Origin of the sequence: Rothia sp. HMSC078H08 (genome assembly GCF_001808955.1) — a bacterium.
In the GTDB taxonomy this organism is placed as follows: domain Bacteria; phylum Actinomycetota; class Actinomycetes; order Actinomycetales; family Micrococcaceae; genus Rothia.
In genome coordinates, this window is the sequence record NZ_KV795249.1 from 23,669 (window position 1) to 77,073 (window position 53,405).

Here is a 53,405-nt window from a genome sequence, read left to right on the forward strand (position 1 = left end):
GCCCGCCCGCACCACTCGGTGCGGGCGGGCCTCGCGCCGTCTGCGCCGCCTCAGCGGCTCTCCACCGCCTGACGCGCGGCCGGGTTATCCACAGGCGTAAACCACCCGGAGGCGCCACCCGGTGCGGGCGAATATACTTAAGAACCGTGGTACACCATTCAAAACCCGCCCGTTTGGGCATCGGAATCATTTCAGCCGGGAAGGTTGGCGCCGTCCTCGGCGCGGCCCTGCGCGCCTGCGAGCACACGATTGTGGGTGTTCACGCGGTGTCCGAGGCCTCCCGGGAGCGCGCCGCGATGCTGCTCCCCGATGTGCCACTGCTTCCGGTGGAACAGATTGCCGAACGGAGCGAACTGCTGATTCTGGCCGTCCCCGACGACGAGCTGCCGGGCCTCATCACCTACCTGGCCTCCTCCGGGAGCATCACCGCCGGTCAGCTTTTGGTGCACACCTCCGGCCGTCACGGCACGGAGGTTTTCGCCCCCGCAACGGCCCTGGGCGCCATTGGCCTGGCCATTCACCCGGCCATGACCTTCACGGGCCTGTCCATGGACCTGCAGCGGTTGAACGGCACGAGCTTCGCGGTGACCGGCCCCGCCCCCTTCCTGCCCATCGCGCAGGCCCTGGTGGTTGAGATGGGTGGCGAGCCCGTCCACGTGGCCGAAGCCGACCGAGCCCTGTACCACGCAGCCCTGGCCCACGCCTCGAATCACCTCGTGACGATTCTGGGCCAGGCTCAGCAGATGCTCGCATCCATCGGCATTGAGGACCCGGCCCATTACATGAGTCCGCTGGTCCGCGCGGCCGTGGATAACGCGCTCGCAAGCGGCGAAGGGGCCCTAACCGGTCCCGTTGCGCGCGGCGATGCGGGTACCGTGGCCGCCCACATGAGGGCGCTCGGCGAGTATGCACAGGGAGAAAAAACAGGTGATATTACAGACTCTTACGCCGCTCTGGCGCATGCGACCGCAAAAAGGGCGCATAATAGAGGTTTGTTAAACGATGAACAACTGGAACGGATCGAAAGCCTGGTGGAACCTTCCGCGAACGTGGAGTACACCGGCGACACCGACGATTCTGCCCCCGAAAACAAGGAGTTCTCGTCATGACTGAGACTTCGATGCCCCGCGTCGTGACCACCATTGCGGAGTTCCGCACCGCTATCGCGCAGGCTTTGGCCACCGCGCAGGACGCCCTGGACCGTGCTGCCCGCCTCGAGGCGGAGCAGAACGGCACTGACGTTCAGTACCGTACCGCCACCCTGGGTTACGTGCCCACTATGGGTGCCCTCCACGATGGCCACGCCACCCTGTTGCGCCGCGCTTCCGAGCAGAACGATGTTGTTGTCGCCTCTGTGTTTGTGAACCCGCTGCAGTTCGGCCCCGGCGAGGACTACGAGGCGTACCCGCGCACCCTTGAGGCCGATGCCGAGCTGGCTGGTGCCGCCGGCGTGAGCATCATCTTCGCCCCCTCGGTGGAGGAGATGTACCCCGACGGCGACCCGCTGATCCGCATCTCGAGCGGCGAGCTGGGCACCAAGTTCGAGGGCGCAACTCGCCCCGGACACTTCGACGGCGTGCTGACCGTGGTGAATAAGTTCTTCAACATCATTCGCCCCGCCGCCGGCTCACACCCGGTGAACGCGTACTTCGGCCAGAAGGACGCCCAGCAGTACATCCTGATTCAGCGCATGGTTCACGACTTCAACCACGACGTGACCCTGCGCCCCGTGGCCATTGTGCGCGACGATAACGGCCTGGCCCTCTCCTCGCGCAACGGCTACCTGTCGGATGAGGAGCGCGAATCGGCTCTGGTGCTCTCCCGCACCCTGGCCATGCTGCGCGAGAACTCGCTGAACCGCGGCTTCCACGAGATTGACCTGGAGGGCGCGCGCGAGCGCATCAACTCCACCCCGGGCGTGCGCCTCGATTACCTGGAACTGGTCGACCCGATGACTTTCGGCGAGCCGACCGAGGATTCGGAGCGCGTGCTGGCCCTGGTCGCCGCGTATGTGGGCCCGACCCGCCTGATTGACAACATGGACCTGCGCTAAGCGTTCGCTGAATTTCGTTTAGAGACTTCCCAACACACTACACAGATAGGTATCACCGTGAGCACTGAGCACCACGCCGCACCGGCGATTGCTGATATGTCCGAGCAGATGCAGATTCGCCTGGAGAAGCGCGCGAAGCTGATTGAGTCGGGTCGTGAGGCATACCCGGTGGGCTTGCTGGATTCCGAGGGTAACCGTGTGGAGCCCAACCACATCGAGGATCTGCGCGCCGAGTACGACCCGAAGCTGGAGTCCGGCGAGCTGAAGGCTGGCGACGAGACCGACCGCGTGGTGCACGTGGGCGGCCGCGTGGTGTTCGTTCGTAACACCGGTAAGCTGTGCTTTGCGACCCTGCAGGGCGGTACCGAGGGTAAGCGCATCCAGGCGATGCTGTCGCTGGCTGAGGTGGGCGAGGAGTCCCTGGCCGAGTGGAAGTCCCTGGTTGACCTGGGTGACCACGTGTTCGTGACCGGCCGCGTGATTGTGTCTCGCCGCGGTGAGCTGTCGATCATGGTGACCGACTGGAAGATGGCCTCGAAGGCTATCCGCCCCATGCCGGTTCTGCACAAGGACCTGAACGAGGAAACCCGCGTGCGCCAGCGCTACCTGGACCTGATGGTGCGCGAGGAGGCCCGCGAGCTGGTGAAGAAGCGTGCCCTGATTACCCGCACCGTGCGCCGCGTACTGGACGAGCACGGCTACGTTGAGGTTGAGACCCCGGTCCTGCAGCTGATTCACGGTGGCGCGACGGCTCGTCCGTTCCGCACCCACCTGAACGCTTTCGACCAGCCGATGACCATGCGCATCGCGACCGAGCTGCCGCTCAAGCGCGCCGTGGTGGGCGGTATTGAGCGCGTGTACGAGATTGGTCGCGTGTTCCGCAACGAGGGCGTCGACTCGACTCACAGCCCCGAGTTCACCACCCTGGAGTGCTACGAGGCGTACGCCGACCAGTTCGTGATGGCCGAGCGCATGAAGGAGATTATCCAGAGCTGCGCCAAGGCCGTCGGTACCGAGCGTATTGAGACTGAGAACGGCACCATTGACCTGTTCGGTGAGTGGAAGTGGGTTGGCGTGTACCCGGGCCTGTCCGAGGCCGTGGGTGTTGAGATTACCCCGGAGACCGACGCGTCCGTTCTGCGCGAGATTGCCGAGAAGCACGAGGTTGATATCGACCCGAAGTGGGACGCAGAGAAGCTCGTCATCGAGCTCTTCGGCGAGATTGTCGAGCCGACCCTGGTGAACCCGACCTTCGTGTACGATTACCCGCCGAGCGCTCAGCCGCTGGCCCGCCCGCACCGTTCCGGTGAGCCGCTGATTGAGGCCTGGGACCTGATTATCGGCGGCATGGAGCGCGGTACCGCGTTCTCCGAGCTGATTGACCCGGTGATTCAGCGTGAGCGTCTGACCGCCCAGTCGCTGCTGGCTGCTGCCGGTGACGATGAGGCGATGGAGCTGGACGAGGACTTCCTGCGCGCCCTGGAGCACGGTGCACCCCCGATGGGTGGCATTGGTCTGGGCATCGATCGTCTGATTATGCTGCTGGCGGGCGACCAGGATCCGGAGCGTCCGGGTACCGTGGTGCGTCAGCCCGGTATTCGCGAGACGATTCTGTTCCCGCTCATGAAGCCGGAAGCTTAATTTCTTATCTTGAGGGCCTGGACTCGTTCCGCGCGTGTTTGCGCGGGGCGTTCCGGGTTTGAACGCGGCGGGGGCCGCGGGCGCGTGTGCGCTCGCGGCCCCCGCTCTCGTATGCCCTGCCCGAGTGAATCCGGTACTCAGCCCTAAATGGGCTCGGGCGGGCTCGGCTCCGTGTTTCTCGTAGTCGTGTTTTCATCTCGGCGTTTTTGCTTCGGCGCTTTCGGATGTGGTGTTTTCGGGCGGCTTTTATCGGTTTGAAATTCTCCGGCTGTAGCTTAGTTTTGGCTAGTCAGCCGTATATGGGGACGGCGAGCGAAAAGTATTCTCGGTGATGACTTACGGATTCGCAATGAATAGGGGCGTGCGGATGTGGAATATACCGTTGAGATAGTTTTGCCGTTCCGCGCGGGATGAAGGATTATCCGCGAGATTATTCCTGCTGATTTCCTGACGCGCACCATTCAAATGCACGCGGCGCGTCTCTAGCGTTCGACCGGTGGGCTATTTAATGAGCCGACCCGCACAGCGGAGGCGATAATATGCGTACAGAGAACAGCCTCCGTATTGCCGATGATTTGGGGACGATATTCCCGAAAATATTCCTCATATTATTCTCGGGTGTTATTTACCCGTCTATTTTGCCGGTTTGCGCAATGAACGCCTCCGGTATTTCTGTTACGATATATAGGAAATTAGTACATATGTATATCCGGCACACTTTTTCTCTATCAATTTTCGATAGGGGCTTCAGGGTTTTGCGCCCATAGGATATATGCAACAGATGAGGGAGGTGCCATTTATGGCACAGAAGGTTCGCATCATCCTTGAAGACGATTTGGACGGCGGCCCCGCCGACGAGACCATCCGCTTCGGCCTGGATGGCGCTCACTACGAGATTGATTTGTCCTCCGCAAACGCCGCACGTCTGCGCGACGCTATCCGTCCCTTCGTAGCTAAGTCCCGCCGCGTGCAGGGCTCCGCTCAGCGCACCCGCGCACCCCGCGGTACCGCCGCTCCGGTCAAGCGTAACCCCGAGACCGCAGCGATTCGCGAGTGGGCTAAGGCTAACGGCCACAAGGTTTCCGACCGTGGCCGCATCCACCAGGACATTCAGGATGCATACTACGCAGCAATGAAGGAACAGGCTTAATTTCTAGCCCCTTCGGGTTTTGCTCCGTGCGGAGCAAATGCATTGTGTACGCTCACGGCGGATAGCGATTATCGCTATCCGCCGTGAGCGTTTTTATGTGGCGGTAAATATCGGGGCCGCGGCGTGAGGATTTGAATTATCAATCCTGGAGGGTGGGGGAAAGCGTGCGGTGTTCTACCGAGGCACCAGCATGTTTAATTTACTTGTAAAACATATTGTTGGCAGCGGAGAGTGCAATTTCTTGCACTCGCCAGAATGTACAGACGGAATGTCGATATCATTGCGTCCGTATTTATAAGGGCATAGCCCCAGATTGATTCTCTCCGCGCGAATAACTCGTGAGCGATGAGTGCGCGTGTCATTATTTCCGGGATTATTCACCCGTTCGTGGCATCTATATCTTTATGTATTTTTACGCGCTTTAGGGAATGATGGGGAAGTCGTGAATCATGTAGTGAGATTCTCGCGCGAGCCCAGGAATTATTGTCGTCCCGTCGAGTGATTGGCGTGCATATACTTTGAAAGACAGTGCATATTCTGCAATATCCGGGATTCTCTGCAGATAATCTGGGCCTATCGTATTCCTATACGTGGATTTTTCTGTGTTTGTGTTCGGCAATATGTGCATTCGAGTGTCGCGAGGCGACCCTCAAAAAGGTGCCGGGCGCTTCGAAAGATGAGCGGACGCGCTGCCGAGCCCCGGCAAAGGAATCCGTCCGCCCCGATTGCCTTCCGCCCGCGCCCTTTCCGTTCTCTTGATGGCGAACAGATGCCCGAGCGCAGGGCAGAAACCCGGCACTCAACGTACTCTTGTATCAATAGGAAAATGCAAGGAGTGCGTAAATGTTTGAACGCTTTACCGACCGAGCTCGGCGCGTTGTGGTGCTTGCCCAGGAAGAGGCACGCATGCTCAACCACAACTACATCGGTACCGAACACCTGCTGCTCGGTCTGATTCACGAGGGCGAAGGCATCGGTGCACGCGCCCTGGAATCATTGGGCGTTACCCTGAACGCAGTACGTGAACAGGTTCAGGACATCGTCGGCCCCGGCCCCCAGGCCCCCAACGGACACATCCCCTTCACCCCCCGCGCGAAGAAGGTTCTCGAACTGTCCATGCGCGAGGCTATTCAGCTGAACCACGGCTACATCGGCACCGAACACATCCTGCTGGGCATGGTTCGTGCGAACGAGGGCGTGGCAAACCAGGTGCTCGTTAAGCTGGGCGCTGAGCCCGCCGCCGTGCGCCAGGCTGTCATGGACCTGATTTCCGGCTACCCCGGCAACAACTCCGGCGAGAAGGAAACTGCCGGCGTGGGTGCAGGTAACTCTCGCGAAGGCACTCCCGCGGGTTCCACGATTCTGGATCAGTTCGGCCGCAACCTCACCGCCGCAGCGCGTGAGGGCGAGCTGGACCCGGTGATTGGCCGTCACCACGAGATGGAACGCGTCATGCAGGTTCTCTCTCGCCGCACCAAGAACAACCCCGTGCTGATCGGTGAGCCCGGTGTGGGTAAGACCGCCGTGGTTGAGGGCCTGGCCCAGGCCATCGTGCACGGTGACGTCCCCGAGACCCTCAAGGATAAGCACCTGTACACCCTGGATCTCGGCTCCCTCGTGGCCGGTTCCCGCTACCGCGGTGACTTCGAGGAACGTCTGAAGAAGGTTCTGAAGGAGATTCGCTCCCGCGGCGACATCATCCTGTTCATCGACGAGATCCACACCCTGGTGGGTGCCGGTGCCGCCGAAGGCGCGATTGACGCTGCCTCCATCCTCAAGCCCATGCTGGCCCGAGGCGAGCTGCAGACCATCGGTGCAACCACCCTGGACGAGTACCGCAAGCACATCGAGAAGGACGCCGCCCTGGAGCGCCGCTTCCAGCCGATTCTGGTGGACGAGCCCTCCCAGGAGCTCGCCGTGCAGATTCTGAAGGGTGTGCGCGATAAGTACGAGGCTCACCACCGTGTCACCATCACCGACGAGGCGATTGAGACCGCCGTGAACCTCGCGGCACGCTACATCTCCGACCGCTTCCTGCCGGATAAAGCCGTCGACCTGATTGACGAGGCCGGTGCGCGCCTGCGCATCAAGCGCATGACCGCTCCGCCGGAAATTAAGATTCTGGACGAGAAAGCCGCCAAGCTGCGCCAGCAGAAGGAAGAGGCCATCAACTCGCAGGATTACGAGAAGGCAGCCGGCCTGCGCGACCAGGAGCAGAAGGTCCTGGCCGAGAAGGAAGCCGCAGAGAAGGAATGGCGCGAGGGTGGCGGAGACGCCTACGGCGTCGTGACCCCCGAGGTGATTTCCGAGGTTCTGGCCGCCTCCACCGGCGTGCCCGTCTACAAGATCACCGAGGAAGAGTCCAGCCGCCTGCTGACCATGGAGCAGGAGCTCCACAAGCGCGTCATTGGTCAGGAGCACGCCATTGCGGCCCTGTCCCGTGCGATTCGTCGTACCCGTGCGGGTCTGAAGGATCCGCACCGTCCCGGTGGCTCGTTCATCTTCGCAGGTCCGACCGGTGTGGGTAAGACCGAGCTTGCTAAGGCCCTGGCCGAGTTCCTCTTCGGTGACGAGGACGCCCTTATCACCCTGGATATGTCCGAGTATCAGGAGAAGCACACCGTCTCCCGTCTGTTCGGTGCCCCTCCCGGATACGTTGGCTACGAAGAGGGCGGTCAGCTGACCGAGAAGGTGCGCCGCAAGCCCTTCTCCGTGGTCCTGTTCGACGAGGTGGAGAAGGCTCACTCCGACCTGTTCAACTCGCTGCTGCAGATTCTTGAGGACGGCCGCCTGACCGACTCGCAGGGTCGTGTGGTGGACTTCAAGAACACCGTGATCATCATGACCACCAACCTGGGTTCCCGCGATGTGAACCGCCGCATCCCGGTTGGTTTCCAGGCCATGGACGATTCCGCCGCCGATTACGAGCGCATGCAGGCTCGCGTGATGGAAAGCCTCAAGGAGCACTTCCGTCCCGAGTTCCTGAACCGTGTGGATGACATTATTGTCTTCCCGCAGCTCTCGGAATCCGAGATTCTGCAGATTGTGGACCTGTTCGTGGGTCGCCTGGCCAAGCGCCTGGCGGAGCAGGATATGTCCATCGAGCTGACCAACGCGGCAAAGGCCCTCATGGCAGCCAAGGGTTACGACCCGGCTATGGGTGCCCGCCCGCTGCGCCGCGAGATGCAACGCAACATCGAGGACGCCCTGTCCGAGAAGATTCTCTTCGGCGACATCAAGCCCGGCGAGAAGATCACCGTGGACGTTGAGGGCGAGGGCGACTCCGCGAAGTTCGTCTTCTCGTCTCAGCCGATGAAGGAGCTCTCCCTGGAGTCCGTGAAGGAGCCCGCGAAGGAGGGTGAGTCTTCCGAGGCTCCCGCTTCCGAGGTCCGCGAGGGCCAGGGTAACGACTAGGCGCTAGGCTCTAGCGCACAAAACGCCCGAGGGGCGGTACCGGTTATTCGGTGCCCCCCTCGGGCGTTTTGTGCGTTCTAAGACCCTCTGGGGCCTTTCTAAAGCGAGACGAGTACCCGCCCGCCCTCCGGTACCTCACGGGCCAGAGAATCAGCCAGAAGGCCCGCGTAGCAGCGCTGCAGCTGTTCGGAGGCGGGGGAGAGCGCGTACAACGCCTTGAGCGGGCGGTGCACCTCGGCCGGAACATTCGCGGGGAACACCAGGTCGGGCGAGGCGGCAGCACCGGTGGCCGAGGCTGCATCCAGGATGAGGCTGCGCTCCACGGGCTCGTGGGCGGCGCGGAGAACCGCCATGACGGCACCGCGCACCTGGCGGTCCGTGCCGTGCCAGGCCTGGCCCTTTGGCGTGTACTCAGCATCGGGTCGGCCGGCCGCAATCCAGGCGCACACATCCTGCACGGGGCACTGCTCGCAGGTCGGGGACTTCGCGGTGCAGACCAGCGCACCGAGCTCCATGGTCGCCGCGTTCCACACGCAGGAGGTGGGGGTATCGGCGGGCATGAGTGCCTCGGCCAGGCGGGTTTCGGAGGCCGTCAGCGAGCGGGAGGGGAGAGCCTTGCCGCTGACGGCGCGGGCGTGCACGCGGCGAATATTCGTGTCGATGACCGTCTCTCGCAGGCCGAACGCGAAAACGCTGATGGCGGCGGCCGTGTAGGAGCCCACGCCCGGCAGGTCGAGGAGCGCATCGTGGTCGGCGGGAACCTTACCATCATGCCGCTCCACAATCGCCACGGCAGCCCCGTGCAGGCGCTGAGCGCGGCGCGGGTAACCCAGGCGACCCCAGGCGCGCACCGCCTCCGAGACGGGCTCGGCGGCCAGGTCTGCGGGGGTGGGCCAGCGGCGCATCCACTCCTCCCAGACGGGCAGGACGCGCTTGACGGGGGTCTGCTGTAGCATGAATTCGCTGACCATCACGCCCCAGGGCGAGCAGTCGTCGCGGCGCCAGGGCAGGTCGCGTGCGTTCTGCAGGAACCAGCCATTAATGCGTTCGTGCAGAAGGTGCGGCTTGATGCCTTGTGGGAGGGGATTTGCGGGGTCTGCTGCTTCTTGAATCATCAGAAAAGCCTACGTCACGGGCTATATATTCCCAAAACGGCATGGAATGGGTTCATGGTGAATCTAAGGTTGAAACCCGGTATCCTTAGAGTATGTCTGAAAACGGTCCCGTTCTGCCTCCCGAAGTTTACCGCCGCCGTCGCATCGTGGCGGTTGTTGCCTTGCTCGCCGTCATTCTCCTGCTGGTTGCGGGCGTGACGAGCATCGTCGGCATGATTAATAACAAGAAGGACGCCACCGTCGCTTCTACCGCGACGGCCACCGGTGCGCCCTTCCAGAGCTTCAGCGCGCGTCCCTCCGAAACGGCCTCGGCTAGCGCTTCCGCCTCGGCAAGTCCTTCTGCCTCCCCGAGCGAGACGACGACCAAGAGTGCCTCCCCTAATGCCACCGAGACCAAGGCGGCTGAAACCAAGAGCCCCGAGGCAAAGCCGAGCGAGGCCAAGACCGCGCAGGCCACCCCCTCCGCCACCCCGAGCGCAAGCGCGGCGGGTGTGGTGGCAGCCTGCACCGCGAACGACCTGAAGGTGACCGTTACCCCCGCGAAGCGCACGTTCGCCGCGGGCGAGCAGGTCTCGTTCCACGTGACCTACACGAACTCCTCGAAGACCCCCTGCGCCGTGGGTGGCGAGGGTGCGAATACCGGCGTGGACCTGAACATCACCTCGGGATCGGCGCAGGTGTACACCCGTAGCCTGTGCACCGCGACCACCCTGCCGAAGGCTGAGGTTGCCGCGGGCGCCGAGGGTGCAACCGACCTGGCCTGGGATCGCAAGATCAACGTTCTGGGCTGCTCCGCTGCTTCGAACGCCCAGAAGGGTTCCTACTGGGCAACCGCAACGGTGAACGGCGTAACCTCGACCAAGGTGAACTTCGTGATTCAGTAGTCGCTTCGCCGAGCCCCCCCCATAGTTTTCGCCCGTGAGCGGGCGTAAGAAGCCCCCATGCTGGATGTTCTTCCGGCACGGGGGCTTTTCGTATGAGCTTTTGTCTGGCTATTACTTGGAGGCGCGCGGCTTGGCGAATCGGCGCTCACCCAGGTAGCCGAGCAAGCCGCCAAAGACGGTCCACTGCAGGGCTGCTAGAAGCAGGGTGGGCGGGTCGGTCACCTCGAAGGAGTTGGGGATGACTCGGAACCACAGCAGTGGCAGGTAAATCAGAAAAAGAATGGGGGAAGCCCACACAAAGAACGGGACGGAACGCTTGGCCATAGTGACCTCCTCGTGACGTGTTATGGCCTGGATAAGGGGAAACCTCTGTCGACACATCATAACCCGGAACCGTTCTCAAATGCTAGGGGTGTAACCGGGTGATTAGAGGTAGCGCTCCAGGCTGCTTTCCGCCATGCGGGTCAGCTGCTCGCGCACCGTGCGGGCGCGCGCCTCGCCCACGCCGTCCACGGCTCGCAAATCCTCAAGGGAAGCCGCCATGAGGGCCTGAAGGCTTCCAAAGCGTTCCACGAGGCGTTCGGCAATCGCGTTCGGAATGCTCGGAATACCGTCCAGCAGACGGAAGCCGCGCGGCTGCAGGGGAGTCTCCAAATCGGGGTTCTCGCCAAAGCCGACGGTGCGGGCAATCGCGCGCAAATCGACGATGCCCATACCGTCTAGGTTCTGGAGCGCCTGCACGCCGGCGGCGATCAGCTCGTCATTCGCCTCGGGCAGGTAGTCACGCAGAATCAGGTCGCTGGCGGTCATCTCGGGCGCGCGCAGCTCCTCCAGCTGCAGGGCAATCAGGCGGCCGTGCACGCCAAGCTCCAGCACGTAGTGGCTGACCTCGCGGATAATGCGGTTCACCATCTCCATGCGCTGAAGGGTCATCGCCACATCCGCCAGGGACACGTTGGACTCAATCTCCAGGGCCGAGAGCGAGGAAAGCACAGAGCGCAGGCGCTTCTTATAGCTTTCAAGGGTCTGAATCGCCTGGTTCGCGCGGGCCATGAGGTACTGGCTGTCCTCGACCGTGTAGCGGGTGCCGTCAACGTACACCGAAATGACGGACATTGAGGCGCTCACCGAAATCACCGGGAAACCGGTCTGAATCGCGGTGCGCTCGGCGGTGCGGTGGCGGGTGCCGGACTCGTTCGTATCGATGGAGGCGTCCGGCATGAGTTGCACTGCGGCGTGCAGCAGGCGGGTGGCGTCGCGGTCGCAGATGATGGCGCCATCCATCTTGGCCAGCTCGCGCAGGCGGGTTGCCGAAAACTCGGTGTCGATGTTGAAACCGCCCGAAGACATGGAGGATACGGTGCGGTCGGAGCCGAGTACGATGAGCGCGCCCGTACGGCCACGCATGATGCGTTCCAGGCCCTCGCGAAGCTCGGTGCCGGGGGCGATTCGGGCGATAGTTTTTAGCAAAAGGTCACTATAATTCATCTGCACGAAGACCATTGTACCCATAAGGGTGGTTATTGAGCCAGGTCAGGGGCGAAACGGCGGGCTAAAGTGCCTTAAAAACGAATAGATATTCTTGATTTTAAACGATGTTGAAATGTTGTTCCCCGGGAGGCACTTGCGGCGGCCCCGGATGGTTTTACGGGCGCGGGCCGCCCCGCTGTACGCCCGTCGCGAGAGATGACCTTCGCCCCGGTAAGAAAGCGGGCCCGCCCCTACAATAGAGCCATGAGCGCCCGCACCAAGACCACCAAAACCGCCCCCGCCTACCGCTGCACCGAATGTGGCTGGACCACCGCCAAGTGGGTGGGCCGCTGCGGCGAGTGTCAGACCTGGGGCACCGTCGAAGAAGCCGCCGGGGGCACCCGCGCGCGCACCCGTGCCGCATCCAGCGTGCAGAAACCCGCCCAGCCCATCGCCGAGGTCGACTCGCGTGTGGCCGCCTACATGAGCACCGGAAACCCCGAATTTGACCGCGTACTCGGCGGCGGACTCGTGCCCGGCGCGGTCATCCTCATGGCGGGCGAACCCGGCGTGGGCAAGTCCACCCTACTGCTGGACGTTGCCGCCACCTTCGCGTGCGGCACCGCCGGGATTGCGGGTCGGAAGGGCGCGCAGAACCGGACGAACACCCCAGCGCAAAACACCTCTGCGCAGAACACCCAGCCGCCGCGCCCGGTCCTGTACATCACCGGCGAGGAATCCGCCGCGCAGGTCAAGCTTCGCGCCGACCGCATCGGTGCCATCGCGGAAACCCTCTACCTGACCAGCGAAACCGACCTCGGTACCGCCCTGGCTCACATCGAGCAGATTGACCCGGCGCTGCTGGTCATCGACTCCGTGCAGACCCTCGCCTCCGCGGAAGTTGAGGGTAGCGCCGGTGGTGTCACCCAGGTGCGCGAGGTCGCCGCCTCCGTGATTGCAGCCGCGAAGGAACGCAATATGTGCACCCTGCTCGTGGGTCACGTGACCAAGGAGGGCACCATCGCGGGCCCGCGCCTGCTTGAGCACTTGGTGGACGTGGTCTGCCAGTTCGAGGGCGATAAGCACTCGAATATCCGCATGCTGCGCGCGATCAAGAACCGCTTCGGCCCCACCGACGAGGTGGGCTGCTTTGACATGCACGAGGATGGCATCGCGCCCGTGCTGGACCCCTCCGGCATGTTCGTCTCCAGCACCCCGCACCCGGTGGCGGGCACCTGCGTGACCGTCACGATGGAGGGCCGCCGACCCCTGCTCGCGGAGGTTCAGGCACTGCTGGATCAGGCGGTGGCACCCGCCCCGCGCCGTACCGTCTCGGGCCTGGATTCAGCGCGTATCCAGATGCTGTTGGCGGTGCTGCAGCGCCGCGCCGGGCTGAACGTGGGCAAGCTCGACTGCTACGTCTCCACGGTGGGCGGTGCAAAAATTGCCGAGCCCGCCGCCGACCTGGCGTGCGTCATGGCGCTTGCCTCGGCGGCGCAAAATAAGCCGCTACCGCGTAAACTCGCGGTCTTCGGCGAGGTCGGCCTGGCGGGTGAGGTGCGCGCCGTGCCGGGCATCCGCCAGCGCATCGCGGAGGTGGGCCGCCTGGGCTTCACGCACGTGCTGGTGCCCGCCTCCCCGACCGGCGTGGGAGACGTGCCCGAGGGCGTGACCGTGCGTGAGGTGACCACCCTGGGTGAGGCGCTGGCACTACTCTTCCCGCAGAAGTAGCCGCCCGCGCATCAACAGCATAGAGATAGCGGAGGAGGGGGCTCCCGGCTGACGTGAAGGTCGCCGGGAGCCCCCTCCGCTGTGTCTTGACGGTCGCCACTGACCCCGCTAGAAACCCGCTAGGAGGAGCGGCTCTCCTCCTCGTTCTCGTGCAACATGATGTTGATCGAGCGGGTGTGGAGCTTGTTCGTGCGGTGGGTGTTCACCGCACTATCGGTCACGTCGTCAACCACCATGGAGTCATCCATGTCAGCGTCAACAATCGGGATTACCGAGGTACGCGGTGCATGTTTGGTGACCGCCTCACCCAGAGGCACCAGAACCGCCACGGCGTCCTTGTGGGACATGCCGGTTGCCTCCATAAAGTCCACCACAATCAGGCGCAGCATCAGCACCAGCGACTCGCCCTCGAAGGATGCCACACCCATGTAGTGCGGGTTGAGGGTTCCGGCCAGGCGCACCATGCGGTCCTGCGCCTTCTTCATGTAGTGCTCGCGCTCTTCCTTCTTCGGCGCAGACATGCCCAGGCCGATGCTTTGGGAAGCCAGCGACAGCTCGTCCAGGGCCTTACTCAGCGAAACCAGCGCGGCCGAACGCAGCTGCACGTGGCGGATAGTTGAGGCCATGCGACGGTTGAGCACGCGGTCATTACGAATGGCCAGATCCACCGCGGCGAGGGTCTTCGCCAGGCGTTCCAGCTCCTCGCGGTTCTTACGGCTCTTCCACGACAGGTCGTTCATGCCCTGCGCGGTAATCAGGTCGCCTCGGCACGCATCATACAGCGGCTGCAGAGCGCGGGCATCAAGCAGGCTCTGGTACGCCTTGTTGTAGTCGTAGTAGCGGATTGCCTCGGAGGAGAGCTGGAAAACCTTCGCGAAGGCATCCATGAGGGCGATGGCGCGGGCGCGCGGGTTCTTACGCGGGTCGCGCGGCATCAGGTACATGGCGAGGAACGCGAAAGCGCCACCGACAATGCCGTCGAAACTGCGGGTGAACGCATCGTCAGGTACGGGCAGTAGCAACGTGAAACAGGCCTGGAAGCTGAGCTGAATCGTAAAAATAATGCCCTTATCAATAAATCGGGCAACAATCACGGTCAAGAAAAGCACCACTGCCGCCTGCCAGGTACCGTGACCGAGCAGAATCAGCAGAAGGTCGCCAATGAGAATGCCGAGGGTCACGCCGAAGGAGACCTCAAGGATTCGGCGGGCATGCTTAGCGCCGCTCACATAGCCCAGGGATACGAGGGCAGCGACCGGCGCGAAAATGGGCTCGTGGTGGCCCAGGACGCGCTCAGCGAAAAGCCAAGCGCCCATAGACGCCGCAACAATCTGCACAGACTGAAAGAAGTCTGCTCGGACTCGGTGAAGACCCTCACGGACGAACTGTCGGGTGTTCTGTTCAGTAGTGCGTAGAATCTCTGCGAAGCGTGCCATGAGCACCATCATACCGGCGCGTGTGCTCTGTACAAGGGGGTAGGGGAGTGTTGGGTGCAAGTGTGAGAGACCCCGCGCCCCGTACCCGCCCTATACCCGCTCCGAAGCCGCGTTTTTCGCGGAAACCTAGCTCCAAAACCGCTGCTCTAGCTCCGTTACGCAGCCTGGCCCCCGTTATGCAACCTAGCCGCGGAGGCGGCGCGCCACCCTCGCCAGCAGGCCCGGATTCGTCTCGGCGGGTGCCTCATCAGATGACTCAGACTCAACGGCGACAGGATGCGTTTCTTCGGCGCCGTGTGCCCCGTGAACACCGTGCGCGCTGTACCCGCCACCGATTGCGCGGGCACGTTCGAGCTGCCGGCGGTGCTCAGCATCCCAGGAGTGCGCCCGGTCAGACATCGCCCACTCGAAACCCGCGGTGAGGGAGGTTTCGGTAAAGAGATCGCGTGCGGCGCGGACGGTTGCACCCAGCGGCTCGGGGAGAGCCGGGGTTTGCTCTGCGGCAGGGAAAGGCGCGGGGGCTTCTGCCTCGCCGCTAGTTTCTGTATCAGAGCCAAGAATCTGCGCAAGCAGGTAGGCACGCTCGGTGCGCAGCACCTCCAGCAGCTCGGTGCGGCGTGCATCCGATGCCACCGCCGCGTGCCGCAGGGCGGCGGCAACCATCAGCTCGGGAACGCCACCGGCGAGCATGCCCAACGGCAGGGTGAACTCGCCCAGCCCGTACAGGCTCAGGGCGCCGCCCACGCGCATCTGCGTGAACGCATCCGGAATGAGGGCGAGCACGGGAATACCTGCCGCGGCGGAGAACACCGCCGGGTGGTAGCGGCTGGTCAGGGTGAACGCCGCCGCCCGGTGCACGGTGATGCTCTGGTCGGCGTGCAGAATCGGTAGCAGGGTCGCCGGGGTGGAGGGACTGAGCCGCTCGGCGATGCGCTGGTGCGCCTGAATATCGCCGCTTGCCGGGTCCTGTGGGTCACCGTAGTGGCTCAGGAAAACGGGTGCGTAGCCGTGCTCGCGCCACATGCCATCGAGTAGACGCGCAATCTGCTGTGCCTGCTGGTCGGTACATTCGTTGACGGTCACGCAGACGTAGTGCTCCGGCAGCTCGTTAAGTGCCTGACTTGCTGAAATACCCTCCGCATAGTGCAGGGTGCGTGCCGGGGAGGCCACCGGGTAGTCGGTGGCATCATCCACGCTCAGGCGCGCGTCAATATCCCGTTCGCGGCACCAGGCGAGTGAGGAGCTTTCGCGTACCGTCACCGAACGGGCGGTGCGGAGCATGCGCTCCAGAACCTGCGCATCCTCGGGGTTGAGGACCGGGCCCAAGGACTGGCCGGTCACGAATAGGGGAACACCGGCGTACTCGGCGACGAGAGCCACCGAGGCACGCTCGTAGAGGAGCCAGCCGAAGCGGGAGTTGAGGTTGCCGCCGCCGGAGACCACGACCGCGTCCATGGCGGCGATAGCGTCCGCGAATTCCACCATGCGCTCAACGGTCTGCTCCAGCGGATGCAGCACCTCCGGCAGCGCCTGCACCTGCGGTAACGCCACCAGCTCGGTAACGGAGGGGCGTTCCCGGTCGGCGTGCAGCTGCTCCAGGACGCACTCGAGCGCCGCGAGGGTCAGCTCGCGTTCAGCCGGTGCCCAGGGGAAGAGGAAAAACGGCAGGTACTCGTAGGGCGCGTCCGCCTCATGATTCACCGCCGCGCCGATATAGCGCGCCGAATGGCCCACATCGCGGGTCATGAGGGTGACCGCCGTGCCGCCTTCAGAAAGCGCCTGAGCGCTCGCAATGGTCATGGCTTCGTCGCCCACGTGGTAGATGTGCTGGCCGATATCGCCAATGACGAGCACACGCGGTGCTGTAGAAGAATGATTGTTCTCTGCCACGGCTACGCGCCCTTCTGCTCTGCCGAACCAGCCTCCGCTGACCCAGCCTCAGTACCGCGACGAACTAGGGAGCGCTGATTGAGGGAACGCTTCGCCAAGGAACGCAACGCGCGGCCCGGGGCGCGCAGGTGCTTGAGAACCTTCAAACGCTCCTCAATAGCCTGCTGACGGGCCTCGATACGTTCCAGGCGGCTCTCAATAGAGCGCAGAATGTCCAGGGATTCGCGGGTCAGATCGTGCCCGTCAATCACGCGGCGCTCCAGGTCAGCTGCCAAATGCGCCTGATACAGGTACGCACCCGGTCGGGCGCCCGCCTGCAAATCCTCGCGGATAGCGCGGGCACGCACCAGCGAATCGAAGCGGGCATGATCAGCCTGACGCTTCACGCTATTCGCCTCGGCACCTTCTGCGTCGGGGCGTAGCGACCAGTACGCCAGCGGCTCATCCACCAGCAGAATATCCGCCACAGAGGCGGCACGCATGTTGAACTCCCAGTCGCCGACCACCGGCAGGGACTCGTCGTAGAAACCGACCAGCTCGTGCAGGCTGCGGCGGTAGAGAATACCGATCGGCACGGCACGGTTCGTGCGGAAGAGGAACTGCAAACCCATGCCGGGCAAGCCGTCGTGGAAAATACGTTCCTCGTACACCTCGAACTCGCCGTCGGCGTTCTCACGTTCGTACCGCTCCACAACGCGGGTGGTGCACATGAACGCGCCGCTCTCTTCCAGCGCCGCGACGGTGCGCTCCAGGAACTCGGGTGCCCATAAGTCGTCGTCATCGTGAATCGCCACGTATTCGGAGGTGGTCGCCGCCAAACCGGCGTTGGATGCCGCCTCCATGTTGCCGCCGGCGGTGGTCAGCAGCTGCACGCGGCTGGAATCGTGCGCGTTAGAACCCAGCAAACCCAGTGGAGAAGCCTCAATGACGGCGCGGGTTGCCTGCTCGTCGCCTCCGTCGTTAATCACGCAGACCGTGTAGTCGGTGAAGGTCTGCTGCGCAATGTTCTCCAGCGCGCGGCTCAAGAAGCGGGGGCGGCCCTTCGTGCGGACCAGAATAGCTACGGTAGGGGAAGACATAACCACAATCAGTCGAGGGTGAATGGGCCCGTGCCAGCCCAGGAACTCAACCCATTATGAAGGTGTGCACTGTTCAGACTCAACCCACCGCCCGGCTAACCCGCAACAGCGTGCACACAGGGGCACGAGCCGCCCCTAAAAACTAGCTGATGGACTGTAGTGCCACCATCGCCAGCACACCGAGCACAAAACACGCCGGAATGGTGACCAGCCACACCAGAAGAATCTGCAGAACAATCCTGGACTTCAACGCGTTAAAACGCTGGTTTACGCCCGCGCCGAGCGCCGATGCAGTCGCCAGGTGCGAGGAGGAGAACGGCACCTGCAGCAGGAAGTAGCCGAGCACCTGAACCACCGCGGTCGTGCCCTGAGCGACCGCGCCACGGAACGGGTCTAGGCGGACCATCTTGTAGGCGAAGGTGTAGCCGATGCGGCGGCCACCGGTCAGCGTACCGGCACCCAGGCTGAGGGCAATAATGAGGGTGCCCAGCAGCATCCCGCCCCAGGTGAGGGATTGAATCAGCGCCGGATCCATGATGCGTTCGCTCAGCAGCGCCCACAGCAGCAGGTACAGGTAACCGGTCTGCAGGCCGTGTAGCAGCGAAATCGCGGAGGCAGACACCGCCAGCACCTCGCGGGCGCGCTGATTCACCAGGCGCGGGTTATGCCCCACCACGAGGCGGTAGAACGGCACCACCATCAGCCAGGACAGCAGAAAAATGAGCGGCGGTAGGTAGAAGAGCGGCAGCAGGGTCGCACCAAAAATATGCGGCAGGAACGCGAGGGAACCGAAGCCTTCAGCGACGCTGTCACTCCTCGTCTGGGTCCACCAGCTCACACCGGCGAGGGCACCGACCAGCGCGTGAGTTGAGGAGGACGGCAACCGCAGGAACCAGGTGAGCACACCCCAAATAGCGCAGACGAGCAGCGCCGCAACAATGCCGTTCAGGCCGGTGGTACCCTCCGGGGCACTCACCCACGAGGCGGAATACTCACCGAGTAGCAGGAATGCACCAACCACACCGAGCACGTTGAAGAGCGCGGCAAGGTACAGGGCGGAGCGCTCGCCGAGGGCGCGGGTACGCACCGGAACAGCGACGGCGTTTGAGGCGTCGTGCACACCGGTAACGTATACCGCAGCAATGAAGGCGCAGCAGGCTAGAAGACCCAGGAACATTAGGATTCCTGAACGATAATGCGGCCGATCTCGGCAGACACATCACGCATAGCGTTGGAGGCGGCGGTCAGCTGCGCCAGGAAGGTGGCGTAGCGACGGTACCGTTCGGGGGTGTAGCGTTCGGCAATGTACGCGTCGTACTCTTCGGCGGTGCGTAGCGCCTGGCGGGAGATGCGCAGCATGTCCATCCAGTAGTTGTCGAGGCCGCGAATATCGGCGAGTTTGGGGATGACGGCGGCGGTCAGCACCGCCTGACGCTGAATAATGTCCAGGATTGAGGTGATGTGCGTGGCGAAGCCGTCAATGCTGTGCAGGGACAGCACGTGCGCGGCGCTGGTGAGCTTCTCAACGGCGTTGGTGAGCTTGCGTGCCAGCGTGTACAGGTCTTCACGCGGAATCGGCGGGGAGAAGGAGCTGCGCACCTCGGTGAGGGTGCGGAACAGCAGGTTCGTGGAGTCCGCCTCGTGGGTGAGCATGCGTTCGAAGAGTTCGGGGTACTCCGCAACGGGGGAGCCGACCATTTCTGAGAGCAACGCGGCAGCCTCACCGACCTGCGCTGAAATTTCAGCGAGGGAGGCGAGGGATTCGTTGGCGTGGGGGAAAAGTCGGTGCAGCATAGTTCCCAGTCTAACCAGTATTGGGTGGTGCGGGTGCGCACAGCCCGTGCATATCTCATGAGCGCTCGAGCTTCAGACACAACTGCGTCGGGCTGGCGGCGGCTTCTAGACGGGGTTTTAAGCAAAAAACGGTGGGGGTCGATTTCTCGACCCCCACCGGAACGTTTAGGGATGTCGGGTTGGGAGCGCCTCTCGGCGGAAGGCCGCTCGAAGCGGCTAAAGATTTGGAGCCCGGGGCTACCTATTAGCAACCCGACATCTTGTAATTATTATCCACCCGCACCCGGCGCAGAGTCAATTAGAAACAGGCTTTTCACGCCTTTGCGGCCCAATGTGGAACCTGTGCCAATTCGCGGCACGAACCCGTATTTTTAGGCGCCCAAACGTTGCAGAAGACTAAAATGCTTCGAGGCTGGTCTGCGATTTTTCCTGCACAGAACCAGCCCCCGAGCCCCCATTAACCTGCTGACTAGCCTCAACGGCGCGCAGCTGGGCGGCGACCGCCTCCAAATCGTGCGCGACCTGCTCCATCTGCTGAGCCTGACGCGGCAGACGAGCACGACGCTCCACCGCCTCACGCTTCACCTCGTGGCTACCCGGAACCGCACCATCCTGCCCGGCAGAGCGCGCATAATCGGTGCGAATACCCAACGCCACCACGTGCGCAAACGCCGCGCAACGTTCCATCGCAATATCCGTATCGCCGGTGTACAGGCCTGCCAGAATCTTATCAATCGTGCGGACCACCTCCTCGGCACTCGGCAGGTCGGGAACACCCGCCACCACGTGCGAACGGTAATCCTCCGCCATGCCCAGCTCAAAAGCACGGCTCACCCCGCGTGGTGAACGATGCACCACGTCCCGCAGCCAGTACATACGCCACAGCGCACCCGGCAGGGAGTGGGCGCTTGCGTGCGACCAGAGTTCGGCGAGCATTTCAATACCGTAGTCGTCGGTGAAGCTGACAAGTCGCTCGGTTGTCTGCTCGTCGGTGCCGCGTCCGCGCATCAGCAGGATGCGTGCGGAGGCGTGTGCCGCCTCTTCGCGTGCGGCGGGGTCCATGCCGCCTTCGTGGCGTTCAAATTTTTCGGCGGAGTAAAGGACGGGGCGGTGGTGGGTGCGGTGTCGGGTGCGCCCGGAGGCGCCGGTTGATGCTGCGGGTGTAGACATAGGATTTCCTAGTGTACCGTTCATTGGCTGGGAGCCGGTAGTGTATAGTATTTCTATCTGCACACTTTCAGTTTTGTGTGGATAGGAGCGCCTTTAGCTCAGTCGGTAGAGCTACGGACTTTTAATCCGCAGGTCGTGGGTTCGAGCCCCACAGGGCGCACTAGCCGACCCGTCGCCTCCCGCATTGCGGGGGTCGGCGGGTTTTTGCGTCTTCACCCTCATGCGCGTGGTCTTACCTCGTGCCTATCCCGTGTGGTGGGGCGTGTCCTGCCGGGTTCGCCTGGCAGTTTTGATTTGTGTACGTTGACCCGAAAAGATGAGGAAACCCGTGAGCGTCACCATTAAGAACCCCGAAGAGATCACGATTCTTGCCACTGGCGGCACGATCGATAAGTTCTATTCGGTGGCGGGCACCATGGATATTGGTGAGCCTGCCGCTAAGGATCTGCTGGACCGTGTGATTACCGATATCCGTTTTGATATTCGCCCGCTGATTGGCAAGGACAGCCTGGACATGACCGATGAGGATCGTGCCGAGCTGACCGAGGCGCTGAACGCTGTTACCAACGACCAGGTGCTCATCACTCACGGTACCGACACCATGCCGGAGACTGCCCGCTACCTGGTGGAGCACGCCGACCTGGGCGATAAGGTTGTGGTGCTGACCGGTGCGATGCAGCCCGCCGTGATGGCTCGTTCGGATGCCGGTTTCAACCTGGGTGCCGCTATTGCCGCCCTGAACCTGCTGGAGCCGGGTGTGTACATCAGCATGAGCGGTCGTATTTTCCCTGCTGAGAGCGTGCGTAAGGACCGTTCGCGCGGCATTTTTGAGGGCTAGTATGGCTGATTCCGCTCGCATGCGGAGGGGCGAACCAGTCTCTGCTGCTGAGCTTGCGCAGGTGGAGGGCTCCGCGGATCTTGTACCGCAGGAGCATATGTCCCAGGGGCATATGTCACAGGCGCAGCTGATGCAGTTGCAGGCGATGGAGGAGCTGGAGCAGCAGGCTGACGAGTTCTGGAATGTCGCCAGCGAGTACCCGCTGCCGGCTAAGAACCTTTACATGGTGCGTGTGCTCCTGCTGGTGGTTCCTTCGCTGATTATTGTTTATTACTTCATTCGCGTCACGCTTTTCCCGATTGGTGCGGTGCCGCTGGTCTATCTGGTGATGCACATGTGGGTTGCCATGATTTACCGGGCGAACCGTTCGGTGAAGTTGGTGTTGCTGGCGAATGCGGCATCCGGGGTCGCGGCGGCCATTATGACGGCGTTCTTTGCCTATGCGCTTGTGACGGTGCAGGGCCCGCAGACGCTGCTGGACCGTGTGGGCGTGTTCTATACGGTGAGCCTGCTGACGGTCATGGCGTCGTTCGCGTTGGAGGTTCTGTTCTCGCTGTTCTATAGTTTGGCGGTTCGTAGGAGCTTGCGTCTGACGCAGAAGAAGCAAGAGGAAGAACAGCGGAACGCAGAACAGCAGCATGCAGAGGACCCGAACGCGGAGGCTTCGCGTGTAGCGGAGCAGAGCTAACGCACACCGACGGGCGGGCGAATCCCCGCGCATCCGCGCCTCTGCCGGGTGATGCCTGAGGGGTGTTGATGGGGTGATAAGTGGCGGTGTGACACGCTCTCAACGATGCCCAGCCACTGCTCAGATTCCCTTAAAGTACGCGTGATACGGTAGAGACAGAAACACGACCCGCACCTGCCAGGAGGCCACTCATGGGCGCTACACACCTGAACACAGATGCCGCTTCATCCGCAGAACACCCGGATGAAGATATCAGTATGCAGACCCGCTTTCAGGCGCCTATCCGTCACGTGACTCCTGCCACGCCGGAGGTGTCCGTTCCGCTGAACGCGCCGCCTGTGGTGACGGGCTCGCATCCGGTTATTTCGGCGACTTCTACCGTCATCATTCAGGATGGTACGAACCCGCCGATTGTGGTGCGTACGCATCCGACGGGTCCTCTACCGCCGTTCCCGGGGCAGGGGCAGCTGCCCGCTTTTCTGCGCACCTACACCGCTGATGAGGTGAAGGAACGCAAACAGAAGCTCAAGAAGAACCTGCTGGTCCGCGCCGTTATTCTGTGCATTTTGAGCATCGTTGAAGGCCTCATTATCTCCCAGTACACGCAGCCGTTGGCGATTTGCTTTGGTTTTGTGGCGGCGCTTTACCTGGTGGTTCAGATGTGGCCGCTGATGCGCCCTCCGCGTGATTCGGCGGACGCCTCCGTGTATAGCGTTTGGGCTATCTGCTCCCTGATTGGGTTTGTTGCGGTGGGGCTGGTGCTTTCACCGATTACGTTCCTGCTGCTGATGCTCGACTGGGCTGGGGTTTCGATGGGGCTTGACCCCCTGCTGATACTTGTTGTCTTGGGCTTGGTCTGGTTGAGCGAGGTCGGTTTATCGTTGCTGACCATTTACCGCTTCAACAACTTGCGAATTGCGATGGCGAACCGGGCAGATTCTCCGTTGCTACCTGAAAGTATTTCTGCGACGGTTGACCCGTCCACTTCTGCCTAAAGTTTTTTGAGGCGGCGCGGTAGATGAACGCCGCGCCGCCGCCCACACTCACATCACACACTCGCTCATACGTTTTCCGCACACTATCAGCCGATATCCGAAAGATTCAGCTATGTCCGCCGTCGAGTCCTCTCCGCCATCCGCTCCGAACACCACGCATCCTACGAAGCCTGCCACTCCGACTCTCGTGTCGGTGGCGGGTTGGGTTCTGCTCGCTATTGCCGTGGGCTGGCTGGTGCTGATCGGGTACACGGGTGTCACGTATGCGACGACGCAGCTGTCGCATTTTTCGACTTGGCGCGCCCAGTCGCTGGTGGAGGCGCAGGCGTACTATCCGGTGCTTTTCCTGATGGTCAGCGCGTTCGGTAACGTGACCCTGCACGGTTTCTGCACGGTGGCTTATCTGCGTGGTTACCGGTGGGCGGCGTTGGTGCTGTCGGTAGCGTTGGCGTTGGGTGTTTTGGCTTCTTTGCTGATTATGCTGACTGTGGCGGCTCTTCTGGGCACGTTGAATGGTGCGCCGAGCCAGGATGTTGAGCTGCTGCTCAGTAGCGCTTCGCCGCTGTACACGCCGGTGTATATTGCGGGTCCGTACATGCTGGTGTGCGTGGTGGCGTTGGCGTTGGTGTGGTCGCGTCAGTCGCGTTCTTATATGGAGGCACGCCGTGATTGGCGTGTGCGCCGTAGCGAGGATTACCTGATTTAGCCTCATTTCTGGCCGCGGGCACTGTGAGACACAGGTCAGCGGCTCACCGATAATTTTATTCACCCAACCACAGTTAGGATGACTCGTGCACCCTACTTCCGAACCTGCGCACGAATCCTCATCGCAGACTAGCCCCGGCGCCGCCAAGCGCACATATGATGAGCGGGCGGCGTTTGAAGAGGCGAAAAGAAACCTTGGCATAGTTGGCGATAGGGAACAGGAATTTAACCGGGGACTGGAGCTTCTTGGTAAAGCCTATTCCATCAGTATGACTCTCATCCTGGTGTATTTCCTCCTGGATGCGTACCAGATTCTCGTTACCACGGGTCGTAGTGTGAACATCGGCTCGTCCCTTAGCTATGCCCTGCCGAAGGTTCTGCCTGACGCCATCTTGGTGGTGCCGTTCCTCTGGTTCGTTCTGGACTATACCAAGTCAGGGTACGTTAATCCGCGCCGCCTGCTGATGCTGTACCTTCTGCTGTGTTCCTTGAGCGGTGTGCTCTCTTTTGCGGGTGTCTTTGGTCTGGCTCAGGTGCTTTTCCCTGCGTTTACCGCACTGGATCCGGTGTCGCATCCTGCCGCTGCTTCGTCTATGGTGTCGCAGGCTCTGGTCGGGGTGATTACGGCGGGTAGCGCCGTTCTCCTGTTTTTGCTGACTCGCCCGGCTGTGGGCGTGGTCCCGAGCCCCGCGGCGATTCGGGAGCAGATGCAGATCATCAAGGACAGCATGGCGGATGATGAGGAAGAGCCGACCCGTGAGGATGTTCTTCGTCAGCTTGAGAAGGAAGAAGGCCCGGTCAAGGACTCTACCGAGCAGCTGTTGCGTGAGCTTTCTGCCGATTATGCGCTCTCGAATGATCCGGTGGAGAAGAACCGCCTGCTGGCTGAGATACAGCAGATTCAGCGCGCCCAGAAGACGGGTGTAAAGCCTAACTTCGGAGGCACGTCTGGCGGGTCGGCTAAGCCCCAACAGGAAGCGCACGAGGGTGCGGAGGCGACCGCCGCCTCCACCGCGCCTGCCGCCCCTCAGGTGGTGCTCCCGCCCCGCCCGAAGACGCTGCGCGGCGTCATGTGGTGCGCTACAGCCATTATTATTCTGTCCGCAATCCAACGTATCTATGTATCTATCCATAACGAGGTCCCGGACCGCGTTATGGAAAATATGCCGGGCATCATCATTTCAGGCATATTTGCTACCTTCATCTTCTCTCTCATACCGATTTTTGTTCTCCGCAGACTGTGGAAGGGCCGTAGATGGGCGTACTTCCTCACCCTCTTCGGTAGTGCTTTTGTGGTTTTTATCGGGGTGATGAGTTTGCAATCTTTCATCTCGGCTGATTATTTCTCCAGGCTGGCGGATGAATCGTTGACTTCAAGGCCCCGAGACTACGTAGTTTCCATTGTGGTCAGTGACATTATGGGAGCCTTTCTTACGGTTTTCTACCTTCTGATAGTTGTGCTGCTCATTAGCCGTCCCACCAGGTCGTTTATGACAACCGCGAGGTTGGCATGGATAGAAGCACGCGAACAGGTGAACGCCGGTGACGGTTGGATTGTTGCGCATCAGGATGCAGAAACGCGTACTCACCTGGAAGAAGAACAGACCCGCAGGGAAGAAAAGGAAACTAACCGACGGGCTGAAGAAGCGGTCGCTCAGCAGTACAAGAGGGCCCGCCGTACGGATGCGCGGAAGAACTCCCGCAACGAACAGCGCGGCTATAAGGATACTTCCGTGTACACCGAGGAAGGCTACCGCCTCAACTAGGGTGTGCTGCCCCTCCTCATGGGGAGACTCTTCTGCACCCGCCCTGCGCTACAGCGTGCGGGGCGGGGAGCGAAGAGAAGAAAGGAACAATGATGTCAGAACGTACCCCAAAGCAGCCGTTGAACGATCCGGAGTACACGGTTCCCGAGTACAGCGTGCTGTTGCCCTCCGACGAGGCTGAAAATAGCACGGTGGAGAGTAGTGCGGCAGAGGACAACGCACCCGGCGACAGCGCCCCCGAGCACGCCACTACCGGCTATCGGGAGGCGACCGCCGACTACACCGCGACTGTCTCCGCCGAGCAGGTAATTCCGAAGCGCCCGCAGGCTATGCGCAGCGTCATATGGTGTGCAACCGCCATGATTGCGTTGGGGACCCTGAGTAATTTTCTGTCGGTTATGCTCCCATGGCAGTCGTATATCGATTTTGAGATGGTGATAAGCACTCTCTTCTCTATGCTGGCGTTTACCCTCTTCGCCTCCATCATCCCGATTTTTATCCTCTGGAAAGTCTGGGATGGTCGTGAGTGGGCGCGCATTCTTACCATCATTGGCAATGCTTTTGCAGCGGCTAACGGTGTGCTTATTTTTGCGAATAATTTCACGGACTCAAGGTATTCCTCCAGGGCGATAGGCGGGTCTTTGTCTTCAGCCTCTTATCTGGTAGATACCGTTAGCGGCACTCTTATGATTGTCCTCCATATCCTCATGATTGTGCTGCTGACTCGTGCTCCTATTAGGGTGTACACACAAATCGTTAGCGGGGCACGTGCGCTAGAACGCCAGCAGATGATGTCTGAGACGAGACAGGCTGCCGGTCAGGTGCCGGCGGAACTTCGAGAGATTTTCGCTGATGATGAGGATGACGAACGCACCTCATCAGGGGGAAACACCCCTCGACCCCCGCACCGTAGTGCGGGATGGGGAACGTAGAAAGGCGCAACAACGTCAGGAGTTCCGAGGCTAGCCCTCGGAATGGTGCACGTGGTTACTCGGATACCTCTGAATACGCTGAGAAAGGGTACCGCCTTCCTGGGGCGAGGCGCGCCTCCTTATATCCTTGGGGTAAGACTCTTTAACGCCCGCTCCGTGCACTGTAGCGCGGGGTGGGTGCCAGAAGAGAAAGTGCCAGGGGAGAAAGGAACGACGATGTCAGAACGTATCCCAAAGCAGCCGCTGAATGACCCGGAGTACACGGTTCCCGAGTACAGTGTGCTGTTGCCCTCCGACGAGGCTGAAAATAGCACGGCAGAGAGTAACACCGCCTCCAATAACGTTGCCCCCAGTAGCGCGGTAGGCAATAACACGGCAGAGGGTAATGCACCCCGCGACAGAACCCCCGAGCTCACCACCACCGGCTACCGGGAGGCGACCGCCGGTTACGCTGTCGCCTCCGAACATGCGGGTTGGGTACGTCCGAAGGCTCTGCGCAGCGCCAAGCGGTGCATGACCGTCATCATTATTCTGTTGCTTTTCAGGAATATTCAAACGTTCATACTCCTTAAGAACCTAACCTCCAGCTTGGGGGCGCTGTCTCTTCTCTTCACGCTGGGCTTCCCCCTCATCTTCATTTTTATCCAGATTTTCCTCTTCTGGAAGACCTGGGAAGGGCACAGATGGGCGCACATACTTATCCTCGTGTGTAGCGCCTACGAGGTCTTGAGCCGTATGTATTGGTTTGCGCAAGATTTCTTCATGGATTCCAGATATCTCACCTGGCTGATGGAATATTTGCAGTCCTACGACTCTATGGACCTGGCGATTTCTCTTCTCTTGAGTACCGCGGTTGGTGTTGTCATTACTATCCTTTACATCCGGAACATTGTGTTGCTGACCCGTCCCCCTGTATGGGCGTACACGACTGCCGGCAGCACGCCGCATAGTCAGGTGGTTGGTCAGAATCCGCCGGCACATGAGGCTAACTCCAACGAGGGCGGGAACCGCCTCAACTAGGGCGTTTGTCCCAAACGGCACCACTATCACCAAAAGGTTTAGAGTATGAAAAGGTGGGGATACCAAACGGTATCCCCACCCTTTTGCGTTAAATATCGAAATCTTCTAGCTGGTAAAACCCTTTGAGTTATCTAAAAGGTTCCAGGCTTCGTATAAAAACTCTACAAGGCCCGAAGAGCTTACCCTATACTGAAAAAGTATTATTCTCTCAGCTAACTACATCAAATAACTCTTTTAGGTAGGTTTCGCGTAAACCTACCTAAAAAAGTGGAACAACCACCGATTCACGCACCATAGTGCGAGCATACGAGAGAAAGAACGACGATGTTTAACAATACTTCCGGTGCCTCCGCGGGCACGCTGGCACCGCAGCCTAACGCCGCAGCATCGAACTTTCCGGCACCGAACTTCTCGGCACCCGCCGCAGTGGCGCCTCAGCTTCCGGTTCCTGCTGGTGTCCACCCCGTACACGGCGCGCCAGGTACTCAGCGTGCTATCAATCTTCCGTCGCGCCCTATTGCCATCTGGGCGGTATCCCTATTCTTGATGCTGTACATGTCCACATATCCTCTACAGCCTCTTGTAGGTCTAGAATTTACGGGCGTTTACATGTTTGCAGGTATGACGATGGGGCTTACGATGGTTCTCCCTATTGTTCTAGGAACGATCAGCGCCTGGTACCTCAATGAGGGCTATGAGTGGGCGCGAGTGGTGATTATTATCGAGGGTGCGTTACGCATGCTTCTGGACATTGTGGTTGTAGCTCTCTTTTATCACGTCTTTTTGACCGACGATTATAGTACGCAAGCGGCCAGGGTTATGTTTTTTGGCCCGTTTATGACCCTTCACGTCTTCTACGCGAAGATAGCTTTTGACTTCATCAGCCGCATCCTCATTATTGTTCTTCTCTGCCAGCCGCAGGTGGGGCGGTACATCCAAATGCGTGGAGGCCTGCGACGCATGGGCGTAAAGTAACCTCGCGGAGGTGTAGCTGGCTTCCGGGGGCATCACCTCCACCGGGTTTGAGAGAACGCAAAAAGGTGGGGATACCAGACGGTATCCCCACCTTTTCTCATCCCCGGCTCAGTAGCCGAGAAGGACTCACATATTACTCAGCAGATTCCTGCTTTGCCTTCGAACGGCCACGCAGGTACTCGATAATAACCGGTACCACAGAAACCGCCACAATAATCACAGCAATGTACTCAATGTTGTTGTGCACGAACGGGATACCGCCCAGCAGCACACCCGCCAGACCAATCAAACCAATCCACGCAACCGCACCAACAACATTCCACAGGTGGAACTTCTTACGGTCGTACGAAGAAATACCAGCCGCAAGAGACACAAAAGTACGAACAATCGGCACGAAACGACCCAGAACCAGAGCCAAACTACCGCGCTTCTGGAAGAACTCCTCGGTAGTGTGCAGGTTCTTAGTGCTCAGAATCTTCGCGTCATCCTTGAAGATCTTACGGCCGTAACGGGCACCAATCTGGTAGCCAACCTCAGCGCCAGCAATAGCAACCAGCACCAGGACCGGGAACGCAACCCACAGGGACAGGCCCATCTGCTCATGCAACATACCCAGAGCAAAAATCAGGGAGTCACCCGGAAGAACCGGGAAAAGAACACCGGACTCAATAAATACGATAATTGCCGAAACAACCAGAACCCAGGGGCCGGTATCGAGCAGGAACTGCTCAAGGTCGAGGCCCAAGAGCGCAACCGGAAGATGCGCCAAAGCGGTGGCAAGAAAAGTCATGAAAAATCCTGAACTGTGAGTGGACCGCACACACGGATCGGCGGCGGAGTAACACCAGCATAGAAAGCGTACCTATGGTGAACATTGTGCAAAACTATGCGGAGGCTGTGTATTACTGGCACAATTCTACCGGCATTTACGCCGGACGCACGGGTGAGCGAGGCGTAAATCTCCTCGCCCGCATGGCGAAACAACCTGAGGTGACGCGGCGCTCGCGTGCCTCCCCAAGAAATGACCATCCGCAGAGCCGGGCGATACCGGGTGTGACATGATGGAAAGAGAGCACGGCGCGTCGCGGCGTAGCGATTGACCCAACCACCCACCGTTGGAGAGAACCATGAACCCCCAGCAGTCAGCTTCCAGCCCCGCGGACTCCCTGCGCACCGATTCCCTGCAGGCTGACCCTCTGCACGCTGAAGCCCGCGAAGTGTTGCGCCGCCTCACCGGTGTCGCTGATGCTGAGTTCCACGATGGCCAGTACGAGGCGATTCGCGCCCTCGTCGCCGACCGAGCCCGCACTGTGGTGGTGCAGCGTACCGGCTGGGGTAAGTCCGCGGTCTACTTCATTTCTTCCCTGCTGTTGCGTGCCCGCGGTATGGGCCCGGCGCTTATTGTCTCCCCGTTGCTTTCCCTCATGCGTGATCAGGTCGAGGCGGCATCCCGCGCGGGAGTGCGCGCCGCCATGGTGAACTCTGCGAACGTCACCGAATGGGATGAAATCCGCACCCGCCTCGAAGCTAACGAGCTCGACGTGCTCCTGGTGGGCCCCGAACGCCTCAATAACCCGGCGTTCCGCGAGCAGTGGCTGCCGTACCTGCTGCCGCGCCTGGGGCTACTCGTTATTGATGAGGCGCACTGTATCTCTGACTGGGGCCATGATTTCCGCCCCGACTACCGCCGTATTGGTTCGCTCATTAAATCTCTGCCGGCGGGTGTGCCGGTGCTGGCGACTACCGCAACCGCGAATGACCGCGTTAGCCGTGATATCGCCGAACAGCTCAGCACTGATACCACCGCACCCGTGCATGTGCTGCGCGGTCCGCTATCCCGCGAGTCCTTGCGCCTGGGCGTTCTGACCCTGCCCCATGAGGCGCAACGCATCGGTTGGCTGCTCATGCATCTGAACAGCCTGCCCGGTTCGGGCATTATCTACACGTTGACTGTCTCTGCGGCAGAAGATACCGCAAATGCTCTGCGTGCCAGCGGCTACGAGGTGCTCGCCTACACCGGTAAAACTGACCCGGATGAGCGGCTGGTTGCAGAGCAGGCACTCAAGGAAAACAGGGTGAAGGCTCTTGTTGCGACGAGTGCCCTCGGTATGGGTTTTGATAAGCCCGATTTGGGTTTTGTTGTGCACCTGGGCGCGCCGTCGTCTGCGGTGAGCTACTACCAGCAGATTGGCCGCGCCGGACGAGGCGCCGTCAACGCTGATGTTCTGCTCCTGCCCGGTCGTGAAGACCGCGCCATTTGGGAGTATTTTGCGACCGCCTCCATGCCTAACGAGGAGCAGGCGCTGGCGGTGCTGGATGCCCTCGCCCAGTCCCCGGAGGGGTTGAGCATTACCGCATTGGAGGCGCGCGTTCAGTTGCGCCGCTCCACCCTGGAGCTTCTGCTGAAGGTGCTGGACGTTGAGGGTGCCGCCGTGAAGGAAGGTAACTATTGGCGTCGAACCTCTTCGCCGTGGCGGTACGATAACGCTCGCTATGCGGCGGTGGCGCAGGCGCGTGTGCTGGAGCAGAACGCCATGCTCGAGTATGAACACACTAGTCAGTGCCGGATGCTTTTCCTAGCTCAGCAGCTTGATGATGCTTCCGCGACTGCTTGTGGTCGTTGCGATGTGTGTGCGGGCCCCTGGTACCCGGTTGAAGTTCCCGCTGAGGCGCAGCAGGCGGCGCAGAGCAGCTTCAATACGGTGGGCGTGCCCCTGCAACCGCGCCGCATGTGGCCGAGCGGGCTGGACCAGCTGATGGGTGCGGATGCGCCGCGCGGTCGTTTGTCTAAGGACGAGCAGGCTGAATCCGGTTACGCTTTGGCACGTCTGAGCGACATGGGGTACGGTACACGTCTGCGTGAGCTTCTGGCGACGAATGAGCTGGGTGAGCCGGTTGATTCTGAGGTCCCTGCCGAGCTGGGTCGCGCTTGTGTGAAGGTGCTTGCCGCTTGGGAGTGGTCTGAGGCAGGTCGTCCGGTGGCGGTGTTGACTCTGCCTTCGCCGGTGCGTCCCCGTTTGGCTCAGTCCCTGGGTAGGGGATTGGCATCGGTGGGTCGTCTGGTGGATTTGGGTCAGGTGTCTCTGGTGGGGGAGCCGCGTTTCTTTGGCGGTAATAGCGCGTTCCGTTGTGCGGATGTGCTGCGCTCGTACCGGGTGCCTGCAGAAGTTCTGGACTATGTGCGTGAGCATCGGTGCCCTGTTCTGCTGGTTTCTGATGTCGTGGATTCGCGGTGGGCGTTCACGGTTGTGGCGCGGGAGCTACGGCTGGCGGGTGCTTCTGCGGTGTATCCTTTCTCTTTGGCTGCCACCCATTAGTTGCGCCCATTATCGTTTATTTATTCCCTTGACGAGGTTGTATGTCATATTCGGAATATTCAAAATTGACGGTCACAGACGGTTCTTCCGCCGTGCTCAGCGATATTCCCGCTCGCCCCGAACACGGCGAGTGGATGGTCCGCGCCCTTGCCGAGGGTGTCGCCGCAGGTGAGCGTGGCGAGATCCCTATCGGTGCTGTGGTGGTGGATGAGCAGGGTGTCATTATTGGTTCGGCGGGCAATACCCGTGAGCGGGAGCATGACCCCAGTGCCCATGCGGAGGTGAATGCGATTCGTCAGGCGGCGGCGCATCGTGGTCAGTGGCGCCTGGACGGGTGCACGCTCGTGGTGACGGTTGAGCCGTGCCTGATGTGCGCCGGCACGATCCTGGCGTCGCGCGTTTCGACGGTGGTTTTTGGAGCCTGGGAGGAGAAGACGGGGGCTGCTGGCAGTCGTTACGATGTGCTGCGTGACGGCAGGGTTGCTCCGGCTCCCGAGGTGTATGCGGGTGTGTGTGCTGATGAGTGTGCGCAGCTGATGGTGGACTTCTTTAAGGAACGCCGCCTCTGACCTCCCCTAGGCCTCACCCCTGAAGATGGTTTGTATAACGCGAAAAGCCGCGCAGAGATTGCGTGGCTTTTCGCGTTATTTGTACGAAACCCCCATTTATTTGAAAAATACTTCAAGAATTTCAAAAATGACCCCTGTTTTTTCATGAAAAGCCCACTACATCACACATGTCCGGGTCTACCATATATAGGCACTGGAGCCTCCGTCTGCCCGTGACTGAAAATAGATACCCCACGCAACCTGCGGAGTGCTCCCCAAAACTCACCTGAACCGTCCTGTATTTAAAGGGGATTTATTCGTGCTTCGCGTTGACAATATTTGGGCTAAGGGGCGTCACCACGCCCTTTTTGGTCGTACCTCTTTTTCTGTAAATCAGGGCGAGGTCATCATTATTCAGGCGGATAGCCAGATGGAGCGCACCTCGCTGGGTTTGGCTCTTACCGGCCGTTTGCCTCTGTCGGGTGGCGAGATTTTTTGGAGCGATGGTGATGCGGAACCGCAGCCGATTTCGATGAAGAAGCTGCGTCGTATCAGTGACATTATCGACTCTCCTGACGTGACCGCCCCCGAGCAGCACATGCGTGTGCACGATTACGTGTCTGAGATGCTCTCCTATAATCTGCCGGTTTTTGGTCGTTCCCGTGCGAGCCGCTGGCTGAAGGAACGCGGTCTTGAGGACCTGGACGGCCTGTGGATGGATGAGCTTGATGGTGAGATGAACATTGAGCTGATGGCGGCTTTGGCGCAGGCGAGTCCTTCGGACCTGCTGGTTTTTGATACGCCCTCCCGTCATTTGAACCACACCTATATGTGGCTTCCTTACCTGGAGGAGCTTGCCACTGACGAGGATCGCCCTCGCACTGTGGTGGCGATTGTTCCGCATATTTCGGAGTCCTGGCAGGGCGCCCGTGCTGTGGTGGGTAGTGTTCACATGGATCAGGACGGCGAGTTTGAGCCGGCTGAGGAGCCTGTAGAAGAGCTGACTGAGACGGAAGCGCTGACTGCGGCAGAAGAACTAACCCAGACCGAGCCTGTGATTGACGTGATTGAGGTGCGTGAGGTGGAGGAAATCCCCGCGGCCTCTTCGATTTCCCTCACCCCCGCGGTATCCGGCACTTCCGGAGCCGCTCAGACCACTGACCATAAGACTGATAACCAGAAGACCGGCAACCAGAAGACTGTTGCCCAGAAGACCGCTGAGAAGGAGTAAGAATGACTGTTCTGCGTGTGGCTCTTGTTGAGCTTAAGCGCCTGACCAGCGGTGTTTTGCCGGTTCTGGTGCTTCTTGCTATGTCTTGCATCCCGCTGCTGTACGGCGCCCTGTACCTGTACGGTAACTGGGATGCTTACGGCAATGTGAATGGCATTGTGGGTGCTCTCGTGGTTGAGGATGAGGGCGCGACGGATTCCGAAGGTAAGCAGGTGAATACCGGTGCTGACGTGAAGAAGAATCTTCTGGATGCTGGCACGTTTGATTGGCGTCAGGTGCAGACTCGTACTGAGGCTGTCGAGGGTGTGGAGAACGGCACCTATGACTTTGCGATGGTGATTCCGAAGGATTTCTCGCGTAATTTGCAGAGTGCCGGTTCGTTTAAGCCTGATGCTGACGGTAAGACGGGCCCTATTGATGCGCGTTCGGCGGGTATCGAGGTCATTACGAATGACGCGAATAACTATGTGCTGACGAATATTGTCACGAAGGCGGGCACTGCGGTGCGTGATTCGGTGGCTGAGAAGGTCGGTAATTCGACGGCTAATTCGCTGTTGGCTAGCTTCACGACGATTCATTCGAAGATGGATGAGGCTGCTGATGGTGCGTCGAAGGTGAATAACGGTACGGTGAAGCTGGCGGACGCTATCACTCAGCTGAAGGACGGTACCGCCACGGTGAATGATGGTGCCGTGAAGCTGAAGGATGGTACCTCCTCTCTGGCTGATGGTCAGTCGCAGTTGTTGGATGGTCAGAAGCAGTTGGCTGAGGGGGCCGCGAAGCTTGCTGATGGTGTGTCGACTTTGGATTCTGGTGCGGCGAAGCTGGATTCTGGTGCCGCGAAGCTTGCTGATGGTGCCTCGAGCTTGAAGGATGGTTCGTCGACCTTGGCTTCGGCGGCGGCGTCTGCTTCTGAGGGTGCGTCGAAGCTAAAGGACGGTTCGGCGACCCTGGCTGAGGGTACTGCGAGCTTGAAGAGCGGTTCGGCGGCGGTTGCGAAGGGTGCTAATGATTTGGCGTCGGGTATTCATCAGTTGCGTGAAGGCATGGATCAGGCTGGTATTCGTGAGTTGCCGGCTGAGCTGAACGCGATGTGCATGCGTCTGCATGAGACGGATACTTCTGCTGGTAGCGGCGATTTTGGTCGTGACTTGTCGAATACTGTGGTGTCTGCGAGTGCGCAGAAGGTGCGTGCTCGGGTGACTCCGCTGGTTGAGGCGGGTACGTTGACTCAGGAGCAGGCTGATCAGCTGGTCGCTGCTGTTGATTCTGAGGAGACGAAGAATGAGGTTGCTGAGCTGAATCAGAAGGCTCTGCAGTCGCATCTGGCTACTCGTGATGCTGCCGCTGCTGATGCTCTGTCGAAGTTGCGCGCGTTGAAGTCGAGCCATTGTGTTTCTGATGGTTCGTCGTCGACTGCGGTGAAGATTCAGACTTTGGTGACTGGCGTGGATTCGCTGGATTCCGGTGCGTCTTCGCTTGCCAAGGGCGCTTCGTCGGTGGCTGATGGTGCCGCTCGTGTGGATGCTGGCGCGTCCTCGTTGGCGTCGGGTTCGGCGAGCCTGGCTGATGGTAATTCCAAGATCGCTTCGGGTGCTTCGAGCCTTGCGAGTGGTTCTGCGACTCTGTCGGGTGGTGCTTCTGAGCTGAAGGAGGGTACTGATTCTTTGAAGAGCGGTACCGCCGAGCTGAAGGATGGTAGCGGTACTTTGGCGAAGAAGGAGCAGTCTGCGGTTGAGGGTCAGCAGAAGCTGGCTGATGGCGCGAATGAGCTGAAGGATGGCGCGTCGAAGCTGTCTGACGGCACGGCGAAGCTGTCTGATGGTTCTACTCAGCTGAATGATGGTGCTTCCGAGTTGAAGGATGGCACTTCGTCGCTGGAGAGCGGTCTGGCTTCTGGCGCTAAGCAGGTTCCGAGCCTTGCGCCGACTGATCAGGCGAAGGTTGCGGATACGATGTCGAACCCTGTGACTTTGTCGCATGAGTCGCTGGCGTCGGGCCGTAACTATGGTGAAGGCATGGGCCCGTTCTTCATGTGCTTGGCGTTGTGGATTGGCGGCTTGATGCTGGTTCAGACGTTGCGCGTGATGAACAACCGTGCGTTGGCTTCGCATGCTCCGTCGATTCGTGTGATGCTCGGTAGCTGGATGCCGTTCGGCCTGGTGGGTATTGCTCAGGCGACTTTGATGTTTGCCGCGATTAAGTTTGGTTTGGGCTTTGAGATGGCTCATCCGTGGCTGGTGTGGCTGTTCCTCTGCTATGTGGCTTTGGTCTTTACCGGTTTCATTCATGGTTTGACGGTGATTTTGGGTGCGCCCGGTAAGCTTGTTGCTTTGGTCATTCTGATTCTGCAGCTGATTACTGCGGGCGGCACGATGCCGTATGAGACTTTGCCTGAGTCGATTCGTTGGATGCATGATTTCTTCCCGATGGGTTATGCGGTGGCGGGTACGCGTCGTTTGGCGTATGGCATTAATGAGTCGAGCCTGTGGGGCATCATGCTGGTTTTGACTCTGTGGGGTCTGGCTGGTCTGGTGTTGGGCTATATTGGCACGCGTCGTGATCGTACGTGGTCCCTGAAGAAGCTTGCGCCGGAGATTACTGTGTAACGAACCCTGTTTGGTCGCACCGGGGGAAAACTGTCTAATAAAATAGAGATATATCTGCAAAAAGGGAGGGAGGACTGCTGATGTTGCAGCGCCCAGTCGCTGAAGCTTCAAGTCGTCGTCCCGGCCGTACAGGTAGAACTCAGTTGAAGTTGTTCAACGCTGCTATGGAAATCATGACCCAAAAGGGGCTTGAGTACGCCACTGTTGAAGAGGTGGCTGCCCGGGCGGGTGTTTCTAAGGGAACCGTGTATTACAACTTCGGTTCTAAGAAGACCATGGTGGATCAGCTGGTTCAGTACGGCACGCAGTTGCTGCTGAGCGATGCGCGTCGCGCGGCATCGGTTCATTCTGATCCGCGTGAGGCGTTGCGGAGTGCTGTTCGCGCCGCGTTCCAGTATCTTGAGGACCGTCCGGGTTTTACTCGGATGTGGCTTGCGGAGGCGTGGAAGGGTGCGGATGGTTGGACCGAGGCGATGAGCGATAACCGTTTGGATCTTCTGAATTATTTGGAGGAGATGACGGAGGCTGTGGCTCGCCGCTATACGGTTGATACCGCTCAGAATCCTCGTGCGATTGCGATCTCTATGTTCGGCGCGATTTATATGCTTGCCATGGATCGTGAAGTGCATCAGGCGGAGCGTAATGCTGAGGATGCAACGCGTGCTGTCATGCTGGTTGTAGATGGGTATATCCGTCATTAGGCGGACCTGTTGGGTCTGCAGACGTAGCCGGGACTTCGGTGTCGGGTGTCGAAAAGGGCACGGTTAAAGGGACCGTGAAAGAGGCGACACCCGGCTGCCGTACGCGCACGATATGTAGGCTCGTTCTTGCCCTCCTGTTGGGGGTGTGCTATAGTTTTCCACTGTTGGTGGTGTGTCCGAGCGGCCGAAGGTGCATCACTCGAAATGATGTTTGGTGTAAAAGCCAACGGGGGTTCAAATCCCTCCACCACCGCACCAACGAAAACCCGTCGAGATTCGTCTCGGCGGGTTTTTGCATGCCCGGATTGTTCTGGGGTGGTGCTGGCGGGTGCGTTAGTGGGTGTTTGTGCGGGGGGTACTTCGCCTCGTTTTATAGGTTGTGTGCCACTTCCTGGGCTTTACCGGTGTTTGCTGATTCGGGGGTGGGTAAAATCGTATTATGCGTATTAAGATTCTTGACCACCCGCTGGTCTCTCACAAGATTAGTGTTCTGCGTGATAAGAACACTCCGTCCCCGATTTTCCGTCAGCTGGTTGATGAGCTGGTGACCCTTCTTGCCTATGAGGCGACTCGCGAGATCCGCGTGGAAGAGGTTGAGGTTGTGACTCCGGTGGCGACTACTACCGGCGTTCGTATTGCTGATCCTAAGCCGCTGGTTGTTCCGATTCTGCGTGCTGGTCTGGGCATGCTGGAGGGTATGACCCGTCTGGTTCCGACCGCTGAGGTGGGCTTCCTGGGTATGGCTCGTAATGAGGAAACGCTGGATATTGTGACGTATGCTGAGCGTCTGCCGGAGGACCTGACTGGTCGTCAGGTGTACCTGCTGGACCCGATGCTGGCTACCGGTGGCACTCTGATTGAGGCCATTAAGTTCCTGCGTGAGCGTGGTGCTGAGTCTGTGACGTGCGTGTGCCTGATTGCTGCTCCTGAGGGCATTGCTGCTCTGGAGAAGGGCATTGAGGGTATGGAGAATGTTGACCTGTTCCTGGCTGCTCGTGATGAGCGTCTGAACGAGAAGGCGTACATTATTCCGGGTCTGGGTGACGCCGGTGACCGCCTGTACGGTCTGGCTGAGTAGTTTTCAGCGTTATTCACGTGATGTGAGTGGGGCGCCTCTGCATATGTTTAAGCATGTGCGGGGGCGCTTTGTTGTGTCTGCTGGAGGCCGTGTGCAGGTCATATGGTGTGGTGTTGGGGGATGTGTGTCTAACGGTCTGCTGTCTTGGGTGTTTATGGTGTTGTTGGGCGCTTGTGTGGGTTTATGAAACACCCTTGATAATATGTGATGAGGAACACTATAGTGCTTTGAGGGGCTCAAAATATATTGAGCATATTCACAGCTTCACATGAAAATACAGGGTGAAACCAGTAAATAAAAGAAGCTATGAATATTTATAAGAGAAAAAATACTGAAAGCTTCAGGTAGTCCCTGAAACCCCAAAACGCGAGAGGGGGTATTGTACTCCTCTCGCCCATAAAGATGAATCCACTATGCCGAATCCGCTTGATTTATCCGTCAAATAGGAGAAATATTAAGTAAGAGGATTGAAGCTCGAACAGGTATTGGGGACTGTTTGACTCGGCGTCACTTCCGGCGCACCCCACACTACGTACGACAGGGATCCCGTACACAGACTTTGAGAGAAGGTTGAATCATGTCAGGCGCTGTACCTGGATATGTGCACATCTCCCAGCGCGGCCGCGCCGCTAAGCGCCAGGTCGTGCAGCCTCAGCGTCCCGTTGCGCAGGCTGCAACGTTGCGTCCGATGACTTTCTCAGCCGGTGACCCTGCCCATAAGCAGGCTCAGGAAAATGAGGCACGCGGCTTTGTGCTCTATGTTGGTTTGAACGAGGAACTTGCTGCAGCGAACGGCACCTCCCTGGTGCGTATCGTTCAGGATTTGCGCACTTATGCACACCACCTGGCTCCCGAGTCGGAGTCGTACGCCGCTGTGGCGTTGGCTCCGGTGAACGCTGAGGGTAGCGACCTTGAGGTAGTACGTAATGCACTCGGCGATCCGACCGCAATGTATATGCACCCGGAGGCGCATGTCGCCCGCGAAGCAGAGACCACGAATAGCCACTCTTCGGGTGTGCTGATTGATTTGGCACGCCGCGAGGTGTTCCTGGACGGTGAGCCGCTCATGCTGACCTTCAAGGAATTCGAGCTGCTGGCACACCTGGTGGAGAATTCTTCCCGCACCGTGGGTCGTGAGGAGCTGCTGAAGGCGCTGTGGAGCTCCGGTGACGAGCATCCGCATGAGCGTACGATTGACGTGCATATTCGTCGTCTGCGTTCGAAGCTGGGCCGCCTGTCGGGTACCGTGCGTACGGTGCGCGGTCAGGGTTACCGCTTCTTTGAGCACCCCGAGGTTGTTGTCTGGGCTGCTCCGGAATACTCGATTTAGCGTGTACAGAATTTAGCTTCTGTAGAGTGCACCCCGGTGTGCTGGCGTGATGCCGGTGCGCCGGGGTTTACTTGTGCCCGCCTGGGGGTGTTAGTGTGCGTGCTGTGGCGGCGTGCGGCACGTTCCGGCGCCCTCTAGATAGAATGGGTGTATGGCTGAAAATTCTTCCAACACTGCATCTGGCTCGCACCGCAGCGGGGTCAAGCGTCTGATTATTATGCGCCATGCGGAGGCTGATTGGGGTCTGAACGATTTTGATCGTCCGCTGACGAAGCGCGGCCATGAGCAGGCTGCCGCTGCTGGCGCCTGGCTGGCGGCTCGCGGTTATATTCCGGAGCAGATTATGTCGTCGTCGGCTTTGCGTACTCGTCAGACGACTACTTGGGTTTCGGATGGTTTGGGGGCGAAGGCGCCTACTGCTCATCTGGATGAGGGGCTGTATGAGGTGTCTGCGTCCCGCATTATTGCGCGCATTAACAGCGTTTCGGAGAATGTTCATTCTCTGATGGTGGTGTCGCATCTGCCCGGCGTGCAGGATGCCGCGCAGCGCCTGATGAGCCCTGATTCTGACCCGAACGCGTCCATGGATGTGTATTACGGTTTCCCACCCTCTTCCATTGCGGTGTTTGAGGTGCCGGGGGAGTGGGCTCTGCTTGATGGTGCGGATGCGCGCCTCGTGGACTTCAAGAGCTTCTAGACCAGGAGTTTCTAGCCCAGGTTTTTCTAGGCTTTGTACCTGAATGAAATGGGTAAAGCAAAAGCCCCGTACCAGCCGGTACGGGGCTTTTTGTGGCGGAGACGGGGGGATTTGAACCCCCGGTCGAGTTTAACCCCGACCCTTCATTAGCAGTGAAGTCCATTCGGCCGCTCTGGCACGTCTCCACGGTGCGCTCGTGAGCGCATCCCTATAAGAATATAGGCTGTTTTGCGCTTGGTCAATTCGGCCCGTGCTTTGGAGATATCTCTGAGTATGTGTTGCTTTATAGGGCGGATTATGGATTGTGTGCTTTGAGGCTCATATACATTTTCGATAGACTGCTACTGTCCAACCGATAAATAGAGGGCGTCTCTGGCGTGTGATTTTTCCATGCAGCGTTGCCAGAGTCGTCTTATTTACTCAACGAAATGAGAAATCATGTCTGAAAACCCCAACAACCCCCAGCCCCAGTTCAACCAGGACCCCCAGTTTAGCCAGCAGGCACCCCAGTTCAATCAGCAGGTTCCTTACGGTGTGCCCGTTCAGACCCCTGAGCAGCAGGCTCAGGCGAAGAAGGCAAAGACCCTGTCGATTGTCTCTCTGGTGAGCGGTATTGTGAGCTTCTTTGTCCTCGGTTTCATCCTTGGTGCTGTAGCTATTGCGACCGGCCGCCTGGCTATGAATAACCCCGAGCTGAAGAACCGCGGTATGGCTATTGCCGGTACTGTTCTGGGTGTCGTCAGTATTATTTTGCTGGTCGCTCTGAAGATTTTTGTAAAGCAGTAAGATTGAAGCTACCTGCAGTAGCCTCATGATTTGAGGAAGCCCGCGTGTACTCCGTGTGCACGCGGGCTTTTGCGTGCCTAATTAGTTTTCTAATTAGTGCATATATGGTGCGTATAGCTCCAGAATGACGAATCCGTTTGTGCCCACCTCAGCGATAGGTTAGGGTGAGTAAGGTTCAATACACACCATTCACACGAAAGAGGGACCACATGTCTCAGAACCCGCAGGACTCTAACTCCTACGACTACAACCCGGAATACGGCAACCTGAACGAGCAGAACGCTCAGAACGGTCAGCAGCAGTACCAGCAGCCTGGTCAGTACGGTCAGCCCATGATGGTGCCCGTCGGCATTGTTCAGAAGACCCCCGAGCAGCTTGCTGGCGAGAAGGCTGGTCAGACCTCCATGGTGCTCGGCATTATTGGTCTGATCTGCAACTTCTTTGTTAGCTGGTGGCTGTTCGGTCTGCCCTCGCTGATCATGGGTGTTATCGGCATTATGAAGGCTAATGAGGCTGAGCGTTTTGGCACTGCAGCTTCGGGTGGTCGCATCATGGGCTGGATTAACGCAGCTTTTGGTGGCCTATTCTTGGTTGTAATCGGTGGTTTCCTGCTGCTGGGTCTTATCGGCGCGGCAGGTGCTGCTTCTTCCTCTTCCAACCACTTTACTGAGCTGGTCAGCACCCTGGCACTCTTCTAAAAGGTCTCGCCCTCCTAGAGGGTACATAAAAGCCCCGTTTCTCGTATTGAGGAGCGGGGCTTTCGCGTACCAGCTGGCACTCTACTGCCCTCTTAAAATGTATTGCGCGGGTTTGTGCGACAGATGTAGTTGTACCCGTTTCGGTGATAGGTTAGGGTGAATACTGTTTAACACACACCAGCCGTACGAAAGTGAGATGCCATGTCTCAGAATCCTCGGGGTTCAGACCCCTACGACTACAACCCGGACTACAACCGTCTGAACGAGCAGTACAACCAGAACGGCCAGTACGGGCAGAACACTCAGTACGGTCAGTATGGCCAATACGGTCAGGGTTCTTACGGCCAGTACGGGCAGAGCTCCTACGATCAGTATTCTTATGACCAGTACGGTCAGAATTCGTACGGCCAAGACTCGTATGGTCAGAATCAGTACGACCCGTACGGTCAGCAGTACCAGCAGCCCGGCCAGTACGGTCAGCCCATGATGGTTCCTATTGGCATTGTTCAGAAGACCCCCGAGCAGCTTGCCGGTGAGAAGGCTGCTCAGACTTCCACGGTGCTGGGTATTATCAGCTTGGCGTGTATAGTGACTCTCAGCTGGTGGCTGTTTGGTCTGCCTTCCCTGATTCTGGGTGTTATCGGTATTTTCAAGGCGAACGAGGCAGAACGTTTTGGCGCGGCTGCTTCGGCTGGGCGTATCTTGAACTGGATTAGCGTAGTCATTGGTGGCATGTTCCTGGTGCTTTTTGGTGGCGGTATGCTGCTGGCGATTATGCTGGCTCTTTCTGATTCTGCCGCAAATTCTAGGCTCGTGGAGACTGCGCAGATGCTGGTACTTTTCTAAACACTTTCACCCTCATTGGAGGGTACGCAAAAGCCCCGTTCCTCAACGCAAGGATCGGGGCTTTGCTGTGTATATGCCGTATGTTTCGTGGAATGGTCCTGACATGCTTGTTCCCGTGCGGGGGAAGGTCTAGGGTGAAGTTAACACCCCCTCGTGTGGAATGTGAAAGGTCGTGGATGCGATGTCGCAGCTACCCCAAAACAATGAAGCCTTCGGTAACGCCCCGGAATACGCCAAGCCCCACCGGGGGAGCGACAGCGTGCAGTCTGTTATGGACGACCAGCCGTTACCCGCGAGTGAGTTCTCTTCGAGCGTGTGGAAGATGGGCCCTGGTGAAAAAGCCGCAAACCTCTCCCTGATTTTCGGTGTCTTCGGTATGCTTATTCTCGCCCTAGCGTTTTGGTGGGTTTCCCATGGCTTTGGTATCGGCATGCCAATAATCATTGCTGCGCCATTACTGAACCTCTTGGGTCTCTGGCAAGCACGAGTGGCAAGACAGCACGGTGAAGACGCCAATGTGGGTCTGCTTCTCAGTGGGATAGGAATGGTCATTGTCATCGCCATCGTCGGCTTCATCATAATGATTGGGTTTGCTCTGTACGGCTTCAATGATGCAGGCCCGTCGACGAGCCTGAGCGCTCTCTCACTTCGATAGACACGTAACACCCGGTATTGAAAGGTTATGATGCAACGATGCAGGATCCAATCCTAGGCCCGTATTCCGACCCAGCAGCTGGTCTGCGCTCGAAACCTCATCGCCACAAACAGGGTGCTGATATTGAAGAGCCCCCTATGATGCAGAGCGGTGGGAAAACAGCGACTAATCTAGGGGAACGAGCCTCCCAACTTTCACTCACTTTCGGTGTGCTCAGCCTCATCAACATCATGGTGTCGGGTCCGTGGTTTTTCGGTATCCCCACCATCATCTTAAGTGTCCTTGGTCTACATAAAGCTAAGGAAGCGGATAGTTACGGCGTAGTTTCTCTTGCGGGTCGAATCCTGAGCTGGATAGCTATCGCCAAGCTTGTCCTCGTGTACGTACTGATTGTGTGGGCGTGGTTCAACGGCGAATAGGTTTTTGCGAAGCACCAGGCTGAGGTATTCAACTAACGCGTGTAGATCCTGAAAGGTTGTGGATGCGATGTCGCAGTTACCCCAAAACAACGAAGCTTTCGATGACAACCCCGAGTACGCCAAGCTCTACCAGGCGAACAACAGCGTGCAACCCAGTGCTGACGATACGGACGACTGGGAGCAACATGCGAGCGAGCAACCTCCCGCTGTGCAAGGAACACAAGACGGTAAAAGGGCTGCGAACTTCTCCCTGCTTTTCGGCTTCCTCAGCCCGCTGTCTTTCGTTCTAGGGTTTTGGTTGCTTGTCCAGGGTCTTGGAGAAAGTGGTCTGCAGGTAGCTCTCGCCGCGCCGGTGCTGAACATCCTGGGTATCTGGCAGGGGTGGGTAGCGCAGAGGCACGGTGTACCTGCCCTAGCGGGTCGTATTCTCAACTGGCTGGGGCTATGCTTTTTCATCGGTATCGCCGCCCTCTTCATGTATATTGCGAATGCCTTGTCACAAATCAACTGACGACGCCCTCCGGTAACTCAAAACGGCGTATGCAAAGAGCCCCGTTCCTCAATACGAGGAACGGGGCTCTTTGCGCTCCACACGTGGAGCAGAAGCTAAAACGCGGATGGTAAGGGATTTGAACCCTTGAGACGGGGTCACCGCCTACTGGTTTTCAAGACCAGCTCCTTCGGCCGCTCGGACAACCATCCATACGCACCAGAGACCGGCATTTTATGGCAATACCGTGCCGCAGGGCACTACGAGATTATCTCATGCGATAAGCTTTCTGTAAATCGCGCACCAACGATGGTGCTTCCGGCAATGAGGAGGACTCATGAGAGCAATTATTGAGAACAGTCACGGCGGACCTGAGGCTCTGACAATCAGCGAAGTCCCCGCCCCCGTACCCCGATCCCACGAAGTTCTCGTCCGTGTTCACGCCGCCGGAATCAACCGCGCCGACGCCCTGCAGCGCCGCGGATTCTACCCGCCGCCCGCCGGCGCGAGCGCCATCTACGGCCTCGAAGTAGCCGGCGTCATTGAAGCGGTCGGTGAAGGCGCCTCCGTGGAGAACAGCGGCACCCCCGTCATGGCGCTCCTCGCTGGAGGCGGCTACGCCGACTACGTGACCGTACCGGTCGACCACGTGCTGCCCGTACCCGAACAGCTGAGTTTTGCCGAAGCCGCCGGTATTCCCGAAGTCGCGGCAACCGTCTACTCGAACCTGGTTCTCACCTGTGGTATGAGCATGAACCCCGCCGAAAACCTCAAGGAAGACGGTGAACCCGCGGTGGTGCTCGTGCACGGTGGTACCGGCGGTATCGGTGTGCACGCTATTCAGCTGGCGCTCGCCGTAGGTACCCGCGTGTTTGCAACCGTGGGAACCGAGGAAAAAGCAGAATATGTGCGCTTACTAGGTGCGGAACCCATTATTTATACAGAACATTCGTTCCGTGAAGTTCTGCTGGCTGAAACTGGCGGACGCGGCGCTGACTACATCCTCGACGTCGTGGGCGGAAAGTACCTGGACGACAATCTGCACACCCTCGCCGACGGCGGGCACCTGTGCATTATCGGTCTGATGGGCGGCGCCAAAGCAGAAGTGAACCTGGGGTATATGCTCTCCCGCCGCCTGTCGGTGCACGCTACGAGCCTGCGTACCCGTTCGGATCATCAGAAGGCTGAGATTCTGCGAGGTGTACGCGAACACGTGCTGCCGCTGATTGAATCCGGCAGGATTGGCGTGGGTCTGGACCGTATCTTCGACATGGAGGAGGCGGCTGCCGCCCACGAATACTTCGACTCCGGTCAGCATCGCGGCAAGATTGTGCTGCGCATGGTCTAGAAATCGCTGCGCCCCTGCGGTGCTATTTTAGGCCGGTGCCATTTTAGACTGGCGCTGCGGGGAGCGTCGCGTGAGCGGCGTGAAGAAAATCTGGGTTTGAAATAAACAGTTGACTGCTGACATCTCGTCACCAAAAGAGATTTAGGGTAACCTAAGTATAGGGAGGTTTGCGGGTCGCCGCAGAGCCCATCGCCGGCAGCCTCCACCGACCAACCAACACGGCACACACACCACGCAGAGGAGGGCACATGGGACTTAAAAGCTACCTGCAATCGCGCCGCGACGACGCCGAGCTCGGCAAAGGCATCTGGCGCCGATCCCACGACCGGTTCATTCGCGGTATCGACCGCTTCCACCAGGTCCTCGAACGCCTAGCGGCAACCGACTCATCCGACTCCATGATCGAGCTCATCGTGCCGGATGCAAACGCGCTCGCCGACCTCATCCCGCGCGTGCGTGCAGTCGCCATGGAAGCGCACCGCCTCGCCCCCAGCGACGGCGATATTCCCGCCTCCCCGTTCGGCACCTACTCCGACCTGAACCGCGCCCTCTCCAAGGCAGGTAACGCCGTGGCACTCTGCGCCGAAGCGCTCGCCATGGCACGCTGCTTCGGCAATTGTGCCACCGGATGCGACCGCCAGGTGAGCGTGCACCGCCGCGTGGAAACCGTCATCCAGCACATTGAAGACGCTGAGCGTCTGATTCAGCGCGCCCAGAAGGAAGCCGCCGGCAAGCTGACCTTCGACGATGGAATCCCCGTGGGCCGCACCCAGCTGATTGAGGCATAACACAGGGCCTAAATTGCGGTCAACAGGCGGGTTAGTTTGATGTGCACCTCAACAGGCGATACGCTTAAAGAAGAGGTGTAGGACACTTCTTATGCGGTTCCGTCACAATGGAGGTGACGACACAATGCGATGGTACGCGCGGAAGAACCGCAGGCTTTTTCCTGCCCCTCTACGGCACAACCCAATGCATATACAATTCACGGAAGAAGTCACACACCATGTTTGAATTCCACCGCAATGAGCGTGCGCGTCAGCTGCGCCCCAGCCTCTCACGCTCCTGGCTCCTCGTGCGCGCCAACTCCTCCGAAGAAGTCTTTGAAGAGGCCTTCGAATCCGAGGCCGACTCCATCATCATTGACCTCGAAGACGGCTGCCCCGCCGAAGAGAAGGACGCCGCCCGCGAACAGGTCGTCCGTATGCTCAACTCCGGCGTCGTCGCATGGGTGCGAATCAACGCCATCACCACCGAACACTGGTGGAAGGACGTCAAGGCCCTCAAGAACGTGAAGGGCCTGCGAGGCGTCATGCTCGCCACCGCAGAGCACGCCACCGACATTGACCGTACCGCAGCCGAGCTACCCCCCGGAACCCCCATCATCGCGCTGATTGAGTCCGCGCTCGGCGTGCACCACTCGGTGGATATTGCTCGCGCAATCGGCACTTTCCGCCTCGCATTCGGCGCAGGCGACTACCGCCGCGACACCGGCTCCTCCGCAACCCCCATGGCGCTCGCCTACGTGCGTTCGCAACTGGTCATCGCCTCCACCCTGGGTGGTCTGCCCGGCCCCATCGACGGCCCGACCCTCGGCGCATACGGCGCTGACCTCTCCAAGGCATGCGGCTACGCGAACGACCACGGCATGACCGGTAAGATCACCCTCGACATTCGCCAGGCTGAGACCATCAACGCGGCATTCTCCCCGAGCGAGCTCGAAATCGAAGAAGCACACCAGATGCTCGACGTGCCCCTCGACGGCCCCCGCGACGGCTCCTACCTGCCGCGCTACCTGCGTGCAAAGAAGGTCAAGGAACTCGCCAAGGTCTACGGCCTGTGGGGCAAGACCGACAGCGACTTCCAGCGCGCATCCAAGTAAGGCGCTGGTCTAAAGTACACACGTAAAAAGCCGCGCATCCGACCCCCGAGCGGGGAACCGGATGCGCGGCTTTTGTCTGCCTGAAACCTCACGAGGCTACAGCCTGGCGGGCTGCTGGTCGGCGGTCTAGTTGCGGGGCGATTTGCCGCCCGTCAGCGCATGAGCGCACACGTACGAAGTCACCAAGGAAATCACAATCGGCACCAGGAACGAGGTGTCATCCTCATACACGGAACGGTAGAAGAACCACACCGCCAGGGAAACCACCAGCGCCAGCACGTACACCAGAGCAAAACGCATCGTGGGGCTCATCGGGCGTGCAGAGCCCGCAGCGGCGCGACCTGCCTGCGCACGGCCACTCTGGCGCTTAGCGGATGCGGATCGAGAAGACATGAGAATCTCCTAAAGTTCGACGGTGACATCTTCGAGAAAACGACAACTCTCAGATGCTAAAAACCGCCGCAACACACCGGAAACCGGCACGCGTTACGGCGGATGTGGAGCCCCCAGTGGGATTCGAACCCACGACCTTTTCTTTACGAGGGAAATGCTCTACCCCTGAGCTATAGAGGCGCATATGCTGCCGTTCTCAACTGCCCGAAAGCAACCGGTGAACAGTGCATACCCCGCAATAGTACCAAAAAGGCGGGGGAGAGGCTAATTACTTTCAACACCGGCCCCGCAGCTGGGAGCAGGCGACAGGGCGGCTATGGTGTGCACTGCATTCACCCCGCAAACCCGCCCGAAGATAGGGAAAGTTCAGGGCAGAGGCATACAATAAACCCTATACCCACGGCGGCTGACAGCACCTCAGAGTGCACATCAACCACAGATTAATCAACCACAGATGTAGCAAACAGGCCAGCCCGCCACCCGTAGAGAGAGGAACCACCATGACTTCACCCCTCAACCGCCGCACCCTGCTACTGGGCGTAGTGCCCGCCGCCGCCCTGGGGCTGAGCGCATGCGGTTCCAGCTCCTCCCAGCCTTCCGCATCGGCGTCTGCGAGCGGTTCGGCGAGCGCATCTGCAAGCACCGCCGCTACCTCGGCAAGTGCATCCGCGAGCGCTTCGGCATCCGCTGACCCTTCGGGTACTGCTTCGGCAACCGCCGATGACGGCTACGTCGGCTACCGCCTCAACCGCGAAGTACCCGGTGCAGGCACCGCAACCCTGTACACCGACTACCAGTGCCCCTACTGCGCCAAGGCAGAACCCAAGTTCGAAGAAGCCGCCAAGAAGCTTGACGGCATCATGAACGTGACTGTGCGCCACATGCCGCTGAACATGCACGCCAACGCCGTACCCGCCGCGCTCGCCGTAGAAGCCGCAACAGCTCAGGGTAAGCACGTCGAAATGGCGAACAAGCTCTTCAACACCCAGAACGACTGGAAGAACATCAAAGAACGCGATAAGCTGCGCACCCTCTTCAATGACTACGCCAAGGAACTGGGCCTGAACGTCGAAGAATTCGACAAGGTCCTACTCGCCTCCGACACCGTCAAGCCCATCCAGCGCGACTACGAGCACGCCGTCAAGATTGGTGTGAAGGGCACCCCCACCTTCGCCGTGAACGACAAGGTCGTTGAGGGCCTGGATTCGTCCTCCTCGGTGGATGACCTGGTCAGCACCTTCAAGCGTGAAGCTGGCGTGAAGTAGTGGCGCACATTCAGCTCTCCGGTGGTCAGCGCGCCGAAATTCACCCCGACGGGTTCAGCGACCACGGCCACGTCCTCGAAATCGGTGGTGCCGAGCAGTCCCACGTGGACGTGCAGAACCCCGACTACGTGTTCTACGAGTACCTGCGCCGCATCGCAAACGCTGTGGATGCGCTCGCACCCGCCGGCGAACCCATCACCGCCGCGCACCTGGGCGCCGGTGCGCTCACCCTCGTGCGTTACATTCAGGCGACCCGCCCCGGCTCCCGCCAGGTTGCCGTGGATATTGAGCCCGAGCTCATGGGCTTCGTGACGGACCGCCTGCCGCTACCCGCAGGCACCGACTGCCAGCTTGTGGTGGGGGATGCCCGCGAGCAGCTGGCGAACCTGCCCGAACTGCTGGGCGTGCCCGGTTTTGATGCGATCATTCTCGACATCTTCACCGGCATGGACGCACCCGCCCACCTGGCGAACCGCGACTTCTACCGCGAACTCAAGGACGCCCTGAGCGAGCGCGGCATGGTCGCCATCAACGTGGGCGACGACGCGGGTCTGCCCTTCTTCCAGCTGCAGGCAACCGCCATGCTGGAAGTCTTTGACCACGTGTGGTGCCTGTGCGAGAGCTCCATGCTCAGCGGGCAGAACGAAGGCAACCTCGTGCTGGTTGGCACCGCCCGCGAGCTGGACGAGGACACCCAGGACCGGCTGTACGCGATGGGTCCGCATCCGGCGGAAGTGCTCACCACCGATGAGCTCCGCGACCTGCTGGACGAGCTGGCCGAGAGCTAAACCTGACATACAAAACCGTTGAGGCGGGTACCAACCAGGTACCCGCCTCAACGGTTTTCTATAAGGCTTTCTGTACGCCGCACGCGGGCAGAATTTTAGTTTTTACTCGGGTAGCGGCATGGGAACGGGGTCCTCACCGTCATCCTTCTGTTTGGGGGAATCGCCCTTCGTGGTGGTCAGCGTAATACCCACACTCGCCGTCATCAGCAGACAGATTGCCACCCAACGAATCGGGCCGGTCTCCTGATCCAGCAACGCCCAACCGGCAATCGCCGCAATAGCGGGCTCCATACTCATCAGCACACTAAATACGCGCTCCGGCAGGTTACGCAGAGCCATCAGCTCCGCGCTATAGGGAATCACCGAAGCGAACATGGCGGTACCAAAAATCATGAGGAGCAGCATCGGATCCTGCGCCGCATTCCAAATCGGCTGAGGCGCCGGAACAACCGCCGCCACCGGGGCAATAAACGCAGCACCAACAAGCATCGCCACCGCCAGGCCGCTCGCACCCGGAACCAGAGCACCCACCTTCGCACTAGAGCGAATATACAGAGCCCAGAACACGCCAGCAATCAGCGCGAACGTCAGACCCAGGTAGTCGGTATCCTTGCCGACCGCCGCCTCGTAGCCGAGCACCAGCATGCCCGCCAGGGCGCAGAGCACCCACACCGCGTCGCGGAGCCTGCGCGTCAGCATGGACGCCAACGCCAGCGGGCCCAAGAACTCCACCGCAACCGCCAAACCAATCGGGATGTGGTCAATCGCGCAATAGAAGAAGCCGTTCATCAGACCGAAAGTCATACCGAAAATGATGACGGCACGCCACTGCTCCTTCGACCAAGACAGCGCACCCGGCGGCATTTCGCCGCCGCGGCGGGTACGCCAACGCGCCGCCAACCACACGGCGCTACCCACCACTATGGAAGCAATCGCCAGGCGGCTGACGCTAATAGCTAGAGCACCAAACAGCGGGAAAAGAGTAATCGCGAACGCGGCACCGAACTGCAGCGATGAGCAGGACATCAGCACAAACATAATGCCCAGTGCGGGGCGTTGAGATGAAGTATGCGGCATGATTCTCCTTCCTGCGCCTCACAAGGCGGTACTTCTCCACGTGTGCATGCTGTGCCGCTACGGGGCAGAACGAACGCTCCAATAGCGCCGTTTAAAGAGCGCGCCCCCCGGGCAACACGAGATACTATCCTACTCGTTACCCGGGGGGGGCTAGAAGCCGTTGACACGGCTACAGTTCAGTAGATTAGAGGCCCTTCGCCTCACGGTCAGCCTTAATCTGTTCAGCCGACGGAATCGTAATAGAGTTAGTCGCCATCTGCGCAATATCCACCGCGTGCGCATCCACCGCACCCGGCAGGTAATGGTCCGCATCCTCCAGCGTGCCGTCCTCCTGCGCCTTCTTCTGCGCACGAGCGTGAGAAATCGAAATACCGATACTCGCCGCCACCAGCAGAGCAATAGCAACCCAACGAACCAGGCCGGTAGCTTCACCAAGCATCACAATACCCACAGCCGCCGCAATCGCAGGCTCCAGGGACAGCACCACGCTATAAATGTGCGCGGGCAGCAGACGCAGCGAAGAAACCTCACCCAGCGCCGGCAGGGCAGAAGCCAGCAGACCCATCAGGCAGCCAATAGCCAGCAGGTGCACATCCTGGGTGACCTTCAACAGGTTATTGCCGCTTATCAGGAACGGGAACGGCAGAACCAGCAGGGTAGAGACAACGTTACCCACGACCATGCCGCCCATACCCGGAATCAGAGCGCCAACCTTCTCAGTCGCCAGAATATAGGCGGCACGAGAAATAGCGGTCAGGATTGCGAAAACCACACCCATCAACGCGAAATCTTCAGGCTTCGCCTGGGACTCAGCAGTCAGAATCGCCATGCCCGTAAATGACAGAGCAATCCACACCAGGTCCAGCTTACGGCGCGACATAACCGTCGCCAGCACCAGCGGACCCATAAACTCAATAGCCACCGCAATTGCTAGCGGAACCTGCTCAATAGCCACATAGAAGAAGGCATTCGCACCGGTCAGGGCGACACCGAGGACAATGACCGCCATCCACTGCTGACGGGTCCACGAACGAATCTGCGGGCGGAAGAACACCCACAGCAGGATAGAAGATGTCAGCAGGCGCAGAGCGACCACGCCCCAGGGGCCCAAATCGCCCATGAGCTGCTTGGCAAGAGCCGCACCGAACTGCGCCGAAATAATCGCGCCGGTCGCGTACGCAACACCCAGCCCCTGAGTCGCCAGGGGAGAACGCGCAGCATTGGGCGTATGGGTGGAAGAAGTCATAGTATTCCTTAGGATTCAGAAGAGGTATTAGCCGCTATCTGTCATCAGGCGCAACCCGAATCTCCGTGAAGCAGGTCACGCACTATGCAAACAATGAATAGTGTGTAATCTACGACAATTTTACGCGCTTTAAAATTGGGCGCAAATAAAGACCAAAACACCCTAACAAGCGATCAAAAAACCACACGCCCTCGGTGAAATTTCACCCCCCAAACCCCACCACAGGCCCCATATTCAGGAAAAATTCACCAAGCCGTGATTTACTGAGAGCATGCTTGACCCGAAGAAGTCTCTATTCGATGAAGACGGCAACCCCCGTCCCGCACTGACCACCACCCTCGACAACGTACTGCGCATGCAACGACCGCTCGCGCTGTCCATCGTCAAAAAACTGCGTGAAGCACACCCCGACGAAACCCCCGAACAAATCCACAAGCGCCTCGACCGCACCTACCTGCGTGACATCACCGCCATCGGCGGCGTCACCGGCGCATCCGCATTCGTGCCCGGCGTCGGCACCGTCACCTCCATGAGCCTGTCCGCGCTCGCAGTCGGCGGCTACCTCGAACGCACCGCACTCTACGCCCAGGCAGTCGCAGAACTGCACGGCGTGCACGTACACGACCCCGAAACCGCCCGCTCCATGGTCATGGCAATCATGCTCGGCGAAGAAGGCTCCCAGCTCATGAACACCGTGCTGCTGCAGACCGGTAAGGCAGGCGGCATCTCCAACAAGTGGGGCATGCTGCTCGGCAACTCCTCCAGCGGCAAGATGTTCAGCGTCGAACGTACCATCCGAAACATGTTCATCCGCCGCTTCCTCACCCGCCAGACCGGTGCACTGCTCGGCCGTGCCCTGCCCTTCGGCGTGGGCGCAGTCGTTGGCGGTGGCGCGAACCTGACCCTCGGCAAGGACGTCGTGCGCAACACCCGCCGAGCCTTCGGCGACGCGCCCGCCTACTTCCCCGCAGAGCTCATGATTACCCCGCGTGCACCGCGCGTACAGGGCGGCGAAGGTTCGGACGGCTCCTCCGGCGTGGCTGGCTCCCTGCTCAAGGGCGTCAAGGACGCAGGTAAGGCTGTAGGCAAGGTCTTCACCCGCGACAAGGGCAACGACACCGAAACCGGTCACCACCGCATGCTCGGCCGCTAAAATCCTCGCCGGTCATAAAACCGGAACATAGCGAAGACCCAACACGCTAAAGACCCCGAATCCCTGAATGAACTGCCTCCCGTTTCTTGGACAACGAAATTA

At 59.7% G+C, this 53,405-nt stretch carries 48 protein-coding genes and 5 tRNA genes; 37 read left to right on the plus strand and 16 right to left on the minus strand.

Annotated elements, in window-relative coordinates; all coding sequences use genetic code 11:
- Window positions 1-146 precede the first annotated feature (146 nt).
- The 5 genes from HMPREF2528_RS02270 (at window position 147) to HMPREF2528_RS02290 (ending at window position 8,258) form a co-directional block, all read left to right on the plus strand.
- Window positions 147-1,109: a Rossmann-like and DUF2520 domain-containing protein gene (locus HMPREF2528_RS02270; protein WP_070542077.1), complete on the plus strand. Its 963-nt coding sequence runs from the start codon at window positions 147-149 to the stop codon at window positions 1,107-1,109.
- A complete protein-coding gene (gene panC / locus HMPREF2528_RS02275) occupies window positions 1,106-2,053 on the plus strand; it encodes a pantoate--beta-alanine ligase (RefSeq protein ID WP_070542080.1) in 948 nt (315 codons plus the stop codon). Before HMPREF2528_RS02270 ends, panC begins: the two co-directional genes overlap by 4 nt.
- Window positions 2,054-2,161: 108 nt before the next feature.
- Window positions 2,162-3,694 (plus strand): lysine--tRNA ligase, encoded by a 1,533-nt coding sequence (gene lysS / locus HMPREF2528_RS02280; RefSeq protein WP_246823738.1) that lies wholly within the window; start codon window positions 2,162-2,164, stop codon window positions 3,692-3,694.
- A gap of 799 nt (window positions 3,695-4,493) precedes the next feature.
- Window positions 4,494-4,844, plus strand: coding sequence for a histone-like nucleoid-structuring protein Lsr2 (locus HMPREF2528_RS02285; RefSeq protein WP_049333459.1), 351 nt, complete (start codon window positions 4,494-4,496; stop codon window positions 4,842-4,844).
- Window positions 4,845-5,687: 843 nt separating this feature from the next.
- The gene (locus HMPREF2528_RS02290) at window positions 5,688-8,258 is read left to right on the plus strand and encodes an ATP-dependent Clp protease ATP-binding subunit (protein WP_049333457.1); all 2,571 of its coding nucleotides are present in this window, start codon (window positions 5,688-5,690) and stop codon (window positions 8,256-8,258) included.
- 98 nt (window positions 8,259-8,356) lie between these two features.
- Here HMPREF2528_RS02290 and HMPREF2528_RS02295 read toward each other — a convergent pair whose 3' ends face one another.
- The gene (locus HMPREF2528_RS02295) at window positions 8,357-9,373 is read right to left on the minus strand and encodes an HhH-GPD family protein (protein WP_070542083.1); all 1,017 of its coding nucleotides are present in this window, start codon (window positions 9,371-9,373) and stop codon (window positions 8,357-8,359) included.
- A gap of 92 nt (window positions 9,374-9,465) precedes the next feature.
- On the opposite strand from HMPREF2528_RS02295, the gene HMPREF2528_RS02300 reads away from it, so the two are divergent.
- Window positions 9,466-10,257 (plus strand): hypothetical protein, encoded by a 792-nt coding sequence (locus HMPREF2528_RS02300; RefSeq protein WP_070542085.1) that lies wholly within the window; start codon window positions 9,466-9,468, stop codon window positions 10,255-10,257.
- 111 nt (window positions 10,258-10,368) lie between these two features.
- Here HMPREF2528_RS02300 and HMPREF2528_RS02305 read toward each other — a convergent pair whose 3' ends face one another.
- Together HMPREF2528_RS02305 and disA are read right to left on the minus strand one after the other, a co-directional pair.
- Window positions 10,369-10,581, minus strand: a complete 213-nt coding sequence (locus tag HMPREF2528_RS02305; protein ID WP_049345963.1) for a hypothetical protein — start codon at window positions 10,579-10,581, stop codon at window positions 10,369-10,371.
- 102 nt (window positions 10,582-10,683) lie between these two features.
- Window positions 10,684-11,760, minus strand: a complete 1,077-nt coding sequence (gene disA / locus HMPREF2528_RS02310; protein WP_070542096.1) for a DNA integrity scanning diadenylate cyclase DisA — start codon at window positions 11,758-11,760, stop codon at window positions 10,684-10,686.
- 231 nt (window positions 11,761-11,991) lie between these two features.
- Here disA and HMPREF2528_RS02315 point away from each other — a divergent pair, with 231 nt between their 5' ends.
- Window positions 11,992-13,458 (plus strand): DNA repair protein RadA, encoded by a 1,467-nt coding sequence (locus HMPREF2528_RS02315; protein WP_049333397.1) that lies wholly within the window; start codon window positions 11,992-11,994, stop codon window positions 13,456-13,458.
- A gap of 119 nt (window positions 13,459-13,577) precedes the next feature.
- On the opposite strand, the gene HMPREF2528_RS02320 is transcribed toward HMPREF2528_RS02315, so the two are convergent.
- The 6 genes from HMPREF2528_RS02320 to HMPREF2528_RS02345 form a co-directional block, all read right to left on the minus strand.
- A complete protein-coding gene (locus tag HMPREF2528_RS02320; RefSeq protein ID WP_070542099.1) occupies window positions 13,578-14,906 on the minus strand; it encodes an FUSC family protein in 1,329 nt (442 codons plus the stop codon).
- Window positions 14,907-15,077: 171 nt separating this feature from the next.
- Window positions 15,078-16,784, minus strand: a complete 1,707-nt coding sequence (locus tag HMPREF2528_RS02325) for a polysaccharide pyruvyl transferase family protein (protein ID WP_070542103.1) — start codon at window positions 16,782-16,784, stop codon at window positions 15,078-15,080.
- 2 nt (window positions 16,785-16,786) lie between these two features.
- Window positions 16,787-17,863, minus strand: coding sequence for a glycosyltransferase family 2 protein (locus tag HMPREF2528_RS02330; RefSeq protein WP_070542106.1), 1,077 nt, complete (start codon window positions 17,861-17,863; stop codon window positions 16,787-16,789).
- A gap of 142 nt (window positions 17,864-18,005) precedes the next feature.
- Complete coding sequence (locus HMPREF2528_RS02335; protein WP_070507292.1) at window positions 18,006-19,040, minus strand: inorganic phosphate transporter; 1,035 nt, start codon at window positions 19,038-19,040, stop codon at window positions 18,006-18,008.
- Window positions 19,040-19,657: a hypothetical protein gene (locus HMPREF2528_RS02340; RefSeq protein WP_005504391.1), complete on the minus strand. Its 618-nt coding sequence runs from the start codon at window positions 19,655-19,657 to the stop codon at window positions 19,040-19,042. The genes HMPREF2528_RS02335 and HMPREF2528_RS02340 overlap by 1 nt, the downstream gene beginning before the upstream one ends.
- A 396-nt stretch (window positions 19,658-20,053) precedes the next feature.
- Window positions 20,054-20,827: a histone acetyltransferase gene (locus HMPREF2528_RS02345; protein ID WP_083297865.1), complete on the minus strand. Its 774-nt coding sequence runs from the start codon at window positions 20,825-20,827 to the stop codon at window positions 20,054-20,056.
- 87 nt (window positions 20,828-20,914) lie between these two features.
- Here HMPREF2528_RS02345 and HMPREF2528_RS02350 point away from each other — a divergent pair.
- The 9 genes from HMPREF2528_RS02350 to HMPREF2528_RS02390 all read left to right on the plus strand — a co-directional run bounded on the left by HMPREF2528_RS02350 (window position 20,915) and on the right by HMPREF2528_RS02390 (window position 28,746).
- Window positions 20,915-20,987, plus strand: a tRNA-Lys gene (locus HMPREF2528_RS02350).
- Between the two features lie 168 nt (window positions 20,988-21,155).
- The gene (locus HMPREF2528_RS02355) at window positions 21,156-21,665 is read left to right on the plus strand and encodes an asparaginase domain-containing protein (RefSeq protein ID WP_070832225.1); all 510 of its coding nucleotides are present in this window, start codon (window positions 21,156-21,158) and stop codon (window positions 21,663-21,665) included.
- A 1-nt stretch (window position 21,666) separates the two neighbouring features.
- Window positions 21,667-22,353, plus strand: coding sequence for an amino acid transporter (locus HMPREF2528_RS02360; protein WP_070542113.1), 687 nt, complete (start codon window positions 21,667-21,669; stop codon window positions 22,351-22,353).
- Between the two features lie 257 nt (window positions 22,354-22,610).
- Window positions 22,611-23,348, plus strand: coding sequence for an organic solvent tolerance protein OstA (locus tag HMPREF2528_RS02365; protein WP_231917927.1), 738 nt, complete (start codon window positions 22,611-22,613; stop codon window positions 23,346-23,348).
- Window positions 23,349-23,460: 112 nt separating this feature from the next.
- On the plus strand, window positions 23,461-24,054 hold the full coding sequence (locus tag HMPREF2528_RS02370; RefSeq protein WP_070542115.1) for a flagellar type III secretion system protein FlhB: 594 nt from the start codon (window positions 23,461-23,463) through the stop codon (window positions 24,052-24,054).
- Window positions 24,055-24,322: 268 nt separating this feature from the next.
- Complete coding sequence (locus HMPREF2528_RS02375) at window positions 24,323-25,819, plus strand: ABC transporter permease (RefSeq protein ID WP_246823853.1); 1,497 nt, start codon at window positions 24,323-24,325, stop codon at window positions 25,817-25,819.
- 89 nt (window positions 25,820-25,908) lie between these two features.
- Entirely contained in the window at window positions 25,909-26,751 is an 843-nt protein-coding gene (locus HMPREF2528_RS02380) for a multidrug ABC transporter permease (protein ID WP_246823854.1), read from the plus strand.
- 216 nt (window positions 26,752-26,967) lie between these two features.
- Entirely contained in the window at window positions 26,968-27,771 is an 804-nt protein-coding gene (locus HMPREF2528_RS02385; protein ID WP_070542122.1) for a hypothetical protein, read from the plus strand.
- 324 nt (window positions 27,772-28,095) lie between these two features.
- Window positions 28,096-28,746, plus strand: coding sequence for a phage holin family protein (locus HMPREF2528_RS02390; protein WP_070542125.1), 651 nt, complete (start codon window positions 28,096-28,098; stop codon window positions 28,744-28,746).
- Window positions 28,747-28,879: 133 nt separating this feature from the next.
- On the opposite strand, the gene HMPREF2528_RS02395 is transcribed toward HMPREF2528_RS02390, so the two are convergent.
- Window positions 28,880-29,536, minus strand: coding sequence for a DedA family protein (locus HMPREF2528_RS02395; RefSeq protein WP_005504410.1), 657 nt, complete (start codon window positions 29,534-29,536; stop codon window positions 28,880-28,882).
- Between the two features lie 337 nt (window positions 29,537-29,873).
- Between HMPREF2528_RS02395 and HMPREF2528_RS02400 the strand changes: the two genes are divergently transcribed.
- The 9 genes from HMPREF2528_RS02400 to HMPREF2528_RS02440 all read left to right on the plus strand — a co-directional run bounded on the left by HMPREF2528_RS02400 (window position 29,874) and on the right by HMPREF2528_RS02440 (window position 40,257).
- A complete protein-coding gene (locus HMPREF2528_RS02400; protein WP_070542128.1) occupies window positions 29,874-32,063 on the plus strand; it encodes a RecQ family ATP-dependent DNA helicase in 2,190 nt (729 codons plus the stop codon).
- 41 nt (window positions 32,064-32,104) lie between these two features.
- Complete coding sequence (locus HMPREF2528_RS02405; RefSeq protein WP_070542131.1) at window positions 32,105-32,632, plus strand: nucleoside deaminase; 528 nt, start codon at window positions 32,105-32,107, stop codon at window positions 32,630-32,632.
- 298 nt (window positions 32,633-32,930) lie between these two features.
- Window positions 32,931-33,842, plus strand: a complete 912-nt coding sequence (locus HMPREF2528_RS02410; protein ID WP_239662194.1) for an ABC transporter ATP-binding protein — start codon at window positions 32,931-32,933, stop codon at window positions 33,840-33,842.
- 2 nt (window positions 33,843-33,844) lie between these two features.
- The gene (locus tag HMPREF2528_RS02415; protein WP_070542134.1) at window positions 33,845-36,451 is read left to right on the plus strand and encodes a YhgE/Pip domain-containing protein; all 2,607 of its coding nucleotides are present in this window, start codon (window positions 33,845-33,847) and stop codon (window positions 36,449-36,451) included.
- Between the two features lie 80 nt (window positions 36,452-36,531).
- Window positions 36,532-37,152: a TetR/AcrR family transcriptional regulator gene (locus HMPREF2528_RS02420; protein ID WP_070542137.1), complete on the plus strand. Its 621-nt coding sequence runs from the start codon at window positions 36,532-36,534 to the stop codon at window positions 37,150-37,152.
- Between the two features lie 166 nt (window positions 37,153-37,318).
- Window positions 37,319-37,405, plus strand: a tRNA-Ser gene (locus tag HMPREF2528_RS02425).
- Between the two features lie 186 nt (window positions 37,406-37,591).
- Window positions 37,592-38,230, plus strand: coding sequence for a uracil phosphoribosyltransferase (gene upp / locus HMPREF2528_RS02430; protein WP_005507583.1), 639 nt, complete (start codon window positions 37,592-37,594; stop codon window positions 38,228-38,230).
- A 577-nt stretch (window positions 38,231-38,807) separates the two neighbouring features.
- Window positions 38,808-39,560, plus strand: coding sequence for a winged helix-turn-helix domain-containing protein (locus tag HMPREF2528_RS02435; RefSeq protein WP_005504418.1), 753 nt, complete (start codon window positions 38,808-38,810; stop codon window positions 39,558-39,560).
- Between the two features lie 151 nt (window positions 39,561-39,711).
- On the plus strand, window positions 39,712-40,257 hold the full coding sequence (locus tag HMPREF2528_RS02440; RefSeq protein WP_005504419.1) for a SixA phosphatase family protein: 546 nt from the start codon (window positions 39,712-39,714) through the stop codon (window positions 40,255-40,257).
- A gap of 93 nt (window positions 40,258-40,350) precedes the next feature.
- On the opposite strand, the gene HMPREF2528_RS02445 is transcribed toward HMPREF2528_RS02440, so the two are convergent.
- A tRNA-Ser gene (locus HMPREF2528_RS02445) sits at window positions 40,351-40,442 on the minus strand.
- 253 nt (window positions 40,443-40,695) lie between these two features.
- Between HMPREF2528_RS02445 and HMPREF2528_RS02450 the strand changes: the two genes are divergently transcribed.
- The 6 genes from HMPREF2528_RS02450 (at window position 40,696) to HMPREF2528_RS02475 (ending at window position 44,172) form a co-directional block, all read left to right on the plus strand.
- On the plus strand, window positions 40,696-41,043 hold the full coding sequence (locus tag HMPREF2528_RS02450; protein WP_049346009.1) for a DUF4190 domain-containing protein: 348 nt from the start codon (window positions 40,696-40,698) through the stop codon (window positions 41,041-41,043).
- Between the two features lie 209 nt (window positions 41,044-41,252).
- Window positions 41,253-41,741: a hypothetical protein gene (locus tag HMPREF2528_RS02455; RefSeq protein ID WP_005504421.1), complete on the plus strand. Its 489-nt coding sequence runs from the start codon at window positions 41,253-41,255 to the stop codon at window positions 41,739-41,741.
- A gap of 201 nt (window positions 41,742-41,942) precedes the next feature.
- A complete protein-coding gene (locus tag HMPREF2528_RS02460; RefSeq protein ID WP_049358267.1) occupies window positions 41,943-42,587 on the plus strand; it encodes a polyprenyltransferase in 645 nt (214 codons plus the stop codon).
- Window positions 42,588-42,768: 181 nt separating this feature from the next.
- Window positions 42,769-43,242, plus strand: a complete 474-nt coding sequence (locus HMPREF2528_RS02465) for a hypothetical protein (RefSeq protein WP_141744457.1) — start codon at window positions 42,769-42,771, stop codon at window positions 43,240-43,242.
- 137 nt (window positions 43,243-43,379) lie between these two features.
- Window positions 43,380-43,661, plus strand: coding sequence for a hypothetical protein (locus tag HMPREF2528_RS02470; protein WP_049353199.1), 282 nt, complete (start codon window positions 43,380-43,382; stop codon window positions 43,659-43,661).
- A 67-nt stretch (window positions 43,662-43,728) separates the two neighbouring features.
- Window positions 43,729-44,172 (plus strand): hypothetical protein, encoded by a 444-nt coding sequence (locus HMPREF2528_RS02475; RefSeq protein ID WP_070507264.1) that lies wholly within the window; start codon window positions 43,729-43,731, stop codon window positions 44,170-44,172.
- Between the two features lie 103 nt (window positions 44,173-44,275).
- Here the strand turns inward: HMPREF2528_RS02475 and HMPREF2528_RS02480 are convergent.
- Window positions 44,276-44,363: transfer RNA gene (locus HMPREF2528_RS02480), tRNA-Ser, on the minus strand.
- Window positions 44,364-44,488: 125 nt separating this feature from the next.
- Here HMPREF2528_RS02480 and HMPREF2528_RS02485 point away from each other — a divergent pair.
- The 3 genes from HMPREF2528_RS02485 to HMPREF2528_RS02495 all read left to right on the plus strand — a co-directional run bounded on the left by HMPREF2528_RS02485 (window position 44,489) and on the right by HMPREF2528_RS02495 (window position 47,381).
- Window positions 44,489-45,499 carry an NAD(P)H-quinone oxidoreductase gene (locus tag HMPREF2528_RS02485; RefSeq protein WP_070507262.1) on the plus strand — a complete coding sequence of 337 codons (1,011 nt, stop codon included), beginning with the start codon at window positions 44,489-44,491 and terminating at the stop codon, window positions 45,497-45,499.
- 248 nt (window positions 45,500-45,747) lie between these two features.
- Window positions 45,748-46,287, plus strand: coding sequence for a hypothetical protein (locus tag HMPREF2528_RS02490; protein WP_049358270.1), 540 nt, complete (start codon window positions 45,748-45,750; stop codon window positions 46,285-46,287).
- Window positions 46,288-46,505: 218 nt separating this feature from the next.
- Entirely contained in the window at window positions 46,506-47,381 is an 876-nt protein-coding gene (locus HMPREF2528_RS02495) for an HpcH/HpaI aldolase/citrate lyase family protein (RefSeq protein ID WP_005504437.1), read from the plus strand.
- Window positions 47,382-47,507: 126 nt separating this feature from the next.
- On the opposite strand, the gene HMPREF2528_RS02500 is transcribed toward HMPREF2528_RS02495, so the two are convergent.
- The gene (locus HMPREF2528_RS02500; protein ID WP_005504446.1) at window positions 47,508-47,774 is read right to left on the minus strand and encodes a hypothetical protein; all 267 of its coding nucleotides are present in this window, start codon (window positions 47,772-47,774) and stop codon (window positions 47,508-47,510) included.
- Window positions 47,775-47,879: 105 nt separating this feature from the next.
- Window positions 47,880-47,954 (minus strand) — tRNA-Thr (locus HMPREF2528_RS02505).
- Between the two features lie 320 nt (window positions 47,955-48,274).
- Here HMPREF2528_RS02505 and HMPREF2528_RS02510 point away from each other — a divergent pair.
- Both HMPREF2528_RS02510 and HMPREF2528_RS02515 read left to right on the plus strand, forming a co-directional pair.
- On the plus strand, window positions 48,275-49,039 hold the full coding sequence (locus HMPREF2528_RS02510; protein WP_049349922.1) for a DsbA family protein: 765 nt from the start codon (window positions 48,275-48,277) through the stop codon (window positions 49,037-49,039).
- Complete coding sequence (locus HMPREF2528_RS02515) at window positions 49,039-49,827, plus strand: spermidine synthase (RefSeq protein WP_049349923.1); 789 nt, start codon at window positions 49,039-49,041, stop codon at window positions 49,825-49,827. The genes HMPREF2528_RS02510 and HMPREF2528_RS02515 overlap by 1 nt, the downstream gene beginning before the upstream one ends.
- 102 nt (window positions 49,828-49,929) lie before the next feature.
- On the opposite strand, the gene HMPREF2528_RS02520 is transcribed toward HMPREF2528_RS02515, so the two are convergent.
- Window positions 49,930-50,904, minus strand: a complete 975-nt coding sequence (locus HMPREF2528_RS02520) for an EamA family transporter (protein ID WP_070542139.1) — start codon at window positions 50,902-50,904, stop codon at window positions 49,930-49,932.
- Window positions 50,905-51,088: 184 nt separating this feature from the next.
- Entirely contained in the window at window positions 51,089-52,150 is a 1,062-nt protein-coding gene (locus HMPREF2528_RS02525) for an EamA family transporter (RefSeq protein ID WP_012902817.1), read from the minus strand.
- Window positions 52,151-52,421: 271 nt separating this feature from the next.
- On the opposite strand from HMPREF2528_RS02525, the gene HMPREF2528_RS02530 reads away from it, so the two are divergent.
- Window positions 52,422-53,303, plus strand: a complete 882-nt coding sequence (locus tag HMPREF2528_RS02530) for a di- and tripeptidase (protein ID WP_070542142.1) — start codon at window positions 52,422-52,424, stop codon at window positions 53,301-53,303.
- Window positions 53,304-53,405 lie beyond the last annotated feature (102 nt).

What these genes read in the sequence shown, in the direction of transcription:
- panC (WP_070542080.1), top strand. Translation starts at nt 1,106, where the DNA reads ATGACTGAGACTTCGATGCCCCGCGTCGTGACCACCATTGCGGAGTTC.
- lysS (WP_246823738.1), top strand. Translation starts at nt 2,162, where the DNA reads ATGCAGATTCGCCTGGAGAAGCGCGCGAAGCTGATTGAGTCGGGTCGT.
- HMPREF2528_RS02285 (WP_049333459.1), top strand. Translation starts at nt 4,494, where the DNA reads ATGGCACAGAAGGTTCGCATCATCCTTGAAGACGATTTGGACGGCGGC.
- HMPREF2528_RS02290 (WP_049333457.1), top strand. Translation starts at nt 5,688, where the DNA reads ATGTTTGAACGCTTTACCGACCGAGCTCGGCGCGTTGTGGTGCTTGCC.
- HMPREF2528_RS02295 (WP_070542083.1), bottom strand. Translation starts at nt 9,373, where the DNA reads ATGATTCAAGAAGCAGCAGACCCCGCAAATCCCCTCCCACAAGGCATC.
- HMPREF2528_RS02300 (WP_070542085.1), top strand. Translation starts at nt 9,466, where the DNA reads ATGTCTGAAAACGGTCCCGTTCTGCCTCCCGAAGTTTACCGCCGCCGT.
- HMPREF2528_RS02305 (WP_049345963.1), bottom strand. Translation starts at nt 10,581, where the DNA reads ATGGCCAAGCGTTCCGTCCCGTTCTTTGTGTGGGCTTCCCCCATTCTT.
- disA (WP_070542096.1), bottom strand. Translation starts at nt 11,760, where the DNA reads ATGGTCTTCGTGCAGATGAATTATAGTGACCTTTTGCTAAAAACTATC.
- HMPREF2528_RS02315 (WP_049333397.1), top strand. Translation starts at nt 11,992, where the DNA reads ATGAGCGCCCGCACCAAGACCACCAAAACCGCCCCCGCCTACCGCTGC.
- HMPREF2528_RS02320 (WP_070542099.1), bottom strand. Translation starts at nt 14,906, where the DNA reads ATGATGGTGCTCATGGCACGCTTCGCAGAGATTCTACGCACTACTGAA.
- HMPREF2528_RS02330 (WP_070542106.1), bottom strand. Translation starts at nt 17,863, where the DNA reads ATGTCTTCCCCTACCGTAGCTATTCTGGTCCGCACGAAGGGCCGCCCC.
- HMPREF2528_RS02335 (WP_070507292.1), bottom strand. Translation starts at nt 19,040, where the DNA reads ATGTTCCTGGGTCTTCTAGCCTGCTGCGCCTTCATTGCTGCGGTATAC.
- HMPREF2528_RS02340 (WP_005504391.1), bottom strand. Translation starts at nt 19,657, where the DNA reads ATGCTGCACCGACTTTTCCCCCACGCCAACGAATCCCTCGCCTCCCTC.
- HMPREF2528_RS02345 (WP_083297865.1), bottom strand. Translation starts at nt 20,827, where the DNA reads ATGTCTACACCCGCAGCATCAACCGGCGCCTCCGGGCGCACCCGACAC.
- HMPREF2528_RS02360 (WP_070542113.1), top strand. Translation starts at nt 21,667, where the DNA reads ATGGCTGATTCCGCTCGCATGCGGAGGGGCGAACCAGTCTCTGCTGCT.
- HMPREF2528_RS02365 (WP_231917927.1), top strand. Translation starts at nt 22,611, where the DNA reads ATGCAGACCCGCTTTCAGGCGCCTATCCGTCACGTGACTCCTGCCACG.
- HMPREF2528_RS02370 (WP_070542115.1), top strand. Translation starts at nt 23,461, where the DNA reads ATGTCCGCCGTCGAGTCCTCTCCGCCATCCGCTCCGAACACCACGCAT.
- HMPREF2528_RS02375 (WP_246823853.1), top strand. Translation starts at nt 24,323, where the DNA reads ATGACTCTCATCCTGGTGTATTTCCTCCTGGATGCGTACCAGATTCTC.
- HMPREF2528_RS02380 (WP_246823854.1), top strand. Translation starts at nt 25,909, where the DNA reads ATGATGTCAGAACGTACCCCAAAGCAGCCGTTGAACGATCCGGAGTAC.
- HMPREF2528_RS02385 (WP_070542122.1), top strand. Translation starts at nt 26,968, where the DNA reads ATGTCAGAACGTATCCCAAAGCAGCCGCTGAATGACCCGGAGTACACG.
- HMPREF2528_RS02390 (WP_070542125.1), top strand. Translation starts at nt 28,096, where the DNA reads ATGTTTAACAATACTTCCGGTGCCTCCGCGGGCACGCTGGCACCGCAG.
- HMPREF2528_RS02395 (WP_005504410.1), bottom strand. Translation starts at nt 29,536, where the DNA reads ATGACTTTTCTTGCCACCGCTTTGGCGCATCTTCCGGTTGCGCTCTTG.
- HMPREF2528_RS02400 (WP_070542128.1), top strand. Translation starts at nt 29,874, where the DNA reads ATGAACCCCCAGCAGTCAGCTTCCAGCCCCGCGGACTCCCTGCGCACC.
- HMPREF2528_RS02405 (WP_070542131.1), top strand. Translation starts at nt 32,105, where the DNA reads ATGTCATATTCGGAATATTCAAAATTGACGGTCACAGACGGTTCTTCC.
- HMPREF2528_RS02415 (WP_070542134.1), top strand. Translation starts at nt 33,845, where the DNA reads ATGACTGTTCTGCGTGTGGCTCTTGTTGAGCTTAAGCGCCTGACCAGC.
- HMPREF2528_RS02420 (WP_070542137.1), top strand. Translation starts at nt 36,532, where the DNA reads ATGTTGCAGCGCCCAGTCGCTGAAGCTTCAAGTCGTCGTCCCGGCCGT.
- upp (WP_005507583.1), top strand. Translation starts at nt 37,592, where the DNA reads ATGCGTATTAAGATTCTTGACCACCCGCTGGTCTCTCACAAGATTAGT.
- HMPREF2528_RS02435 (WP_005504418.1), top strand. Translation starts at nt 38,808, where the DNA reads ATGTCAGGCGCTGTACCTGGATATGTGCACATCTCCCAGCGCGGCCGC.
- HMPREF2528_RS02440 (WP_005504419.1), top strand. Translation starts at nt 39,712, where the DNA reads ATGGCTGAAAATTCTTCCAACACTGCATCTGGCTCGCACCGCAGCGGG.
- HMPREF2528_RS02450 (WP_049346009.1), top strand. Translation starts at nt 40,696, where the DNA reads ATGTCTGAAAACCCCAACAACCCCCAGCCCCAGTTCAACCAGGACCCC.
- HMPREF2528_RS02455 (WP_005504421.1), top strand. Translation starts at nt 41,253, where the DNA reads ATGTCTCAGAACCCGCAGGACTCTAACTCCTACGACTACAACCCGGAA.
- HMPREF2528_RS02460 (WP_049358267.1), top strand. Translation starts at nt 41,943, where the DNA reads ATGTCTCAGAATCCTCGGGGTTCAGACCCCTACGACTACAACCCGGAC.
- HMPREF2528_RS02465 (WP_141744457.1), top strand. Translation starts at nt 42,769, where the DNA reads ATGTCGCAGCTACCCCAAAACAATGAAGCCTTCGGTAACGCCCCGGAA.
- HMPREF2528_RS02470 (WP_049353199.1), top strand. Translation starts at nt 43,380, where the DNA reads ATGATGCAGAGCGGTGGGAAAACAGCGACTAATCTAGGGGAACGAGCC.
- HMPREF2528_RS02475 (WP_070507264.1), top strand. Translation starts at nt 43,729, where the DNA reads ATGTCGCAGTTACCCCAAAACAACGAAGCTTTCGATGACAACCCCGAG.
- HMPREF2528_RS02485 (WP_070507262.1), top strand. Translation starts at nt 44,489, where the DNA reads ATGAGAGCAATTATTGAGAACAGTCACGGCGGACCTGAGGCTCTGACA.
- HMPREF2528_RS02490 (WP_049358270.1), top strand. Translation starts at nt 45,748, where the DNA reads ATGGGACTTAAAAGCTACCTGCAATCGCGCCGCGACGACGCCGAGCTC.
- HMPREF2528_RS02495 (WP_005504437.1), top strand. Translation starts at nt 46,506, where the DNA reads ATGTTTGAATTCCACCGCAATGAGCGTGCGCGTCAGCTGCGCCCCAGC.
- HMPREF2528_RS02500 (WP_005504446.1), bottom strand. Translation starts at nt 47,774, where the DNA reads ATGTCTTCTCGATCCGCATCCGCTAAGCGCCAGAGTGGCCGTGCGCAG.
- HMPREF2528_RS02510 (WP_049349922.1), top strand. Translation starts at nt 48,275, where the DNA reads ATGACTTCACCCCTCAACCGCCGCACCCTGCTACTGGGCGTAGTGCCC.
- HMPREF2528_RS02520 (WP_070542139.1), bottom strand. Translation starts at nt 50,904, where the DNA reads ATGCCGCATACTTCATCTCAACGCCCCGCACTGGGCATTATGTTTGTG.
- HMPREF2528_RS02525 (WP_012902817.1), bottom strand. Translation starts at nt 52,150, where the DNA reads ATGACTTCTTCCACCCATACGCCCAATGCTGCGCGTTCTCCCCTGGCG.
- HMPREF2528_RS02530 (WP_070542142.1), top strand. Translation starts at nt 52,422, where the DNA reads ATGCTTGACCCGAAGAAGTCTCTATTCGATGAAGACGGCAACCCCCGT.